Annotated in this window: 53 protein-coding genes (2 of these 53 only partly in view); 30 read left to right on the plus strand and 23 right to left on the minus strand. The window is 67.8% G+C overall.

The genetic code is table 11. The features are described from left to right. The 5 genes from KB879_RS16925 to KB879_RS16945 form a co-directional block, all read right to left on the minus strand. On the minus strand, positions 1–1041 hold the 5' portion of the coding sequence (locus KB879_RS16925; protein ID WP_211979453.1) for an IS256 family transposase. The gene continues 219 nt to the left of window position 1, outside the view; 1041 of the gene's 1260 nt are visible here — the first part of the coding sequence; the start codon lies at positions 1039–1041; its stop codon lies off the left edge, out of view. A 700-nt stretch (positions 1042–1741) separates the two neighbouring features. Next, positions 1742–2215, minus strand: coding sequence for a PRC-barrel domain-containing protein (locus KB879_RS16930; RefSeq protein ID WP_010810663.1), 474 nt, complete (start codon positions 2213–2215; stop codon positions 1742–1744). 85 nt (positions 2216–2300) lie between these two features. After that, on the minus strand, positions 2301–2675 hold the full coding sequence (locus tag KB879_RS16935; protein WP_013953932.1) for a hypothetical protein: 375 nt from the start codon (positions 2673–2675) through the stop codon (positions 2301–2303). Between the two features lie 200 nt (positions 2676–2875). Next, positions 2876–3682 carry a HAMP domain-containing sensor histidine kinase gene (locus KB879_RS16940; RefSeq protein ID WP_041228732.1) on the minus strand — a complete coding sequence of 269 codons (807 nt, stop codon included), beginning with the start codon at positions 3680–3682 and terminating at the stop codon, positions 2876–2878. A 141-nt stretch (positions 3683–3823) separates the two neighbouring features. Continuing rightward, positions 3824–5224 (minus strand): sigma-54 dependent transcriptional regulator, encoded by a 1401-nt coding sequence (locus KB879_RS16945; protein ID WP_013953934.1) that lies wholly within the window; start codon positions 5222–5224, stop codon positions 3824–3826. A 356-nt stretch (positions 5225–5580) separates the two neighbouring features. Here KB879_RS16945 and KB879_RS16950 point away from each other — a divergent pair, with 356 nt between their 5' ends. Beyond that, the gene (locus KB879_RS16950; RefSeq protein WP_013953935.1) at positions 5581–6642 is read left to right on the plus strand and encodes a sigma-54-dependent Fis family transcriptional regulator; all 1062 of its coding nucleotides are present in this window, start codon (positions 5581–5583) and stop codon (positions 6640–6642) included. On the opposite strand, the gene KB879_RS16955 is transcribed toward KB879_RS16950, so the two are convergent. Together KB879_RS16955 and KB879_RS16960 are read right to left on the minus strand one after the other, a co-directional pair. Next, on the minus strand, positions 6627–8633 hold the full coding sequence (locus KB879_RS16955) for an ATP-binding protein (RefSeq protein WP_153954117.1): 2007 nt from the start codon (positions 8631–8633) through the stop codon (positions 6627–6629). The two genes, KB879_RS16950 and KB879_RS16955, sit on opposite strands and share 16 nt — an antisense overlap. Before the next feature lie 189 nt (positions 8634–8822). Beyond that, complete coding sequence (locus KB879_RS16960; protein WP_211982222.1) at positions 8823–9830, minus strand: SDR family oxidoreductase; 1008 nt, start codon at positions 9828–9830, stop codon at positions 8823–8825. A 255-nt stretch (positions 9831–10085) separates the two neighbouring features. Between KB879_RS16960 and ligD the strand changes: the two genes are divergently transcribed. The 4 genes from ligD to KB879_RS16980 all read left to right on the plus strand — a co-directional run bounded on the left by ligD (position 10086) and on the right by KB879_RS16980 (position 16919). Further along, positions 10086–12824 carry a DNA ligase D gene (gene ligD, locus KB879_RS16965; protein ID WP_211979454.1) on the plus strand — a complete coding sequence of 913 codons (2739 nt, stop codon included), beginning with the start codon at positions 10086–10088 and terminating at the stop codon, positions 12822–12824. A gap of 144 nt (positions 12825–12968) precedes the next feature. Beyond that, on the plus strand, positions 12969–13364 hold the full coding sequence (locus KB879_RS16970; protein WP_153954115.1) for a hypothetical protein: 396 nt from the start codon (positions 12969–12971) through the stop codon (positions 13362–13364). A gap of 311 nt (positions 13365–13675) precedes the next feature. Continuing rightward, positions 13676–15685, plus strand: coding sequence for a response regulator (locus KB879_RS16975; protein WP_153954114.1), 2010 nt, complete (start codon positions 13676–13678; stop codon positions 15683–15685). 214 nt (positions 15686–15899) lie between these two features. Continuing rightward, entirely contained in the window at positions 15900–16919 is a 1020-nt protein-coding gene (locus KB879_RS16980) for a Ku protein (RefSeq protein WP_211979455.1), read from the plus strand. A 70-nt stretch (positions 16920–16989) separates the two neighbouring features. Here the strand turns inward: KB879_RS16980 and KB879_RS16985 are convergent, their stop codons facing one another. After that, entirely contained in the window at positions 16990–17430 is a 441-nt protein-coding gene (locus tag KB879_RS16985; protein ID WP_013953942.1) for a BON domain-containing protein, read from the minus strand. 287 nt (positions 17431–17717) lie between these two features. Beyond that, positions 17718–17966, minus strand: a complete 249-nt coding sequence (locus KB879_RS16990; protein ID WP_194946805.1) for a hypothetical protein — start codon at positions 17964–17966, stop codon at positions 17718–17720. A gap of 235 nt (positions 17967–18201) precedes the next feature. Here KB879_RS16990 and KB879_RS16995 point away from each other — a divergent pair, with 235 nt between their 5' ends. The 9 genes from KB879_RS16995 to KB879_RS17035 all read left to right on the plus strand — a co-directional run bounded on the left by KB879_RS16995 (position 18202) and on the right by KB879_RS17035 (position 26205). Further along, positions 18202–19158: an oxygenase MpaB family protein gene (locus KB879_RS16995; RefSeq protein ID WP_371827363.1), complete on the plus strand. Its 957-nt coding sequence runs from the start codon at positions 18202–18204 to the stop codon at positions 19156–19158. A 745-nt stretch (positions 19159–19903) separates the two neighbouring features. Next, the gene (locus KB879_RS17000; protein ID WP_211979456.1) at positions 19904–20230 is read left to right on the plus strand and encodes an RNA chaperone Hfq; all 327 of its coding nucleotides are present in this window, start codon (positions 19904–19906) and stop codon (positions 20228–20230) included. Positions 20231–20455: 225 nt separating this feature from the next. Next, on the plus strand, positions 20456–21763 hold the full coding sequence (locus tag KB879_RS17005; RefSeq protein WP_211979457.1) for a FliC/FljB family flagellin: 1308 nt from the start codon (positions 20456–20458) through the stop codon (positions 21761–21763). A 137-nt stretch (positions 21764–21900) separates the two neighbouring features. Further along, positions 21901–22278, plus strand: coding sequence for a flagellar protein FlaG (locus KB879_RS17010; protein ID WP_211979458.1), 378 nt, complete (start codon positions 21901–21903; stop codon positions 22276–22278). A gap of 33 nt (positions 22279–22311) precedes the next feature. Continuing rightward, entirely contained in the window at positions 22312–23718 is a 1407-nt protein-coding gene (gene fliD, locus KB879_RS17015; RefSeq protein WP_013953947.1) for a flagellar filament capping protein FliD, read from the plus strand. Positions 23719–23756: 38 nt separating this feature from the next. Continuing rightward, positions 23757–24182 (plus strand): flagellar export chaperone FliS, encoded by a 426-nt coding sequence (gene fliS, locus KB879_RS17020; RefSeq protein WP_013953948.1) that lies wholly within the window; start codon positions 23757–23759, stop codon positions 24180–24182. 1 nt (position 24183) lies between these two features. Continuing rightward, on the plus strand, positions 24184–24525 hold the full coding sequence (locus KB879_RS17025; RefSeq protein ID WP_013953949.1) for a flagellar protein FliT: 342 nt from the start codon (positions 24184–24186) through the stop codon (positions 24523–24525). A 70-nt stretch (positions 24526–24595) separates the two neighbouring features. Continuing rightward, the gene (locus KB879_RS17030) at positions 24596–25921 is read left to right on the plus strand and encodes a flagellar hook-length control protein FliK (RefSeq protein ID WP_211979459.1); all 1326 of its coding nucleotides are present in this window, start codon (positions 24596–24598) and stop codon (positions 25919–25921) included. Further along, complete coding sequence (locus KB879_RS17035) at positions 25918–26205, plus strand: EscU/YscU/HrcU family type III secretion system export apparatus switch protein (RefSeq protein WP_211979460.1); 288 nt, start codon at positions 25918–25920, stop codon at positions 26203–26205. Before KB879_RS17030 ends, KB879_RS17035 begins: the two co-directional genes overlap by 4 nt. Before the next feature lie 77 nt (positions 26206–26282). Here the strand turns inward: KB879_RS17035 and fliE are convergent, their stop codons facing one another. Then, complete coding sequence (fliE, locus tag KB879_RS17040; RefSeq protein ID WP_041688225.1) at positions 26283–26606, minus strand: flagellar hook-basal body complex protein FliE; 324 nt, start codon at positions 26604–26606, stop codon at positions 26283–26285. 406 nt (positions 26607–27012) lie between these two features. Between fliE and fliF the strand changes: the two genes are divergently transcribed. The 9 genes from fliF (at position 27013) to KB879_RS17085 (ending at position 35786) form a co-directional block, all read left to right on the plus strand. Beyond that, the gene (gene fliF / locus KB879_RS17045) at positions 27013–28743 is read left to right on the plus strand and encodes a flagellar basal-body MS-ring/collar protein FliF (protein WP_013953953.1); all 1731 of its coding nucleotides are present in this window, start codon (positions 27013–27015) and stop codon (positions 28741–28743) included. Beyond that, positions 28730–29740: a flagellar motor switch protein FliG gene (fliG, locus tag KB879_RS17050; RefSeq protein ID WP_013953954.1), complete on the plus strand. Its 1011-nt coding sequence runs from the start codon at positions 28730–28732 to the stop codon at positions 29738–29740. Before fliF ends, fliG begins: the two co-directional genes overlap by 14 nt. After that, positions 29727–30545: a flagellar assembly protein FliH gene (gene fliH, locus KB879_RS17055; RefSeq protein ID WP_211979461.1), complete on the plus strand. Its 819-nt coding sequence runs from the start codon at positions 29727–29729 to the stop codon at positions 30543–30545. Before fliG ends, fliH begins: the two co-directional genes overlap by 14 nt. Further along, on the plus strand, positions 30538–32013 hold the full coding sequence (gene fliI / locus KB879_RS17060) for a flagellar protein export ATPase FliI (RefSeq protein WP_211979462.1): 1476 nt from the start codon (positions 30538–30540) through the stop codon (positions 32011–32013). Before fliH ends, fliI begins: the two co-directional genes overlap by 8 nt. Beyond that, on the plus strand, positions 31991–32449 hold the full coding sequence (gene fliJ, locus KB879_RS17065; protein ID WP_013953957.1) for a flagellar export protein FliJ: 459 nt from the start codon (positions 31991–31993) through the stop codon (positions 32447–32449). Before fliI ends, fliJ begins: the two co-directional genes overlap by 23 nt. A gap of 26 nt (positions 32450–32475) precedes the next feature. Continuing rightward, entirely contained in the window at positions 32476–33900 is a 1425-nt protein-coding gene (locus tag KB879_RS17070) for a flagellar hook-length control protein FliK (RefSeq protein ID WP_211979463.1), read from the plus strand. A 202-nt stretch (positions 33901–34102) separates the two neighbouring features. Further along, positions 34103–34519, plus strand: a complete 417-nt coding sequence (locus tag KB879_RS17075; RefSeq protein ID WP_211979464.1) for a type II toxin-antitoxin system HicB family antitoxin — start codon at positions 34103–34105, stop codon at positions 34517–34519. Positions 34520–34550: 31 nt separating this feature from the next. Beyond that, positions 34551–35213: a DNA oxidative demethylase AlkB gene (alkB, locus tag KB879_RS17080; protein ID WP_211979465.1), complete on the plus strand. Its 663-nt coding sequence runs from the start codon at positions 34551–34553 to the stop codon at positions 35211–35213. A gap of 84 nt (positions 35214–35297) precedes the next feature. Then, on the plus strand, positions 35298–35786 hold the full coding sequence (locus tag KB879_RS17085) for a GFA family protein (RefSeq protein ID WP_211979466.1): 489 nt from the start codon (positions 35298–35300) through the stop codon (positions 35784–35786). Positions 35787–35845: 59 nt separating this feature from the next. Here KB879_RS17085 and cysK read toward each other — a convergent pair whose 3' ends face one another. Further along, positions 35846–36763, minus strand: coding sequence for a cysteine synthase A (gene cysK / locus KB879_RS17090; RefSeq protein ID WP_153954100.1), 918 nt, complete (start codon positions 36761–36763; stop codon positions 35846–35848). 427 nt (positions 36764–37190) lie between these two features. On the opposite strand from cysK, the gene KB879_RS17095 reads away from it, so the two are divergent. Together KB879_RS17095 and bcsS are read left to right on the plus strand one after the other, a co-directional pair. After that, positions 37191–39350, plus strand: coding sequence for a glycosyltransferase (locus KB879_RS17095; RefSeq protein WP_211979467.1), 2160 nt, complete (start codon positions 37191–37193; stop codon positions 39348–39350). A 13-nt stretch (positions 39351–39363) separates the two neighbouring features. Beyond that, positions 39364–40077: a cellulose biosynthesis protein BcsS gene (bcsS, locus tag KB879_RS17100; RefSeq protein WP_211979468.1), complete on the plus strand. Its 714-nt coding sequence runs from the start codon at positions 39364–39366 to the stop codon at positions 40075–40077. Between the two features lie 34 nt (positions 40078–40111). Here bcsS and KB879_RS17105 read toward each other — a convergent pair whose 3' ends face one another. From KB879_RS17105 to KB879_RS17115, 3 genes are all read right to left on the minus strand, one after another. Beyond that, the gene (locus tag KB879_RS17105; protein ID WP_013953965.1) at positions 40112–40741 is read right to left on the minus strand and encodes a DUF938 domain-containing protein; all 630 of its coding nucleotides are present in this window, start codon (positions 40739–40741) and stop codon (positions 40112–40114) included. 130 nt (positions 40742–40871) lie between these two features. Then, complete coding sequence (locus KB879_RS17110; RefSeq protein WP_041228739.1) at positions 40872–41384, minus strand: GNAT family N-acetyltransferase; 513 nt, start codon at positions 41382–41384, stop codon at positions 40872–40874. Positions 41385–41496: 112 nt separating this feature from the next. After that, entirely contained in the window at positions 41497–43482 is a 1986-nt protein-coding gene (locus tag KB879_RS17115) for a PhoX family phosphatase (RefSeq protein ID WP_211979469.1), read from the minus strand. A 298-nt stretch (positions 43483–43780) separates the two neighbouring features. Here KB879_RS17115 and KB879_RS17120 point away from each other — a divergent pair, with 298 nt between their 5' ends. Together KB879_RS17120 and KB879_RS17125 are read left to right on the plus strand one after the other, a co-directional pair. Then, a complete protein-coding gene (locus KB879_RS17120) occupies positions 43781–44398 on the plus strand; it encodes a YigZ family protein (RefSeq protein WP_211979470.1) in 618 nt (205 codons plus the stop codon). Then, on the plus strand, positions 44391–44705 hold the full coding sequence (locus tag KB879_RS17125) for a 2Fe-2S iron-sulfur cluster-binding protein (protein WP_153954096.1): 315 nt from the start codon (positions 44391–44393) through the stop codon (positions 44703–44705). Before KB879_RS17120 ends, KB879_RS17125 begins: the two co-directional genes overlap by 8 nt. A gap of 52 nt (positions 44706–44757) precedes the next feature. Here KB879_RS17125 and KB879_RS17130 read toward each other — a convergent pair whose 3' ends face one another. Further along, complete coding sequence (locus KB879_RS17130; RefSeq protein WP_211979471.1) at positions 44758–45855, minus strand: PHB depolymerase family esterase; 1098 nt, start codon at positions 45853–45855, stop codon at positions 44758–44760. A 132-nt stretch (positions 45856–45987) separates the two neighbouring features. Between KB879_RS17130 and KB879_RS17135 the strand changes: the two genes are divergently transcribed. Then, positions 45988–46188 carry a DUF3606 domain-containing protein gene (locus KB879_RS17135; protein ID WP_018314584.1) on the plus strand — a complete coding sequence of 67 codons (201 nt, stop codon included), beginning with the start codon at positions 45988–45990 and terminating at the stop codon, positions 46186–46188. Positions 46189–46499: 311 nt separating this feature from the next. Continuing rightward, entirely contained in the window at positions 46500–47249 is a 750-nt protein-coding gene (locus KB879_RS17140; RefSeq protein ID WP_211979472.1) for a carbonic anhydrase, read from the plus strand. A 30-nt stretch (positions 47250–47279) separates the two neighbouring features. Here KB879_RS17140 and KB879_RS17145 read toward each other — a convergent pair whose 3' ends face one another. The 7 genes from KB879_RS17145 to czcI form a co-directional block, all read right to left on the minus strand. Continuing rightward, complete coding sequence (locus tag KB879_RS17145) at positions 47280–48032, minus strand: sulfite exporter TauE/SafE family protein (RefSeq protein ID WP_013953972.1); 753 nt, start codon at positions 48030–48032, stop codon at positions 47280–47282. 13 nt (positions 48033–48045) lie between these two features. After that, a complete protein-coding gene (locus tag KB879_RS17150; RefSeq protein WP_211979473.1) occupies positions 48046–48402 on the minus strand; it encodes an antibiotic biosynthesis monooxygenase in 357 nt (118 codons plus the stop codon). Positions 48403–48428: 26 nt separating this feature from the next. Further along, on the minus strand, positions 48429–49559 hold the full coding sequence (locus KB879_RS17155) for a cytochrome P450 (RefSeq protein ID WP_211979474.1): 1131 nt from the start codon (positions 49557–49559) through the stop codon (positions 48429–48431). Between the two features lie 150 nt (positions 49560–49709). Next, entirely contained in the window at positions 49710–52886 is a 3177-nt protein-coding gene (locus KB879_RS17160) for a CusA/CzcA family heavy metal efflux RND transporter (protein ID WP_211979475.1), read from the minus strand. Positions 52887–52898: 12 nt separating this feature from the next. After that, entirely contained in the window at positions 52899–54167 is a 1269-nt protein-coding gene (locus tag KB879_RS17165; RefSeq protein ID WP_211979476.1) for an efflux RND transporter periplasmic adaptor subunit, read from the minus strand. 16 nt (positions 54168–54183) lie between these two features. Further along, positions 54184–55452, minus strand: coding sequence for a TolC family protein (locus KB879_RS17170; RefSeq protein WP_013953977.1), 1269 nt, complete (start codon positions 55450–55452; stop codon positions 54184–54186). A 94-nt stretch (positions 55453–55546) separates the two neighbouring features. Further along, positions 55547–55912 (minus strand): cation efflux protein, CzcI family, encoded by a 366-nt coding sequence (gene czcI, locus KB879_RS17175; RefSeq protein WP_211979477.1) that lies wholly within the window; start codon positions 55910–55912, stop codon positions 55547–55549. Positions 55913–56197: 285 nt separating this feature from the next. Here czcI and KB879_RS17180 point away from each other — a divergent pair, with 285 nt between their 5' ends. Further along, positions 56198–56542: a hypothetical protein gene (locus KB879_RS17180; RefSeq protein WP_013953979.1), complete on the plus strand. Its 345-nt coding sequence runs from the start codon at positions 56198–56200 to the stop codon at positions 56540–56542. 52 nt (positions 56543–56594) lie between these two features. Here KB879_RS17180 and KB879_RS17185 read toward each other — a convergent pair whose 3' ends face one another. Next, a protein-coding gene (locus KB879_RS17185; protein WP_013953980.1) for a zf-HC2 domain-containing protein crosses the window boundary here: on the minus strand, positions 56595–56640 show its end. It continues 161 nt past the right edge of the window; 46 of the gene's 207 nt are visible here — the last part of the coding sequence; its start codon lies beyond the right edge, outside the window; it ends in the stop codon at positions 56595–56597.

The following is a 56640-nucleotide window of genomic DNA, read 5'->3' on the forward strand; positions in this document are numbered from 1 at the left end:
GATCTTGCGGATCGCCGGCGGGAACGTAAAGAACGGGATCACCTGGTCCCACGCGCGACGCCAGGACGCGGCGATCGGGGTGTACCGCTTGCCCCATTCCCCTTGCTCGAAGGCCGCCAGCTCGGCCAGCGCAGCCTCCACGGTGGGCGCGGTGTACACGGGCTTGAGCGCCGCAGCCACGGCCCGGCGCTCCTTCCAACTGGCGTACTCCAAACTGTTCCGGATCAGATGCACGATGCAGGTCTGCAGCGTGGTGTTCGGGAACACCGCGGCCAGGGCCTGTTCCATGCCCTTAAGACCATCGGTCACCGCGATCAGTATGTCCCGGGTGCCACGGGTCTTCAGGTCGTTGAACACCTTCATCCAGAACTTGGCACCTTCGGTGGTCTCGATCCACAGGCCCAGGATGTCGCGCGTGCCGTCCGGCAGCACGCCCAAGGCCAGGTAGACGGCCTTGTTGCGCACCACGCCGTCCTCACGCATCTTGACCCGCAGCGCGTCGAAGAACACGACCGGATACATCACCTCAAGCGGGCGGGCCTGCCAGGCAGTGACTTCGTCCATCACTGCATCGGTCACCGAGCTGATGAACTCGGGCGAGACCTCGGTGCCGTACTGTTCGGCCAGAAACGCCTGGATCTCGCGCACGGTCATGCCACGGGCGTACATGGCGATGATCTTGTCGTCGAACCCGGTGAAGCGCCGTTCGTGCTTGGGAATCAGGATCGGATCGAAGCTGCCATCGCGGTCGCGCGGGATGTCCACCCTCAGCGGGCCATCCTCGGTCAGGACGGTCTTGGCGCTCTTGCCGTTGCGCTGGTTGGCCGTGCCGGCCGGGCGCTCCGCGCCCGGCTGGTAGCCCAGGTGATGGCCGAGCTCGGCGCCCAAGGCGCGCTCGATCAGGGCCTTCTTGAACGCCATCGAGGCGTCCTGAACCGCCTCGGCGGTCATGGGGCCCTTCACGAAATGGGCGATCAGGTCCTCGGGAATGGCCGGCAGCTCACGGTCTGCGGCTTGGCTGGTTTTCGTCTTGCGTGGCATACATGCTCCTTATCGACATGTTATGCCCTAAACACAAAATTTCTGACAGGTCCGTCGCTAGTCGCTCTTGGCGGGCGTGGCTCTTTAGCTTTACAAAAAGTAACCAAAAAACGCGTCGCCTATGCGGCTGGCAATCAATTACGCGGCGTTGGTCATATGGGCGGCGGTGCTTGCCGTTTTGGTCGCGGTTCGACCCTGCTAACGCCATGTGAGTGTGGGACAGTGCCTGCGATAACCGGCTTTTGAACGATCCCCAAGTCGGGCGGTGGCCCGCGCTCTCGAGCGATATCGCATCAACGCCTTCGGCTGCGCTTCGCGCAAGCGCCCAATGACCGTCAGCGCATTTTGGGCCAGCGCAGCAGCCGTAGGCGTCCCCGCGATGCCGCTTGCAGCATGCGGCCTACGCCCTGCATGGGGATCGTTCAATAGTGGGTTAACGGAGGCACTGTCCCACACTCACATGGCGTAGCAGGGTCGAACGGGCACCCAAGCCTAACGTCAAGCACCACCGTGTGAACCACCAACGCCGTGGAATTGATTGCCAGCCGCTCAGGCGACGCGTTTTTTTGGTTACTTTTTGTCGCTCGGACAAAAAGTGACTCGCCGGCTACGCCGGCGAAACAGCGACGCCCGCCAAGAACGACAAGCAGCCGCATGGCGCAAAGCTAAAGAGCCCAAGAGCCATACCCCACCTTCCCCCTCACCTCCTCCTCTCATCCCAAGGGTCATACCGATCCGCCTCCCAATAAGGCGAAATCCCGTAATACTGGTGAATGCTGGTAGCCCACTGCGAATCCGCCATGCTGGGCCAGTGGTCCTTGTCAAACCCCGGCGCGGCCTTGAGCCGGTCCCTTTCAACACCAAGCACAAAACACTTGCGCCGCGTGTCGAGCGTGAGCGCCGACCACGGCAAGGCGAAGAGCTTTTCGCCAATGCCAAGGAAGCCGCCCATGGCCAGCACTGCGTAGGCCACGCGCCCGCCCAGCACGTCGATCATGATGTGGTCGATGGTGCCGATATCATCGCCAGCGGGGTCAACCACCTTGTTGCCCTCAAGCGTGTCGGCTGCCATCACGAACGGGCCGGGACCCGGGGAATCGCGGTCGATGCCGCCGACGATGGATGCGCCGTGCGGCGGCCGTTCTTCAGGGGGTTCAGGTTGGACTCGGGTCATGGCTATCTCCGTTTGGCGGGCTGCGGCGCAGGGCACTGAGCCGCCGCGCCGCGGCACCTGGACTTCAGGGTTGCGGACATGCGCTTCAGCGCTTCGTGGCCGACCCCTTGCGCTGGCTGGCCGGCTTGGCGCCCACGGGCTGCTTTTCGCTGCCCCGCTTGAGCTTCCAGTCGACGTCGTCGCGCGCGGTCTGCGTCTTCTTCTCAGCGTGCATGGCTGCACTCGGCGAGATCGGGTCGCTGGCCGGGAACGTCATCTCCAGTGAGTCGTCCACGGCGGCCTGGTAGGTCTTGGCTTCCTTGCCCCGTTGCTTGTCGCCGGCGACGGCCTTGCTGCCTGCGCCGGCCTTGCCTGCGGATGGCCCGCTCATGCGGGCAGCCCGAGACTTGTCGGATTTCGCGCCGGACGGCTTGTGAGCAACCTGCGCGGCCTTGTCGGATTTGCGGCTGGCTTTGGGCATGGTTGTACCCTCCTTGGTTGGGTCATTCATCCATGCAAGGCGCGGGCCAGAAACGGGAGAGGCCAGCAGAGCGGCCGGGAGCGGTGCGGGCGCTGCCGTAACGCCGCGGCGGCGGCGAGTGCGGCAAAGGCCGGCCGGCAAGCGCTACGCGTAGCGCATGCGACATGCCGGTAAAAACTACATCAATGCGCCGCGCCGCGTCAGGCCTGCATGTGGCGCGGGAACCTGACAACAATGCAGACGCTGATCCTGTCACTATCGCAGCCATCGCTTTCCGCGCTCAGCGCCGCCCCGTGCATTTCCACCATGCGGCGCGTCAGCAGCAGCGCGCTGCTCTGCCGGGCCGGGGTCGCACCGTCCGGTGCCGCCCGGCGCCCGAAGAAATCGGTCAGCGCGGCCAGCCGGCTGGCGCTGCGCTGCTGGTCCAGCGGCGGGCTCTCGGTGATGCGCAGCTTCACGTGATCCGGCTCGCTGAAAACATGCACGGCGACCGAGCCGCCGGCCGGCGCGCGCCAGATGCAGTGCACCAGCAGGTGCCGCAGCAGCGGGGCCAGCCGCACGGCGTCGCCATCGATCAGGTAGGCCGATTCGGACGATTCGACCGTACCGTCGGTGGCGACCGGTGACAGCAGCACGCCCCGGGCTTCGGCCGCGGGGCGACGGTCGGCGACGGCCTGGGCCGTGAGCGCCAGCAGGTCCAGGCGCTGCCAGCGCGGTGCGCCCTCGTCGGCCAGCAGCCGCACGGCTTCTTCCATCTCCTCGATCAGCGCCAGCTGCTGCTGCGTGCCGGAACGAATGCCGTCCAGCGCGCGCTGCGCGGGCGCCGGCGTGGTATCGAAGGCGCGGTCCAGCACGTAGGCCCAGCTCTGGATGGCGTTCAGCGCGGAACGCAGGTCATGCGCCGATTGCTCGATCAGCGCGCTCACCTCTTGCACGCTGCGCACGGCAGCGGCTGGCGAAGAAAGCGGAGCGTCCGGCATCGCGGACTGCGCGGGTTGCTGCGTCATGTGCGGCTCGGCATTGGCACGTCCCCGGCCGCATTGGCCGGGCTGGATGCATTGGACGGAAGCAAGAAACGTGCTGCACAGGGCGCTGCGGTCCGCAGGCACCGGCGCAATCCCCGCAAACGCAGGCACTGGCTCGCGCCGTCAGCCGGTAGCCGACGATCCGGTGTCGTTGCGCGAGGCGCGCAGCCACTCTGGCAATTCGCCGCGCGCGGCATAATCTTCCAGCCGGTTGTACAAAGTCTTCAGGCTGATGCCGAGGATCTCGGCCGCGTGCTTCTTCACGCCGGCGCATTGCTCCAGCGTGGCGAAGATCAGCTGCCGGTCGGCATCGGCCAGGGACATGCCCACCGGCACCGACACCACCGCCGCGCCCGGCGCCTGCGTGGCCGCGACCTGCAACGGCACCTGCACCTCGGTGATGAGATCGTCGTCGGACATGATGAAGGCGCGCTGCACGAAGTTGCGCAGCTCGCGCACATTGCCGGGCCAGGCGTGCAGGCGCAGGCTGTCCAGCACATTGGGCGCGAAGCGGCGCCGGGTGCCCTGCTCGGCATTGAGTTGCTCCAGCATCAGGTTGGCGATCTGGATCACGTCGTCGCCGCGCGCGCGCAGCGGCGGCAGTTCTACCGGGAACACGTTCAGCCGGTGGAACAGGTCCGCGCGCAGCTTGCCGTCGGCCACCGCATCTTCGGGGTTGCGGTTGGTGGCGGCCAGCACGCGCACATCGGCATGGCATTCGCGGTTGGTGCCCACGCGCATGAAGGTGCCGGTCTCCAGCACCCGCAGCAGCTTGACCTGCAGCTCGGCGGGCATCTCGGTGATCTCGTCCAGGAACAGGGTGCCGCCGTCGGCGCGCTCGAAATAGCCCTTGTGCTGGCGGTCCGCGCCGGTAAAGCTGCCGCGCTCGTGGCCGAACATCTCGCTTTCGATCAGCGTGGGCGAGATCGCGCCGCAGTTGACCGCCAGGAACGGCTGGCGCCGCCGCGACGAGAGCTCATGCACGGTCTGCGCGGCCAGTTCCTTGCCGGTGCCGCTTTCGCCGATCAGCAATACCGTGGCTTCAGTCGGCGCCACGCGCGCGAGCTGGTCGTAGACCACCTGCATCACTTCGGAACTGCCCATCAGCCGGCCAAAACGGCCGTAGCGGCGCAACTCGCCGCGCAGCGAATGGATCTCGGCGCGCAACTCGCCGGTGGTGGCCAGGCGCCTGAGCACGGTCTGCAGCCGCGCCACGTTGATGGGCTTGACCAGGTAATCGGTGGCACCAGCGCGCAGCGCTTCGACCGCGCTTTCGACGCTGGCATAGCCGGTCGTGAGGATCACTTCGACGCCCGAGGCGCCAACCTCGTCGAACAGCTCCATGCCGTTGCCGTCCGGCAGGCGCAGGTCGGCCACGATCGCCTCCGGCATGCGCCAGCCGATCTGCAGCCGTGCCTCGCGCAGGGTGCCGGCGGTGGCGGAACTGAAGCCTTCCATGGCCACGATCTCGGCTAGCGCGGCACATGCGTTTTCGTCGTCATCGACAATCAGGATGTGGGGCATACGATCCGTCAGTGAGACCTATTGGAAACTTGGGCGAAATCCACTGGCACCTGCGTTCGCGCGCCACGGCGGCCATTGCTGCCGGGCTCAGGACGCCCGCCGGCGCGCTCCATGCGAGGCGTGGCGCGACGGGCACAGGGGCGGCAAGGATTTCGACTGCGACATGGTCAGCCGGTTGCACAAGTCCACTGCGTAATCCCAGTCTAAGCGCGGGCGGGCACGGTCGTTGCCGGTGTCCGTCTGACACAGCTGTCGGATGTTTCCGCGCGGGGTTGTGCATCTATGGCAAGCCACTGCGCCAAAGGCTAGCATAGGAACTTCCCACGACAAGCCCGATCTCGACCGAGGCCTTCATTGTGCCCGTGACCGCCAGCACACCGCGGCGCAGCAACGCCGCTCCCTCTGGCCAGCCCGCCAGCCACGCCGCCAGCCTATCCGAGCAGGCGCGCGAGGCCGCGCCGCGCCGCGCCATCCCTTCGCAGGTCTCGCTGCTGTGGGAAAGCGCGTCGCCCGTCATGCAGCGCTTGCTGGCCCAGATCGAGCGCGTAGCGCCCACCGATGTCACCATGCTTGCGGTAGGCGAAAGCGGCTCCGGCAAGGAAGTGGTGGCACGCGCGGTGCATGAGCGCAGCGCGCGCCGCAAGGGCCCCTTCATCGCGGTCAACTGCGGCGCGATCCAGCCCACGCTGATCGAATCAGAGCTGTTCGGCCACGAGAAAGGTGGATTTACCGGCGCGATCGAGCAGAAGGCGGGCTACTTCGAGCAGGCCCATGGCGGCACGCTATTTCTCGATGAAGTCACCGAAATGCCGCTCGACATGCAGATCAAGTTGTTGCGGGTGCTGGAAGGCCGCACCTTCCACCGCGTCGGCGGCGACACGCCCATCACCACGGACGTGCGCATCCTGGCAGCCACCAACCGCGACCCGGTCGAGGCAGCGCGTGCCGGCCAGTTGCGGGAAGACCTGCTGTACCGGCTGGCCGTGTTCCCGCTGCATATCCCGCCGCTGCGCGACCGGCCCGATGATATCGTGCCGCTGGCACGTCACTTCCTGGCCGAATACAACGCCATGGAGCGCACCGACAAGGCCTTCTCCGCCGCCTCGCTGGAGCGGCTGGTGCGCTATGACTGGCCGGGCAATGTGCGCGAGCTGAAGAACGCGGTCTACCGCGCCTTTATCCTGGCGGACAAGGTCGTGGAAATCGGCAACCCCAACCTGGCCACGCAGCCGCCGCGACCCACCACGGTGGACGGTGTGGTCAGCGTGCGCGTGGGTACCACGCTGGCCGACACCCAGCGCGAGATCATCATGGCCACTTTGGCGCGCTTTGACGGCGACAAGCGCCAGGCCGCGCGCGCGCTCGGCATCAGCCTGAAGACGCTGTACAACCGGCTGGACGCCTACCGTTCCTTGTAAGGCGCCGGCGCGGCCAGCACGCGCGACAGGGCCTCGATCGCCAGCGGCTTGGTCAGGTACGCATGGAAGCCGGCCAGTTCGCTGCGCCGCTGGTGTTCAGCAGTGCAGCGCCCGGTCAGCGCCAGGAACTGCACCGAGCGCGGGCCGCACGCCTGGCGCAATGCCGGCAGGACGTCAAAGCCCGACATTTCGGGCATCTCCAGGTCGAGCAGCACGCAATCCGGGCGGAATTCGGCGACCATGTCCAGTGCCTGCTGGCCGCCATGGGCCGCGCGCGCCTCATGGCCGAGCAGGCCCAGCAGCTCGGCCATGCTGTCGGCTGAATCGGCATTGTCGTCCACCACCAGCACGCGCCGTCGCGGCACCGGCCCCCGCGGCGGCGTGGCGGCCTCGCGCCGGCGGGCGGTGGCGCGCGGCAGGATCACGGTGAAGGTGCTGCCCTTGCCCGCGCCACCGCTGTCGGCCTGGATCGCGCCGCCGTGCGCCTCCACCACGGCCTTGGCCAGTGCCAGCCCGATGCCCAGGCCGCTGCGGCTGTCGGCGTCGCCCTCCTGCGCGAACAGGTTGAAGATGCGGTCCAGCGCCGCCGGCGCGAGACCCCGGCCGGTATCCGACACGGCGGTGATCACGCGCGCTGGCTCCACGCTCACGTGCACGCTGACGGTGCCGCCGCGCGGGGTGTACTTGACCGCGTTGCTGAGCAGGTTCAGCAGCACCTGCCCCAGCCGCGCGGCATCGGCGCGCACGTAAGGCGAGCTTGCCGGCAGCGCCACCACGAGCTGCTGGCCGGCCGCCTCCAGCGCCGGGCGGATTGCTTCGATGCTGGTGGTCACCACGTCGTTGTACGAGGTTGGCGTCAGTTCCATCTTCAGCTTGCCGGCGGTCACGCGGCCCACGTCGAGCAGGTCATTCACCAGCCGCTCCAGTTGATGCAGCTGGCGGTCGATGATCCCCGCGCAGCGGCCCACGCGCGTGTCGGCATCCGGGGTCAGCGCGATCACTTCCACCGCGTTGCGCACCGCCGCCAGCGGATTGCGCAGTTCATGCGCCAGGATGGCCAGGAACGATTGCAGCCGGCGGTTGCCGGCCTCAAGCGTTTCCAGCCGCAGCGCATCGCTCAGGTCGCGGGCAGTCCACAGCAGGCTGGTCGGGCAGCCGGCGGCGTCGCGCACCAGCACCATGCGCGTATGGCAACGCACCACCGAGCCGTCCTTGCGTGCCACGCGCTCGTCGCCGGCCCACTGGCCGCAGGCGTGCGCGGCTTCCAGCGCCGCGCGGTCGCGCCCCGCGGCGGCATCCTGGCGGGAATAGAGCAGTGCCAGCGGCTGGCCGACTGCTTCGGCCTCGGCGTAGCCGGCCAGGGCCTGCGCGCCGACGTTCCAGGTGCGGATGGTGCCGTCCAGGTCAAGGTCGCACACCGCGGTGCCGGGCAGGTTTTCGGCCAGCAGGCGCAGCCGGGTATCGGCCAGCCCGGCGTGCTCGGATGCGGCCTGCTGCACGGTAATGTCGCGGCACGACACGATAAAGCCGGTGGCCTGGCCCGCTGCGGACTCTCCGGACAAGGCATCGGCATGCTTGAGCGCCGCGCCCGGCTCGTCGGTCGCGCCAATGGCCCGCATGCGGCAGGACGCCTGCAGCAGGCTGCCGTCGCGCCGCACGCGCCAGCCCTGGTCGCGCGCGCTGCCGCCAAGTGCGGCCGCCTGCAGCCATTGCTGCGGCAGGCCGGCAGCGACATCTTCAGGGCGATGCAGGCAGGAAAAGTGACGGCCGGTGATTTCCCCGGCGCTGTAGCCGAACACGCGCCGCGCGGCATTCGGCCACATTGCAATGCACCCGCGCGCATCGGTCTCGAACACGGCGCAGTCTTCCACCGCGTCGAGCAGGCGCCCGTACCGTGCCGCCAGCGGGACGCCGGCATCGTCCACCCTGGTGCCGTCCGGCTCGCCGACGGGTGACGCACGGACACCTTTTGCCGCTCGCGGCTCGGACATGAGCACACCTTCTGTGTGATGGGGTGAAGCCAGCAGGCCCCGTGCGCGGGCGGCCTGGCGGCGCCGCGAGGCGGAGGGCCGAATGCCCGCAAATGCGGGCATTCGAGTCAATGATAGGTGTTCGCGGCCCATGCGCCACCAATGTGCGCGGCACCGGACAGCAGGGTCTGTTCCATATGGGAACAGACCTTAGCGCTTGTGCCGCAACTGGTACACCGCGGCAACCGCGGCTGAGGCGCCCACCACCAGTGCAGTGGCCAGCATCGGGTGGCGCGCCGTAGTGGTGTAGGGGCAGGATTGCAGCGCGTTGTGGCTGCCGCTCCGTTCCTGCAGGCCGCTTCCGCTGCCATACAGCGCGTTGTCCTCGAGCGGACCCGCGGGGTGGTGCGTCTGTTGCGCGCGGCCCATGAAGCGGCGCATGAAGCGGTCGAAGGTGTGCGGCGCATGGTACGCCGCGGCCGAGAACGCCTTGGCGGCCGCACCGACGAAGAGCTCGCGGCGCGGGTTCGCGGCGGCAAACAGGATTGCGTCAGCGGCCAGCGCCGGGTCATACAGCGGCGGCGGCAGGCGCGGCTCGACATCGAGGAAATTCTTGGCGTGCATCGCCAGCGGCGTTTCCAGTCCGGCAGGCTTGATCAGCGTCACGCTGACCGGCGCCTGCTCCTGCTCCAGTTCCAGCCGCAGCGAATCCGTAAAGCCCTTGATCGCGTGCTGCGAGGCCGCGTAGGCGCTCTGCAGCGGCAGCGGGCCGTCCGCCGCCTCGCTGCCCATGTTGATGATGGCGCCGCCGTGCTCGCGCAGATGCGCGGCCGCCGCCAGCGAGCCATGCACGGTGCCCCAGTAGTTGGTATCGAACAGCCGCCGCTGGTCTTCCAGCGGCACATCGCAATGGCGCCCGAAGATGGTCACGCCGGCGTTGTTGATCCAGGTATCGAAGCCACCGAAGCGCTCGATGGCAGCCTGCGCCACCTTGCCAATCTCTTCATGCTTGCCGACATCGGCCACCACGGTGATGACTTCATTGCCATGCTCTCGCAACTCTTCGGCCAGCTGGTGCAGCGAACCCTCGCTGCGCGCCACCAGCACCAGCCGTGCGCCCTGCTGCGCCGCCTTGCGCGCCGTCACGAGGCCCACGCCGCTGCTGGCACCGGTCAGGACGATGACCTGCGAGCCAATGTTCTTCAGGGTTGGTTTCATCGCCGCTTCCTCCTCGGGGAGGCCCGGCACGGTGCCGGGCATGCCGCTGGGGAGTCGCAAGGAGCGTTCCTGTCCGGCGCGGCCCTGGGTGGCGGCGCCACGACAGGCTAGCCGCCGCAGATTTACAACGCCCGGTAAGAAGCACATGCGCGGCGCGCGCATGGGGCTGCCACAGGGCACTGTAGGACGGGCGCCGATTTCAGCGGCGGCATGTGCTGCCTAAGCTGGATACATCCCACGTAACCGGCGACAGCCATGGCCAAGACCACGCGACCGACAGCGCCACAGGATCCAGGCAAACGCCGCGCCTTAGCAAAAGGCGCCGGCAAGCATACGGGCAAGCGCGCCAGCACGGCGCGCCCGGCGGCACGCGGCGCGCCAGCCGCCAAGGCCCCCGCCGCACTCGATAAATACCGCCGCATGCGCGACTTCGGCGCCACGCCGGAGCCCGCCGGCGGCGCCGCGCGCACCCGCGGCCAGCCGCGCACGCGCGCCAGCGAACTGTCCTTCGTGATCCAGAAGCACGCGGCGCGTCGGCTGCACTATGACTTTCGCCTTGAGCTTGGCGGCACGCTGAAAAGCTGGGCCGTGCCCAAGGGCCCGAGCCTGGACCCTGCCGACAAGCGCATGGCCATCCATGTCGAGGACCACCCGCTGGACTACGCCGGCTTCGAGGGCGTGATCCCGGCCGGCCACTACGGTGCCGGCACGGTCATCGTCTGGGACCGCGGCACCTGGTTGCCGGTGGGCGATGCCGAGGCCGGCTACCGCGCCGGCAAGCTGAAGTTCGAGCTGCGCGGTGAAAAGCTGCACGGCCACTGGACCCTGGTGCGCATGCACGGCAGCCGGCAGAAGGAGCAGGACGCCTGGCTGCTGATCAAGGAGCGCGACGAGACCGCCGTGCCGGCATCGGAGTTCGACGTGGTCGAGGCCTTGCCGGACAGCGTGCTGGGCGGCACGCAGCGCAAGCCTGCGGCAAAGCGCGCAAAGACCGCCCAGCCGCCTGACGAAGCCGCACCAGATGCGCGCAGCACGGCGAGGTCCCTGAAGCCGCCGCGCGGCGCGCCGCGCGCGGCCTTGCCGCTGGCGCTGGCGCCGCAGCTGGCCACGCTGGTGGAACAGCCTCCGTCGGACGCGCAGGCCTGGCATTACGAGATCAAGTTCGACGGCTACCGGCTACTGGCCCGCATCGACGGCAAGGATGTGCGCCTGTTCACGCGCCAGGGCCACGACTGGACCAGCAAGCTGCGTGCGCTGGCGCGCGACGTCGGCACCCTGGGCCTGCCCGACGGCTGGCTCGATGGCGAGATCGTGGTGCTCGACAAGCATGGCGCGACCGACTTCCAGGCGCTGCAGAACGCCTTCGATACCGCGCGCGTCGAGGCCATCCAGTACTTCGTGTTCGACCTGCCCTACTTTGCCGGCCATGACCTGCGCAAGGTGCCGCTGGTGGAGCGCCGCGCCCTGCTGCGCCGGATCTTCGCGCACAACACCTCGCCGCGCCTGCAGTTCAGCGAGGACTTCGAGGCCAGCCCTGCCGACATGCTAGAGGCAGCCTGCCGCATGAAGCTTGAAGGCGTGATCGGCAAGCGCGCCGACGCCAGCTATGTCAGCGCGCGCACCAATACGTGGATCAAGCTGAAATGCACCTTGCGCCAGGAGTTCGTGGTGGCGGGTTTCACCGACCCGAAGGGCAGTCGCGCCGGCATCGGCTCATTGCTGCTTGGCGTGCACGACAGCGGCGGGCGGCTGCGCTACGCGGGCAATGTCGGCACCGGCTTCGACACGCGCACCCTGGCTGCGCTGCGCACGCAACTGGACGCGTTGCGCACCGATTCCGCGCCTTTTGAGAGCGTGCCGGCAGGCGTGAAAGGGCACTGGGTGCGGCCAAAGCTGGTGGCCGAAGTCTCGTTCGGCAGCTGGACCCGCGAAGGCCGCGTGCGCCATGCCGTCTTCCACGGCCTGCGCACCGACAAGCCCGCGCGCGCGGTGTCGGTGGAGCGGCCGGCAACGCCGGCAGCCAAGGGCAAGCCGGCGCCAAAAGCGGCAAAGCACACCGGGACACAGCCGAAGGCCGGCACCGCCGCAAAGCGTGCAACCGCCGCCGGCGGCAAAGTCGCGATCAGCCATGCCGGGCGCGTCATCGACACAGCATCCGGCCTGACCAAGGGCGACCTGGTGCGCTACTACGAACGCGCCGCACCACTGATGTTGCCGCACCTGCGCGGGCGTCCGATCGCGATGGTGCGCGCGCCGTCGGGCGTGGGCGGCGAGCAGTTCTTCCAGCGCCATGGCGACACGCTGCGGGTGGACGGCCTCAACGTGCTTGATCCGGGCCTGTGGCCCGGGCATCCCGCGCTGCTGGAAATCGCGTCAGCCGAAGCGCTGGTGTCCGCGGCACAGCTCAACGTGGTGGAGTTCCACACCTGGAACGCCAGCAAACGCAGCATCGACCGCCCCAACCGGATCGTCTTCGACCTGGACCCGGGCGAAGGCGTGCCCTGGGCACAAATGCAGGAAGCCGCCACGCTGATGAAGGCGCTGCTCGATGAACTCGGCCTCGCCAGCTTCCTGAAGACCAGCGGCGGCAAGGGGCTGCACGTGGTGGTGCCGATCACGCCGCGCGCGGGCTGGGACGAGGTGAAGGCGTTCGCGCATGACGTGGTGCGCCATGTCGCCAAGACCATTCCGCAGCGCTTCGTGGCCAAGAGCGGGCCACGCAACCGCGTTGGCAAGATTTTCATCGATTACCTGCGCAATGGCGTCGGTGCCACCACAGCGGCGGCATTCTCGGCGCGGGCACGCCCGGGGCTGGGCGTGTCGATGCCGGTGTGGTGGGAAGAACTCGATACCCTGCAAGGCGCGGCGCAGTGGACCGTCGCCAATGCGGGCCCAAGGCTCGACACCCTGGCCGCCGACGACCCATGGGCGGACTACGCCGACACCCGGCAGGCGATCACGCGCGCCGCTGCGCGACTGGCTCGCACCGGCTAGCCATCCCGCCCGTTCTGCCGGATTCCGCAGCTAACGCCAAGCGGCACATTTCTTGCCGCATCCCGGTATTGGCACACGGCCCGGCGCACCCGCCGCGTGCGCCGCGTTGCACTGCTGCCAGTGCAGCGACGACATGGAGACGTGATGATGAGCCAACTCAGGATCGCCGCGAAGATTCGAGCCGCCACCGCCGCGCCACGCAACCAGCGCGCCTTGCGTCACCTGCTGGTTTCCTGCGCAATGCTGTCCTTCGCCGCCAGCCCGGTGCAGGCACGCCTGCCGGCGCCAACGCCCGAGCAGCAGCAGGCCGCCGAAACCAAGAAGACCAAGGAAGCCGAAGCGGCCAAACAGCAGGCCGAGGCATTGGGCCAGGTCCAGGACCGGATCGCCGCGCGCTTTGGCAAGGGCGCCGCCAGTAGCAGCGCCACCGAGCCCGGCAAGATCCCGCAGAAGGCTGCCGAGGCGACCGGCTCAACCGGACCGCATGGCGGCACCTCCCCCAGCGCGGAAGCGCATGGCGGCGAGGCGGCCCGCCACTGAAGCGCGCAGCGCATGCCACGCAGTTCATTTGCCGCGCTGCGTGCCGGGCGACGCCTGCCCGGCACGTCTCTTGCCACTACCAGCGCAACAGCCTGGCACAGACCGCAGGCGTACCGATGCAAAAGGGGGAACGGCGATGGACGACTTCTGCACGCATGTAATAACTACAACCGGCAGCCGCGCCGGCGCGGCAAAGCTTGCAAGCGGTGCGGCGCGGCCGGCGCGGTTTTACACGGAGCCGCGGACCATCCTAGGCCTTGCTCCCGAGCAACCCTCCGCGCCGGCGCGCAAGCGCCTGTCAGCGTGATGCCATGAAGCCGCACGTCGCCAACCCGGCCCCGCTGATCCTGAATGTCGATGACCGCGAGGGGCCGCGCTATGTCAAGAGCCGCATCCTCCACCGCGGCGGGTATTCCGTGATCGAGGCCGCCACCGGCCATTCGGCGCTGTCGCTGGTGCGACAGCATGCGCCCGTGCTGGTGCTGCTGGCAGCACGCCTGCCCGATATCAGCGGGCTGGAAGTCTGCCGGCTGCTCAAGGCCGATCCACAGACCGCGCACACGCTGGTGCTGCTGACCTCGCCGGGGCTGGCGCAATCGCGCCAGCGCGCAGAGCTGCTGAACTGCGGCGCCGACGGCCACCTGGTCGAGCCTGCGGAGCCGGACGAGGTGTTGTCGAGGATCCAGGCGCTGCTGCGGCTGCGCGGTGCTGAGGACGCCTATCACCGCACTTCGCGGGCACTGCATGCGCATGAAGACATGTTCCGCCAGCTTGCCGAATCGCTGGCCGACGTGGTGTGGATCCTCGACCCGGCAGAGCCCCGCCTGCTGTTCGCCAGCCCCTCGCTCACCGCCTTGTGCGGCCATACACCCGAGCAGCTGGTGCAAGCGCCGCGCCGCTGCCTGGAGCGCGTGGCCCCGGCCGACCGTGCGCGCGTGGAAGCGGCCTTTGCCAGCATGCTGGGCGACGGCAGGCTGGACATCGAGTTCCGCCTGACGCGCCCGGACGGCGAGCGGCGCGATATCCGCGCGCAGGCGTTTCCGGTGCGCAGCGCGGAAGGCCCGCCGGCCGAGGCCGGCGCGCCGCCGTCGCGCATTGCCGGCACCTGCCAGGACGTGACGCTGCAAAACCGCGCCGAACGCGCGCTGCACGACGAGGAACGGCGCAAGGACCAGTTCCTGGCCATGCTGGCGCATGAACTGCGCAATCCGCTGGCGCCGCTGCGCAGCGCCGCGGACCTGTTGCAGCAGCTTTCGCCGTCGCGCGAGGACATGTTCCGTGCGCGCGACATCATCGGCCGGCAGCTGCACCACCTAACGCGGCTGGTGGATGAGCTGCTCGACATCTCGCGCTTCAACCAGGGCCGCATCACGCTGCGCGAGGAGCTGGTGGAACTGCGCACCGCGCTCAGTACCGCGGTGGAAGCCGTGCGCCCCACGATGGAGGCCTGCGGCCATACGCTGCGCCTGTCGCTGCCCGAGCAGCCCCTGCCGGTACGGGGCGACCTGGTGCGCCTGACGCAGATCTTCAGCAACCTGTTGCAGAACGCCGCAGCCTATACGCCCGCCGGCGGCCAGATCGCCGTCGATGCCAGTCTTGAAGACAGCGCGGCGGACACTGTGCCCGATGCCGCGTCCGGTGGCCGCGTCAGCGTGCGCGTGCGCGACAACGGCGCCGGCCTGTCAGAGGCGCTTCAGCGGCAGCTGTTCGATCCGCTGGCCCCGCATGACGACGGCACCGAGCCAGAGTCGCCGCGCAGCGCGTTCCAGCAGGACGGACCCGGTATCGGCCTGACGCTGGTGCAAAAGCTGGTGCGCCTGCATGGCGGCACCATCCGCGCCGACAGCCCCGGCCCCGGACAGGGCAGCACCTTCACGGTGACGCTGCCACTGGAGCCGTGGCAGAAGTGGCACCCAGGCTCCGGCCGCGCTGCGCCGCACCGCGGCGTGCCGCGCCGGATCATGGTGGTGGACGACAACCCTGACGCGCTCGAAGCCATGATGATGACACTGCAGACGCTCGGCCATACGGTGGTGACCGCCGCCGACGGCCCCAGCGCGCTGGCGTGCGCCACCGACGCCCGTCCGGAGGTAGTGCTGCTTGACCTGGGCATGCCCGCCATGGACGGCTTCGAGACCGCGCGCCGGCTGCGCGCGCTGCCCGAGATGCGCGGCGCCACGCTGGTGGCGCTGACAGGCTTCGGCCAGCCAGAGGACCGCCGCCGCGCGCTGGAAGCGGGCTTCGACCAGCATCTGGTCAAGCCGGCCGACCTGGACGCGCTGACACGGCTGCTGGACGACCTCAGCGCGGGCCACCCCTAGCGCGATGCCAATGCCAGCCGCCGATCCCGTCCACCCTTGAACAAGGAAGCTCCGTGCATACCACGCCCGACCCCGACATCCCGCAGCGCAAGCCTGAAACCCCGCCGCCGGAGCCTCCGCCGGGCCCGCCCGAGCCGGTGGCAGACCCGCCTCCGGGCGATCTGCCGCCACCGCCGCCGCAACGTGCCCGTGCGGTTGGCAAAGGAGCCGTCACGTGTCACGCATCATCTGGAAAGGCGCCATAACCTTTGGCCTGGTCAACATCCCGGTGGTATTGCGGCCCGCGTCGCGCAGCCAGACGCTGGACCTGGACCTGCTGGACGTGCGCGACATGGCGCCGGTGGGCTACCAGCGCATCAACAAGAGCACCGGCAAGCCGGTCGACAAGGAACATATCGTCAAGGGCTACCAGTACGCCAAGGACGAATACGTGCTGCTGAACGAGGAAGACTTCCGCCAGGCCAATGTCGAGGCCACGCAGACGGTGGATATCGTCAGCTTTGTCGACGCGCAGAGCATCCCGCCGTACTACTTCGATACGCCCTACTACCTCGAGCCCGACAAGCGCGGCGAGCGCGGCTACGCGCTGCTGCATGAAACCATGCGCCGCACCGGGCGTGCCGCGCTGGCGCTGGTGGTGCTGCGCGCCCGCCAGCACCTGGCCGCGATGCTGGTGCACGGCGACGCGCTGGTGCTCAACACTATGCGCTTTGCCGACGAGGTGCTGCCCATCTCTGAACTGCGCCTGCCCAAGGCAGCCACCGGCAAACCCACCGGCGCGCACGCGCGCGAGATCGAGATGGCCACCAAGCTGGTCGACGACATGAGCGAAGACTGGGAGCCGGAACAGTACCGCGACAGCTATCGTGACGACCTGATGGCGCGCATCGAAGAAAAGATCGATTCCGGCAAGACCCACCAGCTGACCCCGCCTGCGGCAGAGGAAGAAGCGCCGCGCCAGGGCGCCAAGGTCATCGACATGGTGGCGCTGCTGCGCCAGAGCCTGGGCCAGCGCGGCAAGGAAGACAAGGAAGGCGCCGCGCCCGCGCGCCGCAAGACCCCTGCGCGGCATGCCGCCGCCAGTAAGCAGCCCGCTGCAAAGCGGGCTGCGACCCCGCCTGCCAAGGGCGCCAGCACTGCCGCCAAGACCAAGCGCGCACCGGCCAAGCGCGAGTCGCACGCGCCGGCCGCGCGCAAGAGTGCAGGCACTACGCGCAGGAAGCACGCGGCTTAGGCCGGCGCTGCGGTTCGCCAAATCCCGATGGGGTTCTCCCTCTCCCGCTTGCAGGAGAGGGAGCAATGTCTCAGCGCGACGACACCTTCAGGTTGTCATTGACCGACGTCACGCCCTCGACGCTGCGGATCGCGTCCAGCGCCATGTCGTGCTGCTGCTGGCTCGGCACCGTGCCGCTCACGTCGACCGTGCCCTGCTGGGTCTTCACATGGATGGCGGTGGACTTGAGGTCCTTGGTCGTGAGCAGCTTGGTCTTGATCTTGGTGGTGATGGCGCTGTCCTCGACGGCGCGCTTGGTCTTGTCGACGCTCATGTCCGAGGCGGCGCCCCGGTCAGGGTCGGCACGGCCTGGCATGCCCGGCGCGGAATTGACGGGCGCCGCAGGGGTATTGTCCGCCGCAACCAAGATCAGGCCGCTCTTGTCGAGCGCCAGCGCGCTGCCGGCCGCCGCCAGCGCCGCAGCAACACAGACCATCCGCACCGTGCGCGCGGGGATTCGGGAAAAACGCATGGCTGCCTCCTGTTCGGGTCACCAGCGCATCCGCTGCCGTGCCTTGCCTGGCACGCGGAACCACTGGTAAGCCATTTTTCAGCAAGCTCCATACCTGCCGGCCAGGCCGCGCCAGGCGTCCCTGACGGGACCCAGGGTGTGTAAATCGGGCCGCCCGTTGTAAAAGCGCCCGCCGCACGGTGTGCTGCATCGCGCGCTACAGGCCGATGCCGGCGGCACCCGGGTCCTTCCATGCTTGGCACGGCGATTGCGAATCAGGGAACGCGGCAGTTCGCCGCGTCAAGGAGCTAGCAATGGGACAGCAGCAACAGCCGGGTCAATCGCAGTCGGGCCAGAAGCCGCAGGATCAGAAGCAGCAGGAACAATCTGGCCAACGCGGCAGCCAGCAACAGCCGGGACAACAACAAGGCGGCGGTCAGATGGGTAACCAGGACCGCAAGCAGGACCAACAACAGCAGCAGGATCGCGGCAGCTCGCAACCGGGCCAGCAAAGTGGCCAACGCAGCGGCCAGCAAAGCGGCCAGGGTGGCCAGCAAGGCGGACAACGCCAGCCGTAACCAGCGACAGCCACGACAACAGGCAGCTTTCCGGGTATGTGCGGCAGCAACATGCGGTGCGGCCGCAGGGGCATACGCCGGAGATTGGCAGGCCGGGACTCCCGCAAGGGGGCTCCGGCCCTTTTTGCGGCAAGCGCACCGGCATGACCGCGCGCACATCGTCCCGCATCCCGTGTATGCTGGCCCTGACTTCCCCATCCAGGCACCACCGGCCTTGTCCAGCTTTACCGACCCCGCCGCCGGCCGCCCTGCGCAGCCAGGACGCGGGCCGCTGAACCATCTCTCCACCAGGCTGCGTGAGCGCGCTGGCGCGCACGTGCGCGCGCTGACCCGCAGCAATTCCGGCCTGACCCTCGACTACGACAACCCACCGGGCGATCCCGGCCTGTTCGGGCCCGACGCGGTCTGCTGGCGCGTGCACGCCGACTTTCCGGCAATGCTCGCGGGCGGCGTCAGCGCGCTGCTGCTGCAGACGCTGCATCCGCTGGCGCTGGCCGGGGTCTGGGACCACTCCAGCTTTCGCACCGACATGCAGGGGCGCCTGGGGCGCACCGCGCAGTTCATCGCCGGCACCACCTACGGCAGCCGTGCCGATGCCATGGCGCTGATCGGGCGCGTACGGCGCATCCATGCCGGCGTGATTGGCGTGGCTCCGGACGGGCGGCACTATGCAGCCTCCGATCCGGCGTTGCTGACGTGGGTGCACGTGGCCGAGGTCTCGAGCTTCCTGGCTGGCTACCTGCGCTATGTCGGGCCACTGAGCAGCGCCGAGCAGGATCGCTACTACGACGAGGTCGCGCGCATCGCCGAGATGCTGGGCGCGGCCGACGTGCCGCGCTCGCGCGCCGAAGTCACGGCCTACCTTGAGGCCATGCGGCCTGCGCTGCTGGCCAGCGAACGCACCAGCGAAGTGGTGCGGTTGGTGCGGAAGATGCCGGTGGCCAACCCGCTGCTGCAGCCGGCGGTGCGCATCATGGCCCACGGCGGCATCGCCCTCCTGCCGCCGTGGGCACGGCACCAGCTCGATCTGGACGGCCCTTCGATACGGCGCCCGGCCGCACTCGCGGGCATGCATGTGCTGGCACCGGCGCTTCGCTGGGTGCTGGGCGCCGGCCTGGCAGCGCGTGCACGGCGGCGCGTGGCCCGCGGCACCGCCACCACGGCCGGCTGAGGGCCGCGCCGGCTATCGGCGTTCAGCGGACACTTCTTGAAGGGAAATGAGAATTGGCGGCAAAAACCCTCGCATTTCGGAGGATTGCGCGCCGCGAAAGTGGCGTTAAATCTGCCTCGGCATTCCGAACGGCCGGTCGGATTTACCAGCCGCACCAGCCACAGCGCCACAGAGCGCGATTCAAACGACGCAGGCAAAAAAGAAGCCTACGCGCGGGGTGCTCGTAGGCTTTCCAGGACTGCTCGAGCCGAAAGGCTCTTGCCAAGAATATAAACGCGCTTACATGAGGTGTAAATCCCGTTTCTATCAGGGGATTCCCTCATGACGATATGAGATCGTTTGCGCACTTTTGATAATTTGGGCCCTGACGCTACATCAGGGCATTTTTCGCATGGGCTGGCAATTTCCTCACGGGCCCCGTCCACACCGGGCCTGCCGGCCTGCATCCCTCGCCGCAGCATGCGGCAGCGCACAATCTGTTACAATATCCAAGCTTCGAGAGCAACACATTTTATAGAGCAAAGACTCTAGATCCGAATTGGCGCGCGGTTCGTCAACGCTTGTAGAACTTTGTTACTCTCAGCCCCGAAGTATTCCCCTTCTCTTCTGGCAGCACCAACCGGCGACGCCGCAGCTACCGAGAGCGGATGTTTCCCCTGCCGCCCTGGCCGCGCCGCACCCCAAGCCGCCGGCCAACGGACCATTATCAGCCGCCAGAACCCTAGTGGGCTCTTCCGGAGTCGTTGTGAAGAAGAAGGAAACCCGGCCCAGGTCACCGAGCCGAAAGCAACTGCAGCACCAGCAATTTGCAGCGTACAGCACCAGCCAGGCGCCTGTGATCGTCCACCTGTCCAACGGCGCGCGACTGCAGGGCCTCGTGCTGGCGTCCGACGACTACGTGGTGCTGCTTGGCCGGCAGCCGGACGACATCCGGCCCACGGTGGTCTACAAGCGGGCCATCTGCCTGGTCACGCTGGCCAATGCGCCGGACGCGCCGGTGGTGGCACCGGATCCGGCCCCGGCGCCGGACTTCCTGCCGATCTACATCCCCCGCACCCGCAAGCGCCGCTAGGCCAACGCCCGCCCCACACGCCTTCCCGCTCCGGCGCCCCCTGCCGCGCCGGGCCTCCGCCCGCCCTGCCGGCACCCCGCGAAACTATCGCGGAGATCACTCTAAACCTTTCCCTTGCCCGGTCGATAACCCAAGCAACGGAGGCACTCTACGCCCTGCAAAGCAGGCCGCCAACGTTACGGCACTAGCCGGAATGCCCAAAACTTTGCATATAGGAGTCGTACCATGGCGCAAGTCATTAACACCAATTCGTTGTCTCTGATGACTCAGAACAACATGAACACGTCGCAATCGTCGCTGAACACGGCGATCCAGCGCCTGTCGTCGGGCCTGCGCATCAACAGCGCCAAGGACGACGCCGCCGGCCAGGCCATCGCCAACCGCTTTACCTCGAACATCCGCGGCCTGACGCAAGCCCAGCGCAACGCCAACGACGGCATCTCGCTGGCACAAACGACGGAAGGCGCGCTGACCGAAGTCAACAACAACCTGCAACGTATTCGTGAACTGTCGGTCCAGGCGGCCACGGGTTCGAACTCGTCGTCTGACCTGAAGTCGATTCAGGATGAAATCAACCAGCGCCTGTCTGAAATCGACCGTACGTCGCAACAGACCGACTTCAACGGCGTCAAGGTTCTGGCCGGCAGCAACAAGCTGTCCGTCCAGGTTGGCGCCAACGACGGCGAAACCATCTCCATCGATCTGAAGCAGATCGACAGGACCACGCTGGGCCTGAGCGGCTTCTCGGTGGCCAAGAACTCGCTGGACGTTGGCCCGAAGATCACCACGATCAACGCTGCCGCTGGTACCGGTTCGTTCAACGTGAGCTTCGCTGCAGGCGACGTCACCAAGATCAACGCCGCAACCGGCAAGACCTTCGCCGCAGCGGACCTCGAACTGCACGAAGTCAAGACGGCTGCCGGTGCGAACTCGGGCCAGTTCGTCGTGAAGGCTGGTGACGACTACTTTGCCGCTTCGGTCGACCGTACCACCGGGGCCGTGAAGCTCAACGAAGCCGATGTTGCGTTCGACGACACCGCCAATGGCATCAGCGCCGCCGTCACGCTGCAAGACCAACTGGTGCGCGTTGCCAACGATGCTACAGGCGCTGCCACGGGCTACGTCACCGTGCAGGGCAAGAACTACGTCGCTGCCAATACGCTGGTCGACGGCGGTGCAGCCCCCACGCTCAACGTGGCCGTTGGCACGATCTCCCTGAGCGGCGCCACCCCCACGGCCGAATTCACGGGCGTTCCCACCGGCAACGCGCTGAAGAAGATCGACGCCGCGCTGAAGCAAGTCGACGACCTGCGCAGCTCGCTGGGTGCAGTCCAGAACCGTTTTGACTCCGTCATCTCGAACCTGGGCACCACCGTGACCAACCTGTCCTCGTCGCGCTCGCGCATCCAGGACGCTGACTACGCAACGGAAGTGTCGAACATGACCCGCGCGAACATCCTGCAACAGGCTGGTACGTCGGTCCTGGCGCAAGCCAACCAGACCACCCAAGGCGTGCTGTCGCTGCTGCGTTAATCGCGTCGGCGAAACGCGCAAGAAGGCTGGGCCGCAAGGCCCGGCCTTTTTGCCCGAGGAGCATTTCGCAGGCAGCCCGACTGCCTGCAAAGCGTTTCTCCTGGAACTGAACCCTCCCAACCCGGACGGAGTATTCGATGGCGCCTCCCCCGACAGTGAACCCCTTTACCGTGCGGATGCCAGCCGAAGGCTTAGCCGTTGCCATGCCGTCTGGCGGCGCCACCACCATGGCCAGCCAGGCTACGCAGCGACAGGATCGTGCCGTAACCAGCGACCACACAGAAGCCGCCCAGGGATTGGAAACCAGCGCCGCCATCGGCGAGCTGGTCGACGCGCTCAAGACCACCACCATCGGCCTGCGCTTCGAGATCGACGACGCCACGCACCGCGTCATCACCAAGGTGATCGACAAGGAAACCGGCGACCTGATCCGGCAGATGCCCACCGAAGAGGTGCTGCGCATTGCCCGCGCCATCGACAAGCTGCAGGGGTTGTTCATCAACCACGCGGCCTGAGCCCTGAATATCAGTTGAAGACGAGACAATAATATGGCAACGATCTCCTCCATCGGCATCGGTTCCAACCTGCAACTGAGCGATCTGCTGGACCAGCTGCAGAAGGCCGAGCAGGCACCGCTTGACGCTATCAATGCGCAGGCCAAGAGCTACCAGACCAAGTTGTCGGCCTACAGTCAGGTGCAAAGCGTGCTGGATGCCTACCAGGGCGCGGCGAAGAAGCTGTCCGATGCTGCCACCTTCGGCGCCGTAAAGGCCAGCGTCGGCAACACGGACGTGATGACCGTCACCACCGCTGCCAACGCCGTGCCTGGCAGCTACAGCATTACTGTCAACACGCTGGCCACCGCGCAGTCGCTGGTGAGCAGCAACGTTGCCGACCAGAAGGCCGCGATCGGCGGCGGCGAGCTCGTGTTCGACTTCGGCGAAGCGCTGGCCACCGGTGGCGCCGCCACTACCACCAAGAAGGTCACCATCCCCGCGGATTCTTCCCTCGAAGGGATGCGCGATGCCATCAACAAGGCCGGCATCGGGGTGACCGCCAGCATCGTCAATGACGGCAGCGCCAGCCCATACCGCCTGGTATTGACGTCGGACAAGACCGGAACGCAAGCCACCATGCGCGTGTCGTCGACCGATGCTGCACTGAACAGCGTGGTTGCGTTCGACCCGGCCGCGGCGCCCGCCGCCAACAAGATGGAACAGAAGGTGCCGCCTGCCAATGCGACGCTGAAGATCAACGGCATCGACGTGGTCAGCCAGAGCAATTCAGTGGTGGACGCAGCGCAGGGCGTGACCATGAACCTTGTCAAGCCAGGCACGACATCGCTGGTGGTGACCCGTGACAACGTCGCAATCAAGGCCGCCGTCCAGGCTTTTGTCACCGCCTACAACAACATTCAGAGTTCCGCCAAGTCGCTGACGGCATTCGATACCAAGGCCGGTACGTCCGCGGCATTGACTGGCGACGGCACGCTGCGCACGATCCAGTCCGGCCTGCGGTCGATGCTGGGCGGCGCCATGGATGACGGCAACGGCGGCACGATCACGCTGATCGACGTCGGCATCAGTTTCGACAAAGACGGCACGATGAAGCTGGACGACACCAAGCTGACCAAGGCGATAAACGACAACCTGGGCCGCGTCACGTCCCTGTTTTCCAGCACCACCGGCGACGGCGGAATCGGCAAGCGCGCCAGCACCTATATCGAGGGCCTGAGCAAGACCGATGGCGCGCTGAAGGTGGCTCAGGATGGCATCACCAAGACGCTGAAGGACCTGGAAGACGACTATGACCGCGTCCAGGACCGCGTTACTGCCACGGTTGCTCGATACAAGGCCCAGTTCACGCAACTGGACCTGGTGGTCGCGCAGATGAACCGCACAAGCAGCTACCTGACGCAGCAGTTCAATGCGCTGAACAACAGCGCCAAAAAGTAACCGTCCCGCCGCATCCCACAGCCTGAAGGAACCCAACCATGTTCGCCCGCGCATCCGCCAATGCCTACGCCCAGGTCGGCGTCCAGACCGGTGCCATGAGCGCCAGTCCGCACAAGCTGATCACCCTGCTGTACGACGGCGCGCGCGCGGCGATTGCGCGGGCGAAGTTCCACCTGGAAGGCGGCAGTATTGCCGAACGCGGCAACGCCATCTCCAAGGCCATCGACATCATCGACAACGGCCTGCGCGCCGTGCTCGACCATGAGGCTGGCGGCGAGATCTCCGCCAACCTCGAATCCCTGTACGAGTACATGGTGCGCCGGCTGATGCTGGCCAACCTGCGCAGCGACGCAGCCCTGCTGGCCGAGGTCGACACGCTGCTCGAAAGCCTGGCTTCGGCCTGGGCGCAGATCGACGACACGGCCGCGGCCGCGGATCAGCAACCCGCCTTGCAGGACAACTGACATGGCTTCCCTTCCCAAGTTTTCCCCGATCGTGGACTGCTACGAGGAAATCCTCGCGCTGTCCGCACGCATGCACGAGGCCGCCCAGGCAGCTGACTGGGACACCGTAGCCAAGCTGCAGCAGGGCTACCTGGCCCAGGTGGATCGCCTGCGCCAGATGGACCACGAGGCACCGTTTTCCGATGCGGAACGCATGCGCCGCTACCAGTTGCTGGACCGCATCCTCACGTACGACGCCCGCATCCGTGACCTGGCCATGCCGCAGCTGAAGAAGCTCGGCGACATGCTGACCAGCTCGCGCCGCCAGTTCGAACTATCCGCCGCCTATGGCGCCACGGCCTGACGCAGCCTGACCGCTGCACTGCTCCCTGCGGCGGGCCGGAAAGCCCGCCGTCTGCATTCAAGCGACCCGTATGACCGGCATCCATCTGCCTCCAGGCCTGGCACCCGGTCAGGCCCCGGACCCACAACCGCTGCGCACCGCGCTTGCCATCGACAAGCTGGCGGCGCTGCAGCCCGTGCCCGAGGCCACCGAGTCGAATGTCCAGAACTCCACTGGCCAGGCGATCCGCCACAGCCAGCAGGCCACCGGCCCCAACGCCTTGGCGGGCCAGGCTGCGTTGCTGCCGGGCACTTCGACGCAGGAATCGCTGAGCGCGGCGGCGCGCGCCATCCTTGCGGTGATGGACGGCACTGAGGCCCAGCCGGTTCGCAGCGCCGGCCCGCTGCTGGCCGCCGCGCCCACGCCAGCGTCCGCGCAGGCCGCCGCGGCGGCCTTTGCCAACACGGTCGGGCAGAGCGGCCTGTTCTACGAATCACACCTGGCGCAGTGGGTTGCCGGGGCGCGCGCGTTGTCCGGCATCCGCCAGGAGCCGCAGGCGCAAGTACCGGTGCCGGCCCGAGCGGCTGCCCCAGGTGGCACTGCGCAGGCCGCAGCAACAACGCTGCCGTCTGCGCTGCTGACCTATGCCGGCGGTGCCGCAGCGGCGGAGCCGGCGCGGCCCTCGGCGCCGCCGCTGATTCCGGCCTCGCAGGTGCTGGCTGAAGCGCTGGCTTCGGCCGGCAATCCGCGCGTGGCCCACAGCCATGCGGCCGCGGAACAGGCGCTGCGGCAAGGCACCGCCACCACGGCGGCTTACAGCCGCGAAGCCGCTGCCGAACCCGGGACCCAGCGCCAGTCCGCCGCGGCGCTGGCCAGGCAGGCCTACCAGACTACCGCGGAGGCTGGCGCGCGCACTGTTGCGCCGGACAGCCTCGCCCCGCACGCGGCGCGCGCCGCCGCGGGCCTGCCGGACATCGCCTCGGCGGACGCCGGCCGGCAGGCCGCGGCAGCCGGCCCGGCCATCCATCCGGCTACCGAAGGCGTGGTCCGCCAGCAGCTGGAACTGCTCGCCACGCAGCAGTTCCGCTTTGCCGGCGAAGCCTGGCCCGGCGTGCCGATGGAGTGGGAGTTGCTGCGCCCCGATGCGGATGGCGCGGCGCAGGCCCATGACGACAACGCCCGGCCATGGTCCAGCCGCCTGCGGCTGCAATTGCCGAGCCTCGGCATCGTCGAAGCGGTGCTGACACTGGGACCGGCAGGGCTCGACGCCCGCGTGGCAACGCCCGAGACCGATGTCGCGGCGCGTTTCATCGCGGCACGGCCGCTGCTGCGCAACCAGCTGGAGGCGCAGGGCATCGTGCTGCAGCGCCTGAGCGTGCAGACCCAGGACAACATGACAGAAGGAGAGGCGCGATGAGCGAAGCGGCGCAAGACCGCGGCACGGCGATCGCGCTGTCCTACCAGCACAGCGACAAGGCCCCGCGCGTAGTCGCCAAGGGCTATGGCGTGGTGGCCGAAGCCATCATCGCCCGCGCGCGCGAAGCGGGCGTCTATATCCACGATTCGCCCACCCTGGTGAACTTGCTGATGCAGGTCGACCTGGACAGCCACGTGCCGCCGCAGCTCTATGTGGCCGTGGCAGAACTGCTGGCGTGGATCTACCACCTTGAAGCGGGCATGGACGCAGGCGCTGAAGCGTAGACCTGACCCGGACGACAAGAGCCCCTGACCGCTTGCGCGCGCCAGGGGCTCTTTGCTTTCTGGGCAGGCCGGTAGGCTTACACCGCCATATTCATCATTTCCTGGTATGCCGCCACCAGCCGGTTCCGCACCTGCACCCCGGTCTGGAACGACACATTGGCCTTCTGCAGATCGATCATCACGTCATTGAGGGCCACGCCGGGCTTGCCCAGCTCGAATGCCTCGGCCTGGCCGTAGGCACGCTCCTGCGCGGCGTTGATGCGCCCCAGCGAACGCTGCAGCTCGCCGGCAAAGCCGCCGCCGACCGGCGCGGCGGACTGGCTGGCACTGTTGCCCGAGGCAACCTGGGACATCCCGCGCAGTTGCTGCAGCATGCCCTCGATGGAAGAGATAGTGGTCATTTGGCTCGTCGTATGCCGGTCCACCGGCAGAGTTCGTCTTGTGGCGCGCCCTTGCATCACATAACGGCCTACCGGCAGGTGGGCCTCAGGCGGTTCGCAGCCAGTTTCAGCCCCCGCAGAGTACCCGCCGCCTCCGCTCTCCCATGGGCCGAAATCGGACAAAAAACCGCGTCTGTTCGCCGGATTGTCGCGCTCAAGTCTGGCCGATCATTGCCACCGTGCCGGAAGAGCGCGGGCTGTCGTCCCGTGCTGGCTCCGGAAATCACCAGACAACCATCGATTCGGGAGTACGCGTGTTTTCTCTGCAGCGTAATGTGAGCCGTGCCGTGAGCCGCGCCGACGACCAAGGCGGTCAGCATCGCCCGTGCCGTCGCGAGCATCGCGGCGCCGGATCCGGAGCACGCGCATGACCGCGGCCGTGGCACTGCCCGGGCGCCCGGCAGAAGTGCTCGAGCGCCTGAAGGCCAACCCGAAGCTGCCGCTGATGCTGGGCGGCGCAGCCTTGGCCGCGGCCATCGCGGTGGGCGTGCTGTGGTCGCGCAGCCCGGACTACAAGGTGCTGTACAGCAACCTCTCCGAGCGCGACGGCGGCGCGGTGCTGCAGTCGCTGCAGCAGATGAACGTGCCTTACAAGTTCGCCGAAGGCGGCGGTGCGGTGATGGTGCCGGCCGAGAAGGTGCATGAGACCCGCCTGCGCCTGGCATCGCAGGGCCTGCCCAAGAGCGGCACCGCCGGCATGGAGCTGATGGACAACCAGAAGTTCGGCATCAGCCAGTTTGCCGAGCAGGTCAACTACCAGCGCGGACTAGAAGGCGAGTTGGCGCGTTCGATCGAATCCATCGCCGCGGTGCAGTCCGCCCGCGTGCATCTGGCCATCCCCAAGCCGACGCTGTTCGTGCGCGAGCGCCAGAAGCCGACCGCGTCGATCGTGCTGCAGCTGTACCCGGGCCGCGCCGTCGATGAAGGCCAGGTCGCGGCCATCGGCCACCTGGTGTCGTCCAGCGTGCCGGAGCTGACGCCCAAGTCGATCTCGATCGTCGACCAGCACGGCAACCTGCTGTCGAACACCGGCAACGAGCGCATGCTCGACGCGACCCAGCTCAAGTACGTCCAGGCGCTGGAGCAAAATTACCTGAAGCGCATCGAAGCGATCCTGACGCCGATCGTCGGCAAGGACAACGTGCGCGCGCAGGTGACCGCCGACGTGGACTTTTCCATCGTCGAGCACACCGACGAGAGCTACAAGCCGAATCAGGACCCGACCCGCTCGGCCATCCGCAGCCAGCAGACCAGCGAATCGACCCAGCAGGGTGCCACGCCGCCGGGCGGCGTGCCCGGCGCGCTGTCGAACCAGCCGCCGGCCGCCGCCGCCGCGCCCGTGACCACGCCGCAGACGCCGCGTGCGGGCCAGGCGCCGGGACAGGCCGGTGCTCCGGCTGCCGGGCAGCCCGGACAGCCGGCGCAAGCTGCCCAGCCAGGCCAGGGGGCCCCGGGCGCCAATTCCACGGCTTCCAGCGGCCCCAGCAGCAATCGGCGCGACTCCACCGTCAACTACGAGCTGGACCGCTCCGTGCGCCACGTGCAGCAGGCACCGGGCGGCGTGCGCCGCCTGTCGGTGGCGGTGGTGGTCAACTACCGCCAGCAGGCCGATGCCAAGGGCAAGCTCGTGGCCGAAGCGCTGCCGCCGGCACTGCTGGCGCAGATCGAGAACCTGACCAAGGAAGCGATGGGCTTCTCGGCCGACCGCGGCGACTCCATCAACGTGGTCAACAGCCCGTTCACCGCCGAGCGCGAGAAAGCCGCGCCCGAGGTGCCGCTGTGGAAGCAGCCCGACATGATCGAGCTGGGCAAGACCCTTGCGGGCTACCTGCTGCTGGCAGTGCTGGCGCTGTTCGTGTGGTTCAAGGTGGCGCGCCCGATCCTGCGCCGCTACACCTCGCCGCCGCTGCCGGCGCCGGAAGCCAGGGACGAGACCGAGGCGGTGCTGCTGCCGCCGGACGAGCCCGCCAACCCGGAAATCCTGCGGCTTGCCGCCAAGTATGAAAGCGACCTCGCGCTGGTGCGCGACGCCGCACAGCGCGACCCGCGCCTGGTCGCCAGCGTGATCAAGAACTGGATTGCCAATGACAACCGCTAAGGGCATGTCCGAATCTGGCCTGCAAAAGAGCGCCGTCCTGATGATGGCGATCGGCGAGGATGCCGCGGCCGAGGTGTTCAAGCACCTGTCGCAGCGTGAAGTGCAGGAGCTGGGCTCGGCCATGGCCACGCTCAGCTCGGTCACCCGCGAGGAAATGGCCGAGGTGCTGGGCGAGTTCCGCTCCGAGACCGAGCAGTACCTGGCCCTGAACGTCGATTCCAACGCCTTTATCCGCAGCGTGTTGAACAAGGCGCTGGGCGAGGAACGCGCCCAGTCGGTGATCGAAGACATCCTGGAATCACGCGATCCGGGCGGCGGCATCGATTCGCTGAACTGGATGGACGCCACGGCCATTGCCGAGCTGATCCGTGACGAGCACCCGCAGATCATCGCCACCATCCTGATCCACCTGGACCGCCAGAAGTCTTCCGAAGTGCTGGCGCTGTTCACCGACCGCCTGCGCAATGACGTGATCCTGCGTATCGCCACCTTCGGCGGCGTGCAGCCGGGCGCGCTGCAGGAACTGACCGACGTGCTGACCAAGCTGCTGGCGGGCCAGAGCCTGAAGCGCAGCCGCATGGGCGGCGTGCGCACCGCGGCCGAGATCATCAACCTGATGAGCACCGCGCACGAAGAGGCCGTCATCGACGGCGTGCGCCTGCACGACGGCGACCTGGCGCAGAAGATCATCGACGAGATGTTCCTGTTCGAGAACCTGCTGGAGGTCGACGACCGCGGCATCCAGCGCGTGCTCAAGGAAATCGCCACCGAGTCGCTCATCGTCGCGCTCAAGGGCGCGCCGCAGGAGCTGCGCGACAAGTTCATCCGCAATATGTCCACCCGCGCCGGCGAGATGCTGCGCGAGGACCTGGACGCGCTGGGCCCGGTGCGCGTGTCGCAGGTCGAGGCCGAGCAGAAGGCAATCCTGCAGGTGGTAAGACGCCTGGCGGATGCGGGCGAAGTGCAGATCGGCGGAGGCGACGATGCCTATGTCTGAGGCAAACCCTGAGCGCGGCCAGGCCGCACGCCGCGCGCCGCGCGGCGACCCGCTCTCTTCCCTTGCCGGCAACGGCGCGGCCGCCGATCCTGGCGGCTTTGCGCCGTTCGAGCCCCCGCGCCGCGCGCGTGGCGGCGCAGCCGGCTGGCAGCGCTGGCAGATGGGCTCGCTCGATCCCCGGGATATGGAGCCGCCCGAAGCCCTGGCCGCCATGCCATCCGAGCCCGCACCGCCGCCGATCGACTTCGAGGCGCTCGACGCGATGCGCGAAGGCGCGCGCAAGGAAGGCTATGCCCAGGGCTACACCCAGGGGCAGACCCAGGGCTACGGCGACGGCCACCGCGAAGGCTACGCCCGCGGCCTGGAAGCCGCACGCAACGAGGCCACGCAGCTGCAGGCGCTGGCCACCAACTTTCGCAGCGCGCTCGGCGGCGTGGACGACCAGGTCGCGCTCGCGCTGGTGTCGCTGGCGCTGGACGTGGCGCGCCAGCTGGTGCGCACCGCCCTGGCAAACGACCCCGCAGTGCTGCTGCCGGCCGTACGCGAGCTGCTGACAAGCGAACCAGCGCTGTGCGGATCGCCCAGCCTGCTGCTGCATCCCGACGACGTGGCGCTGGTGGAAACCCACCTGCATGGCGAACTGGCGGCCGCCGGCTGGACCGTGCGCGCCGATCCGTCGGTGGCGCGCGGCGGCTGCATCGCCAGTGCCGCCAGCGGCGAGCGCGATGCCACGCTGCCTACGCGCTGGACCCGCGTGGTCAAGGCGCTGGGCCGCGACGATCCGTGGGAGCCGCCACATGCCTGATGCCGCCGAGCAAGCCACGCCCGCGCCGGATTCCGCGCTGGCTCATGCGCAACGCTGGATCGGCGCGCTGGACAGCGCCACGGCCGGCATCGCCGGGCTCGACAGCAAGCGCAGCTGCGGCCGTCTGACGCGCGCCGCGGGCCTGGTGCTGGAAGCCGTGGGCCTGCGCCTGCCGGTGGGCAGCGACTGCCTGATCGAGCTGCCCGCCGGGCAGTTCACCACCGACAGCAATGCCCCGCGCACCGCGGAAGCGGAAGTGGTGGGCTTTGGCGCCGACCGGCTCTACCTGATGCCGCAATCGGATGTGGTGGGCTTGCTGCCGGGCGCGCGCGTCTATCCGCTGGAACCATCGCCGCAGCCGGCCGGCATCACCGCGCCGCGCGAGCCGGGCTCCAAGCGCCTGCCGGTTGGCGCCGGCCTGCTGGGCCGCGTGCTGGATGCCGCGGGCCGTCCGCTCGACGGGCTGGGCCCGATCACCGCCGCCATGGAGGTGCCGCTGGCCGGCGAGCAGATCAACCCGCTGATGCGCGCGCCGATCGAGACTGTGCTCGATACCGGCGTGCGCGCCATCAACGGCATGCTGACCGTCGGACGCGGCCAGCGCATGGGGCTGTTCGCGGGCTCGGGCGTGGGCAAGAGCGTGCTGCTCGGCATGATGGCGCGCTATACCAGCGCCGACGTGATCGTGGTCGGCCTGATCGGCGAACGCGGCCGCGAAGTGAAGGAGTTCATCGAGAACATACTTGGCCCCGACGGCCGCGCACGTTCGGTGGTGGTGGCCGCGCCGGCCGATACCTCGCCGCTGCTGCGCATGCAGGGCGCCGCCTATGCGACGCGGCTGGCCGAGTATTTCCGCGACCAGGGCCAGCACGTGCTGCTGATCATGGACTCGCTGACGCGCTACGCCATGGCGCAGCGCGAGATCGCGCTGGCCATCGGCGAGCCGCCGGCCACCAAGGGCTACCCGCCCTCGGTCTTTGCCAAGCTGCCGACGCTGGTCGAGCGCACCGGCAATGGCCCCGAGGGCGGCGGCTCGATCACCGCGTTCTACACGGTGCTGACCGAAGGCGACGACCAGCAGGACCCGATCGCCGATTCCGCGCGCGCCATCTTGGACGGCCATATCGTGCTGTCGCGCAGCCTGGCCGAATCCGGCCACTACCCGGCCATCGACGTGGAAGCATCGATCAGCCGCGCCATGACCGCGCTGATCCCGGCCGCCCAGTTCGGCTCGGTGCGCCGCTTCAAGCAGCTGATGTCGCGCTACCAGCGCAACCGCGACCTGATCAGCGTGGGTGCCTACGTGCCGGGCAACGACCCGGAGCTGGACCTGGCGATGCGCCTGCACCCGCGCATGGAAGCTTTCCTGCAGCAAGACATCCACGAGCGCGCCGGCTACGACGACGCCATCGCCCAGCTTCACAGCCTCTTCGACAGGAGTGAACATGCCCAGGCATTCACCGCTTAATACGCTGGCTGACCTCGCCCAGAACGATACCGACGCCGCCGCGCGCGAGCTGGGCAGGCTGCAGGGACTGCGCACGCAGGCTGAGCAGCAGCTCAACCAGCTCACCGAGTACCGCCATGAGTACCGCGCGCGCATGCAGGTGGTGGCCGCCGAAGGCATGACCTCGAGCCGCTGGCAGGATTTCTCGCGCTTTCTCGATTCGCTCGACCATGCCATCCGCCAGCAGGGCGCGGCGCTGGCCAAGGCCGAGGCCGACCTGCTGGCAGGGCGCAACCACTGGCAGCACCAGAAGCGCCGCCTGAACTCGTTCGACACGCTGATCGCGCGCGCCGAAGCGAAGGAAGACCAGGTTGCCGCGCGCCGCGAGCAGCGCGCCAACGACGAATACGCAGCCCGCCTGGTCCGCACCACGGCCAGCCGCCTCAGCGAAGCCTGACCCGGGCCACACCCGTAGCCAACCCCATGATCGATATCAGCCAGATTGTCAGCAGCGCCGCCAATGCGGTCGAGAGCGCCAGGCGCGCCACCGCCGACGCAACCGCAAGCGGATTCGGCGACGCGCTGTCGCGCGCTCGCGAAAGCAGCAAGGCCCCCGCGCCGCCGGCCAGGGAAACCACCGCGCGCGACCAGCCCGCATCGCGCCAGCCCGCGGCGCAGGCCGATGCCGGCAAGCCCCAGCCAGTCGCCGCGGCCGGCAAGAAGCCCACGGCCGGCCACAAGGATGAAGACCAGGACCAGGACGACACCACGGCAGCCACGCCGACGGACGCCGCAGCCGCTGCCGCAGCGGCCCTGGCACTGATGCTGCCTGCCGCCGCCCCGACCAGCCCTGCTGCCGCACCGTGCGCGCCAGGTTCCGCCCTCGCGGGCGTTGCCGACACCGGCGGCGGCGCCGCACTGCAGGCGGCGCTGGCAAATGCCACGCAGCCGGCCACGGCAGATGTCCAGGCCGATGCCATGCCGGCGGCCGCCACGCCGCAGCCGGACACGCTGCAGGTCGTCACCACCGAAGCCCGGCCCGCACAGCCTTCGATAGCCGACACGCTGGCCACCATCGCATCCCAGCGCGCCGCGATGCAGGCCGGCACCAGCGCAGGCACCGACGGCAAGGCCGGCACGGCCCAGGCCATCCCGGGCGACGTACTGGCCGTCCAGCAGCAGGACACCACCGGCCAGTCTGCCGGCGGATCGGGCAATCGCCCCGACAGCGGCATCGCCCAGCACCGCGCCGATCCGCTCGCCGCCAACCCCGGCACGGCGGATACCAGACCCGTGGCAACACCGTTCGCCGTCGCACAGGCTGCCGCCCGCACCGGCGAGGCTACCGCCGCCAGCCCCGACAACACGCAAGCCGCGGCCGCCGCCTTGGCCGGCCAGGCCACCCCGTCGGCTACTGCAGCCGCTGCAGCCGCCTCCGCCCGTCCCGTGGTCACCCCGCCGCTGTATGACAGCCAGTGGCCGCAGGCCCTTGGCCAGCAGATGATCCGCATGAGCACGCAAGGCCAGCAAAGCGCCGAACTGCAGCTGAACCCGCCCGACCTCGGGCCGCTCAAGGTCGTGCTCAACGTGGTCAACGAGCAGGCCCAGGCCCAGTTCGTCTCGCCCCACCAGGCCGTGCGCGCCGCGGTGGAAGCGGCGCTGCCGCACCTGCGCACCGCGCTGTCGGAAAGCGGCATCCAGCTTGGACAGACTTCGGTGGGCGCAGACGGCTTTGCCAGCCAGGCGGGCAATGGCAACGGGCAGCAACAGCAGGCACCGGAGAATGGGCGCGGGCAAACCAGCTTTGGTGCCGGCACGCTGGCGGCTGTTGAGCCGGCGGCGGTGGCCAGTACGACGGCCCGTCCCGCACGCGTGCTTGGGCGTGGCGAGATCGATACGTTTGCCTGAGTTCGCGCTACGCAGCGCGTGGTGATTGCGCCAAGGAAGAATGCAAGGCCGCCCGACGGGCGGCCTTTGTCATGTCAGCGGCGGCCGGTTCATGTATTTCGCTCACAATCCTGCAACCAGATTTAACGGATTGCTGCTAGAATCAGTAAACATTTTTGCTTACCATACACCCGGCATCCGTTGTCGCAGGAGGAGTCCCAATATGCTGCGTTTCCCTGCCAACATCGTCCCGGACGACGGTGGCTTTGCTGTGTCGTTTCCCGATATCCCCGAAGCCCTGACCAGCGGCGACACCATCGAGCAGGCCCGCGAGATGGCCGCCGATGCGCTCGCTACGGCCATGGAGTTCTATTTCGAAGATGGCCGCCCGGTGCCGCTGCCGTCGAAGGCAAGACGCGGCCAGCATCTGGTAGAACTGCCGGCCAGCGTGTCGGCGAAGGTGCTCCTGCTTAACGAGATGATCGCGCAGGGCGTGACGCAGGCGGAACTGGCGCGCCGGCTGCATACGCGCAAGCAGGAGGTGCAGCGTATCGTCGACCTGGACCATGCGACCAAGATCGATACGATCGAGGCTGCATTCCTGGCCTTGGGGAAGCGGCTGGAACTGACGGTCGCCTGACCGCGCCAAGGCGTCCGCAATCCTCCATCTCATGACTTTCGACCTGTTCGACGACCTGCCACCGAGCGGCTCCGGCAGCCCCGCCATCGAACCCCTCGCCGACGGCGCCGTAGTCCTGCGCGGCCTGGCCCGTGCGGATGCCGAAGTGCTGCTGGCCGACGTCCAGGCCGTCATCGCGCTTGCCCCCTGGCGGCACATGATCACCCCCGGCGGGCTGAGAATGTCGGTGGCGATGGTCAACTGCGGCACGGTCGGCTGGGTCTCCGATGCGCGCGGCTATCGCTATGACCCCGTCGATCCGCTGAACGGAAAGCCGTGGCCGGAGATGCCGGCGAGTTTCCGGCAACTGGCCACCACCGCGGCGGCGCAAGCGGGCATTGCCGGTTTCGAGCCGGATGCCTGTCTTATCAATCGCTATGAGCCGGGCACCCGGCTCTCGCTGCACCAGGACCGCGACGAGCGCGATTTCAGCGCGCCCATCGTCTCGGTCTCGCTGGGGCTGCCCGCGGTGTTCCTGTTCGGCGGCATGCGCCGCGCGGACCGTCCGCAGCGGGTGCGGCTGGCGCATGGCGACGTGGTGGTGTGGGGCGGGCCGTCGCGGCTGGCCTTCCACGGCGTGGCGCCACTGGCCGATGGCGACCATCCGCTGCTGGGGCGGCTGCGCATCAATCTGACATTCCGCAAGGCGCTCTAGCCATCACCGCCGCCTTGGCACTTTGCCGGGGGTTTTCTACAGTCAATGGACTGTCCTGAACGCCACCGTGCAAAGGCCCACACCATGCATCTAGACGGCTCCTGCCATTGCGGCGCCATCCGTTTCTCGCTCGAATCCGACTCGCCCTACCCGTATATGCACTGCCATTGCTCAATCTGCCGCAAGACGGCGGGGAGTGGCGGCTACGCGATCAACCTGGGCGGCGATGCGGCCACGCTGCGCGTGCGCGGGCGCAAGCACCTTGGCATCTATCACGCCGTGCTGCGCGAGCCCGGCAAGCGCGCGCGGCGCTCGCCGGCGCAGCGGCATTTCTGCGTGAAGTGCGGCAGCGCGCTGTGGCTTTGGGACCCGCGCTGGCCAGAGCTGGTGCATCCGCATGCATCGGCCATCGACACAGCGCTGCCGCGCCCGCCGGAGGTGGTGGAGGCTGCGCTGGATTCTGTCGCGCCCTGGGTCGACGTGCCCAAGGGCAAAGGCCATGTGCACTGCGACACCTGGCCGAAGGAATCGCTGGCGGACTGGCACAAGCGGCACGGCCTGTCGTCGCGCTGAGCGGCTGCCCAAAGCGTTCTGAGCGCCCGGGCCGCACGGGCCAGGGCGCTCATGCCTGCTTATGCGGGCAGGAACCCTTCGACGGTCAGGTAGCGCTCGCCGGTATCGTAGTTGAAGCCCAGCACGCGCGCGTTGGCCGGCAGTTCGCGCAGCTTCTGTGCGATCGCGGCCAGCGTGGCGCCGGACGAGATGCCGACCAGGATGCCTTCCTCGCGCGCGCAGCGGCGTGCCATCTCGCGCGCGGGCTCGGCATCGACCTGGATCACACCGTCCAGCAACGACGTATCGAGATTCTTCGGGATAAAGCCCGCGCCGATGCCCTGGATCGGGTGCGGCGCCGGCGCGCCGCCGGAGATCACCGGCGAGGCCACCGGCTCGACGCCGAACACCTTGAGCTGCGGCCACTTGTCCTTGAGCACGCGGGCACAGCCCGTCAGGTGACCGCCGGTGCCAACGCCGGTGATCAGTACATCCAGCCCCTCGGGGAAATCGTTCAGGATTTCCTGCGCGGTGGTGCGCACGTGCACGTCGACATTGGCCGGATTCTCGAACTGCTGCGGCATCCACGCGCCCGGCGTGGCGGCGACCAGTTCCTCGGCGCGCGCGATCGAGCCCTTCATGCCCTTCTCGCGCGGGGTCAGGTCAAAGGTGGCGCCATAAGCCAGCATCAGGCGGCGGCGCTCCACCGACATGCTGTCCGGCATCACCAGCACCAGCTTGTAGCCCTTGACCGCGGCCACCATGGCCAGGCCGATACCGGTATTGCCCGAGGTCGGCTCGATGATGGTGCCGCCCGGCTTGAGCACGCCACGGCGTTCGGCGTCTTCCACCATCGACAGCGCGATGCGGTCCTTGATCGAGGCGCCGGGGTTGCTGCGCTCCGACTTGATCCAGACCTCGTGGCCGTTGCCGAACAGCCGGTTGATGCGGATATGCGGGGTATTGCCGATCGTCTGCAGGATGTTCTGGACCTTCATCTTGTTCTCCGTGGCGGGCGCGATGCCGCAGGCCTGTAAGGCACTGGCATCGCAGGATCGAATGACGGGACGATTCTAGAGCAAAGCGCCACGCAGGCGGAACGCTTCATGCCAGGATCGTATCGTCTGCAATGCCCTCCTTAACCATTGACCGTATGCCCTGCGCAGGCCACCGCTCTATCGCGCAGGCGCTCGGCGATCAACTCACGCAACCGTGGAATCTGCGCGTAGATTTTGGTCACTAGCCAGCTCGTCCCCGCCCCTGCCTTAAATGATCTTCATATCAGAAATAAACAACAACCGTCTGATGCGACATGAAGTCGTCAAAGAGCTCCCGCCTATGGCACCATGCGGACTAGTCGTATGACTATGCCGATATAGGTCTCCGCTTGTAGCTCGACGGGCAAGGCGCCCATTGGAAGCCAACATGAAGACTGAGCAGCCCAAACGCTATATCGCCTTGCTAGTGGCCGTCTACGTGTCTTGCGGATTCGCGTATCTCGCCTGGCGCGTAGGAACCGTCAACATGGACGCGCCGTGGCTGTCTCTGCCGTTGTATGCCGCTGAAGTCTACGGTTATCTGAGCGGACTTCTGTTCGTGCTGATGACCTTTCGGCTCAGCGTGCGGGAGGTAGTACCGCCGCCAGCGGGACTGAAGGTCGATGTATTCGTGCCCACTTACAACGAGTCCGTGGACCTGCTGCGCCGTACGCTGCTGGCGGCCACGCGGATGGAGTACCCGCATGTTACCTGGCTACTCGATGACGGCCGGCGGCCAGACATGCGCAAGCTGGCCGAGGATCTGGGCTGCCGCTACCTCACCCGCGATAACAACTCCCACGCCAAGGCCGGCAACCTGAACCACGCGCTGCAGTTCTGCGAAGGCGAATTCATTGCGATCTTCGACGCCGACCATGCTCCTCGCAAGGATTTCCTGGTGAATACACTGGGATTCTTCCACGATGCAGACGTTGCGTTCGTGCAGACACCGCAGGACTTCTTCAATATCGACTCGTTCAACCACCGCATCGGCAAGAAGCGGGTCTGGGATGAGCAGGCGCTCTTCTTCAAAGTCATACAGCGCGGCAAGGACGCACTGAATGCGGCCTTCTTCTGCGGCAGTTGTGCGGTGATCCGACGTTCCGCGGTGGAGAGAATCGGCGGCTTCGCCACCGAGACCGTTACGGAGGATGTCCATACGGCCGTCAAGCTGCACAAGCTGGGATTCAAGTCTGTGTACTACGCCGAATCACTCGCCTTTGGCCTGGCGCCGCACAGCATTGACACCTACCTGAAGCAGCGCATGCGTTGGGGAATGGGAGCGATGCAGGTGTTCCGGCGCGAAAGAATTCTTTTCAGCCGAGGCCTGACGCTGGGCCAGCGACTCAATTATTTCGCGTCGGCACTTTACTTCTTCGAAGGTTGGCAGAAGCTTGTTTTCTTTCTGACACCGCCGGCAGTATTTCTCTCGGGCGACCTACCCATCGTCGCATCGCTCAACACCTTCCTGCTGCTGTTCTGCCTGTACTACCTGCTGTCGATGTTGGTTCACCTTGAGCTGGGACGCGGCTACAACTCGCTGCTTCTCAGCGAGCAGTACGCCATGACTCGATTCTTTGCCTTCATGTCAACGAGCGTTGGACTGTTTCGTCGCAACATCCCGTTTGCCGTGACCGACAAGCAGCTTTCCGATACTGGCAGGATGTGGCTCTGGATGTCGCCGGTGCTAGTGCTGGCGGGGATTACGGCAATCAGCGTGCCGACAGGCCTGTACCGGATGCATACAGGGAGCATTCCGGTCGGTGCAGGCGTCGTCACGCTCATATGGACCTGCGCGACCCTTCTCACGGCAGCAATGGTGATCGTGTACGCTCACCGCCATGCAAGCAACCGCCGCACCGAGTACCGCTTCCCGCTGCGGCTGCCGATCACGCTGACCCTTGATGGCACGTCATACCTTGGCTTGACATCGGACCTTTCCCCCAACGGCGCGCTTTACATCGGGGAGCCAATTCCAACGTTATCCCGCGGCGACACGGTAAACATAGCCATCCACCTGCCCAATCTGATCGTATGCGATGCGGCCGCCGCAACGTTCGTCAACCGATCTGCGGCGTGGGCGGAAAAGGCCGCGGCGGGCGTCGCCGGGGAGGCCACAGTGGGACTGCGCTTCAACTGGGATGCGCAGGGCAACACCGGCGCACTCGAGACGTTCCTGTACGGCAGTCGGCTGCAGCTTGAAATGGGCAACCTTTCCGAAACCGAGACCCCGCCTCTTACTCGCCTGGCTGAATTGCTGAGCCGCGACGGGGGCGCGCCACTGCTGACGCAGAACTGGGCGCCGGGACTGCTGATGCAGCCGCTGCGCGCCGGTGTGTTGCCGGTGGTCATTGCCACGATCGAGGGCGCGGCGCCGCTGCTGTTCAGCAGTATCGAACTCGATCTGGACACTGGTGCCACGTTGCGTCGCACAGCGAAAGGCATGGCCACGGAACATGCGGTCAGGCTGACGCCCACGGGCAGGCTAGCGACGCCAACCGGCGATTTCCACCTTTACAACATTACGCCGCACGCGACGACGGTATGAAAGAAAAGGCCGCATGACGCAGGACACGCGCAAGAATATTCGGGCCGACCGTGCGCTCGCCATCGTAACCCTCTGTGGCGCGGCCATCGTCCCGTTGCCGGCTATGGCGGGCACGTTGTTCGGCGGGGCAAGCTTCGCCGGTGGAGGTGAGCGTAGCGAATACGCTGGTGTCACCGGCAATTGGCTGCCGGTGCCCTTCCTCACCCAGAAGCTCGTCGTCAGCGACTACCACTACAAGTACGGCTCGAACGGCACGACGGTGTCAGTGAACGGACAGTCGGCCGAGGCGGCGCTTGGCGTACAGAAGGGCTGGAAGACCGGCTGGGTTGAAGCCACGGCCGGCGCGCGCTATCGCTACAATCGCGTGTCGCCAGAAGGCGCCGATAACCGTGCCGACGGCGGCGAATGGGGCCTGGCATTGACAGTCCTCGGCCAGCAGGAGTTCGCGCAACACTGGGCCGTCAACGGGATCGCGAGCTACAACATCGGGCCCAAGGCGTATTGGGCGCGCGGCCGGATTCTCTACAAGATTTTCGGCGATGCGTGGGCCGGCGCGGAGGTCATCAAGCATGGCGATCCGTTTTACCACTCCACGCAGGGCGGTCTGGTGCTGACCGGCATCTCGCTCGGCCAGACCGTGAAGCTTGGCTTCTATGGTGGTGTCAAGAAGACCGGTGGGCAGCCGCGCGCATTCTATGGCGGGCTGGAAATCAGCAAGGCGTTCTGATGGCGCTTGTGCCGCACCCAAGAAAATACGCTAACTATTTGATTCCATTGACATGGAACGTTAGGCTGAAGTTGTTGGCCGGCATTGGCACCGGCTCGTCGCAGCGCATGCCCTGCGCCTCGCCCAGCGCGATCACGGCTTCCATGTCGCGCACGCCCCAGTCGGGGTCGGTGGCGCGCAATTGCGCGTCGAAGGCCGCGTTGCTCGGCGCCGTATGCGCGCCGCCGCGGCGATAGGGGCCGTACAGGAACAGCACGCCGCCAGGGCCCAGCAGCTTGCCGGCGCCCTCGAACAGCGCCTCGGCCGCGGCCCATGGGGCAATATGGATCATGTTGATGCACACCACCGCATCCGCGGCATCGATGCCCCATGGCTGGCGGCAGACATCCAGCGCCAGCGGCGCGCGCACATTGGCCAGGCCCGCATGCGCGGTCCAGGCTGCGATCGACGCGCGCGCGGCGGCTTCCGGATCGCTTGGCTGCCAGGTCAGTCCCGGCAGCGCTGCGGCAAAGTGCACGGCATGCTGGCCGGTGCCGCTGGCAATTTCCAGTACCGTGCCGCTGGCGGGCAGCACGTTGCGCAACACCGCAAGGATAGGCTCGCGGTTGCGCTCGGTGGCGGGCGCCATGCGGCGTGCGTCGGGGTCTTGGGTCGAGCCGGTCATGATGGCATGCTCAGCGGGGGAAAGCGCCTAGCGTAGCAGAATCGGCCCGCCGGGGGGCGCTCCGCCCTGAGGGGCTGCGTGTCAGCTGATGAGGGGCGGCAGCCTGGGCAGGATGCGATGCCGCTGTACCTCAACGGCGCCCCGGGATCTGGTAGATCAAGCGCTCAAACTTGAGGGTCGTGGCCTGGCCCACGACCGTGCCGCCAAGCGACTCTGCGATCCGGCGGCTGGGCCAGTTCTGTTCGGCCACCGGATAGACCAGGTGCGCCGGCGACAGGTTGTCCTGCGCCCATTGCGCCAGCGCGGTGACCGCTTCCAGGCCGAAGGCATGGCCGTGGCAGTCCTCGCGGATCCAGATGCCGAGTTCCGGCGCGGGCGTGTCGGCGTGGTGCAATCCCGCCAGCCCCAGGAACAGCCCGTCGTCGGCACGCCGGATGGTGAGCACACATTCCGAACCTCGCGCCATGCCTATCAGCCAGCCTTGCCACACGGCTTCGAAAGCCGCCGGCGTGGGCGATGGCTCCCAGTCCATGAATCGCGCAAGCGTCGGGGTGATGCAGGCAAAGGCCTCGGCTGCGTCGTCGCCGCGAAAGGGCAGCAGGCTGAGGCGCGCGGAGTGGATGTGCGGAAGCTGGTCAGGCATGACGGGCGGGAGGCTGGGCATGATGCCGGAGTTGCCATGTTAGACGATCGCGCCCCAACAAAAAACGGCGGGCCGAAGCCCGCCGCCTTCATCCTGGCACTGCGCTACCGCGTCAGGCCTTGGCCAGCCTGACGCCAGTCGGGTCGCCCGTCAGGTAGCCCACGGCGGCACCGAAGCGGTCCTTGTAGTTGGCCATCACCTTCGCCTCAAGCGCGGGCCGGACCTTGTCGTGCAGCGGCGATTCCCAGTCGCCAACGTGCTGGAAGTTGCTCATCACATAGGTCCAGCCGTTGATCTCGTCCACCGCGTGCAGGCCCGTGGATTCGGCGCCGACCGGGCACGACAGCACGCGGCTGAGCACCTTGGTATCGACGTTGTACGCCCACAGGAAATTGTTGACGTGGGTATTGCTGTCCTCGCCGACAAACAGCGTGCGCAGCTTTTCCGAGAACTTCAGGTTGTCGGGCGTGGCGACCTTGTCAGGGTTGGCAAAGTTGCCCAGCGCATCCTGCTGCTTCATCTTGCCGCCGCCCAGGTCTTCGCTGACCAGCGCCGGCACCGCCGCCATGTCGACCGGCACCCATTCGCTGTTGATGGCCGTGCCGGTCTTGTCGGCCTGGCCGCCCTTCAGGTTCAGCTCATAGACGGCGCCGGAGTACGGGCCTTCCACCTGGATGTCGCCGGCGTTGGCGGCATTGGCCGTGAGCATGCTCGACTCGATGCGCGACATTGCCGAGTAGGCCTTCTTGTCCTTGATGTTGACCGTGGTGCCTTCCATCTTGGTGAAGCCCAGGCTGCCGCCGACCAGTGCGGCGTAGCGGTGCGTTTCCAGGAACGCCGCGGCCTTTTCCATGCCCGGCATCAGCTTCACCCAGTTCGGCTTGCCGTTGTAGAGGATGCGGGTGTAGCTGACATCAGCCGGATCGGCGGTCTTGACGTCCATGATGTCGGCCAGCTTGATGCCGCCGTCGACCAGCGCGCGGATTTCGGCACTGGTGGCGCTGCCCAGCCTGATCCACGACAGCGTGGCGCTGCCCGGGCCCACGCCCGAGGTCTGGTGCCACTTGGCCACGTACAGCGTGCCGGACGACAGGTCGCGGGCGCGGTCGGCGATAAACAGGAACAGGCCGCCGTTGGTGGCATCGTCGCCCATCAGCACGGTGCGCTCGTCGGGCATGACCTGCACCAGTTCATGCGAGATGCGGCCCAGGCAGTAGTGCTTCTTGATGGTGCCGGTGCCGTCCGGGTTGACCGTGACTTCCGGCAGGTGGCCGTAGTGGTAGGCGTTGGCGCGCGCCGGGTCGCCGTACAGGTTCTGGCTGTAGCCCTGCAGCTGCGTGACCGCGCTGGCGTTCAGCAGGTCGGTCTCGTACTCTTCGCTCGACAGGTGGGTGTTCCACGGCGACAGGCTGGCGCCGCAGGTGATCCACAGGCCGTTGACGCCCGAGGTATCGACGTTGTGGTACTTGACCGGGGTCAGCTTGCCGGTGGCCGGGTCCTGGTCCAGCGTCACCACCGCGATGGGCGACGGCAGCAGGCCGTACATGCTGGCATTGCCCTGGTTGCGCGTGGTGTACTCGAACTGCACCACCGCAAACACCGTCTTGCCCTTGACGCCGGGCACGGTCGGGTTGGCCAGGGTCAGCAGCGAGCTGCCGTCCGGCGCGTCGGAGAAGAACTGGCGTTCCTTGCCGGCCACGGAGGTGTCCATGATCGGCCTGTTGTTGATGTCGTAGTAGCCGCCGGCCAGGATGGTGCCGCCCTTGCCGTCGGGCAGGGTGTCGCCGGTGATGAAGAACGGCTGGTAGGCCAGCTTGTAGGTCTGGCTGCTGCCGTCGCTGAACGACACGTTGAGGCTGGAGCCCACCGTGGTTGTCGCCATCGCGTCCGGCGTAGCCAGCGTCGGCGCGCTCATGCCGACGAACTCGGCCGTGGTGAACGTGGCGGCCTGGGCCGGCGGAAGCGGCGCGGCGACAGCGTCGTCGCCACCGCCGCAACCTGCCAGCAGGCCGGTGGAGGCAAGGCCAAGCGGCAGCATCGGCGCGCCGGCCAGGAGCTTCAGGGCCTTGCGGCGGCCAGCATTGGGTTGTTCAAGCATGTTCTCGATCCGGGGAAGAGGAAGGGATATGTTGTTCACTGCGTATTTGCGCCGGCCCCCGCGGGTGGGACCGGGCACCTGTTGGCACAGGCGGGCGGCGGGCGGCATTGCGCATGGCCGGAGCGGATCGTAGGCGCAGTTTGTGACAACAAGTTGACGATACGACACAAAAGCGGCGCTTTCGGCCAAGCCCCGGATGCCGCTGCGGTACACTCGCCCTTTGCATCCGCGGCTCCACAGGCGCGGATCCGTTGAATGCCGGCAGCCTCCGTTTCTGCCCCCCCTTCCGCCCTGCCGCTTGCCCACATACACGCTAGCCACCCCCGTCCAGGCCGAGATCGAAATCCGCAAGAGCCGCTTCCTGGCGCTGGCGCTGCCCGTTGCCGACCGTGACGCCGCCATGGCGGCACTGCAGGCGCTGCGCGCCGAGCACCCCACCGCCACCCACGTGTGCTGGGCATTGCTGGCTGGCGGCGCCTCGGGCATGTCCGACGATGGCGAGCCCTCCGGCACCGCCGGCCGGCCCATCCTGGAAGTGCTGCGCCACCATGACCTGGACGGCGTGCTGGCGGCGGTGGTGCGCTATTACGGTGGCGTCAAACTGGGGGCGGGCGGGTTGGTGCGCGCTTACACCGATGCCATCGCGGCCGCGCTGAAAAAGGCCGAGCGCGTGGAACGCATCGCCTACGGCACCCTGACGGTGTCAGTCGACTATGCCGACGAGCCGCGCGTGCGCCGCTGGCTCGACTATGAAGCGCAGCCAGGCTGCACGCTGGCCGGCACCGCCTATGGCGCGCAGGCCACGCTGGTCCTGCGCATGCCCGCAACCCAGCTCGACGCCGCGCGCGATGCCCTGCGCGACACGACCCACGGACGCGCCCAATTCCCGGAAGCGGAGGATGAGGCCCATGGCTGAACGCGAGCCGGTGGCGCCGGACGACCGCGCGGAATTCACCGCAAGCGTGCTGCCAGGCAATACCCGCTTCGCCGCGCCGGCGGCGTTGAGCCTGCTGGAAGCTGCACTGCTCGAAGGCGTGGCGCTGCCCAACTCTTGCCGCAATGGCACCTGCCGCGCCTGCGCCAGCCGGCTGCATGCGGGGACGATCCGCTATCGGATCGAATGGCCGGGGTTGAGTCTGGATGAGAGGGAAGAGGGGCTGATCCTGCCGTGTGTGGCTTGTCCGGCCAGTGATGTGGTGATTGAGCCTGTCAGGCTGGGGTAGGTCTCAGGCCTGAAGAGAACCTCACCCGTTGTGCGGCGTCAAGACTACTCTCTCACCCCCAAACCGCCAGAAAAAACCGCAACGCCAGCTTCAACCCATCCGGTCCCGCCGGATCGGAGAACGCCTGGCCGCCTGCCCCGCCGCTCCAGGCGTGACCCAGACCCTCGATCCGCACTAGGCGAACGTAAGGGGACTTTCCCTCCATCCAGTCGAAGACATCCATGGCACGGCGCATGCCGCGCTGGATGCGCCGTGCCGGCACCGCGGACAGCGGGTGCGCATCCTCCGGCTGCAGGTGCATCCACATGCCCGCCGCGGCGGTGGCATTGCTGAAGTCGACCACGTGGTCGGCATCGCCATGCAGCAATAGCAACGGCGGCGGGCGGCGCCCCGCCAGCCCGAACCGCAGCGCCTGCATGGCCTTGGCATCGGGCCCGTGCCCCCCGCGCATGGCACGCGCTGCCTGGGCGGCATTGGTGGCGCTCCAGGGCACCGCGCCGGAGTGCGAGCCGACCGCGGCGAAGCGCTCCGGGTAGCGTAGCCCCAGCATCAGCGCCATCGCGCCGCCCGCGGACAGTCCCAGCACGCTGACGCGGTCGACGGCAACCGGATGGCCGCGGCAAGCCTGGTCGATCAGCGCCATCAGCAGCCCGGCTTCGACGCCACCCTGCGCGGCGGGCCGGAACCAGTTCCAGCAGCGCTGTGCATTGGCCTGCGAGGTCTGTTCAGGCAGCAGCACCACCCAGCCGGCTTCGCGCGCCACGGCGGCGGCGCGCGTGACCGCGGCAAAGCTGGCGGCGTCCTGGCCGCAGCCATGCAGCAGCACCAGCATCGGCGCGCGACGCGACGCCGTGACGCCGGCCGGCACGAAGATGCGGTAGCGGCGCGGTGCCAGTGGCGCGCCCCATGCGCCTTCCTCCCAGCGCCCGCTGCCGCGGTTCTGCGGCGCCTGCACCGGCGATACCACGCCCGACAGTGCGCGCTGGGTGGCGGCCGTGACTGCAGCCGATTGCTTCACCGCGTTGCGCACGATGGCCTCGGTCATCGGCTTGGTCAGGTTCTGGTTGACGGCGCGCTGCATGCGGCGCGCATTGCGGGCCGCGGCCTTGTTCAGCGTGGACCAGAGTTTTGCACCGGATGAGCGGGGCATGCGGCGTCCTGTCGGCTGGGGTAACCCGTACATCATATGCGCAAGCTCAGGCCGTCTTGCATGCAACGCGCGCCGGATGACTGCCTACAATGCAAGGGCCGTGTCGCCCCGAGACATGGACAGGAGGCAAGCATGAGCGATGTGACAAGCGAGTTCAGGCCGCTGGATCCTGGCCGCATCAACCTGATGGATCCGCTTGAAGTGCAGTACTGGTGCCGGGAGCTGGGCTGCAGCACCAGCGACCTGGAGAACGCCGTCGATGCCGCGGGCGACCATATCTCCGCGGTACGCGCGCAACTGGAGTCGAACCAGGCCGGCGCGCGGCCTGGCTGAAATCCCGAGACAAACGGTGGCAGGCAGGCATCCCCGGCTGAGCGGGGATGCCTGTGGAGCGTGCCACGTGAGATGTCGGCGCCGTGTCCGTTCCATGACGGCATGCGCGGCATGCATCAATCGCATGCGTGCATGCAGTCCATACCCCTGTTAAATGCAGTGCAGACCGGAATTCAGCAATGCCTTATTCGCTGGACGGCAGTTTTGCTGCATGATTCCCGGCCGGGCAAAGACCCGGCACTCAAGACTGGGACAGCTTGATAACACCACGTCGGAAACCAAGGGGTTACCAACACTAGGACGCATCGACAATGAACATCAGGCTGCCGATTATCACCGTTTGCACCGCCTTGCTTGCACCTGCCGCGTGGGCCGGCAATGACCCGCACTGGAGCTATATCGGACCAACCGGTACCAGCCACTGGGCCAAGCTCGACCAGGACTACAAGACCTGTGCGCTGGGCAAGCACCAGTCGCCCATCGATATCCGCACCGGCAAGACCCAACCCGCGGACCTGAAGCCGATCGGCTTTGGCTACGCCGCGGCGCCCGCCACCGTGGTCAACAACGGCCACACCGTGCAGGTCAACCTGCCCGCCGCGGGGCAGATCGAACTCGACGGTGTGGCCTACAAGCTGCTGCAGTTCCACTTCCATACGCCCAGCGAAGAGAAGATCAACGGCAAGACCTATCCGCTGGTCGCGCACCTGGTGCACCAGAATGCAGAAGGCAAGCTGGCGGTGGTGGCGGTGCTGTTCAAGTCCGGGCGGGAGAATGCGGCGCTGAAACCCGTCTTCGCGAGCCTGCCGGCCAAGGCCGGGGAGTCGCGTGAACTGATGGCGCCGCTGGATGTGGCGGCGTTGCTGCCGGCCCGGCAGTCGTACTGGGCCTTCACCGGCTCGCTGACCACGCCACCGTGCAGCGAGGACGTGCGCTGGCAGGTGCTCAAGACGCCGGTGGAAGTGTCGCCTGCGCAGTTGGCCGCATTCCGCCAGCTTTATCCGATGAACGCCCGTCCGGTGCAGCCGCTGAACGGCCGCACGGTGCAGGCCAGCCACTGAGCGTGCAGGGCGGGGAGCATGGGGGCTTGATCACAGCCCTCGCAGCGCCAGTTCGCCGCCCAACACCAGCAGCCCGCAGAAGAACAGCTTGCGGAAGCGCTCGGCGCTGATCCGGTGGCGCAGCCACTGGCCCAGGAACATGCCGCCGAGCGCCGGCACCAGCGCCAGCGCCGAGGCGCCCAGCACCGGCAAATGCAGCAGCGACCCGCCCATGGCCAGGCTCACCGCCAGCGCAATGGTCGATACCGTGAACGACAGCCCGAGCGCCTGCACCAGGCTTTCCTTGTCCAGCCCGAGCCCCTGCAGGTAAGGCACGGCGGGAATCACGAACACACCGGTCACCGCCGTAATGCCACCCGTGACCAGCCCGATCAACGGCCCGAGCCACCGCTCCGCCCCCGCCGGCACCACCAGCTTCACCGCGGCCAGCCCGACCACCGCGTACAGCACCAGCGCCACACCCAAGGCCGAGGTCGCGTGCGTCATCATGCCGGCCGGCACCCATGCCGCACACAGCCAGGTGCCGGCACAGATCGCCACCAGCATCGGCCACAGCCGTTGCATCAGTTGCCCGAAGCGCGCGCCGCTGAACAACTGCACCACGTTGGTCACCATCGACGGCGCCACCAGCAGCGCCGCCGCCTGCGCGGGCGGCATCACCAGCCCTAGCATGCCCACCGCAACCGTGGGCAAGCCCAGGCCCACCACCCCTTTGACAAAGCCTGCCAGCAAGAACGTCAGCCCGATAAAGGCGGCTTGGGTGCCGATCGCTTCCATCGTCATCGCTGCGCCTCCTTCAGCCCGCCTTGTGGTCATGCACCGCGCGGCTGTCCGCCGGCGCCTGGTCGCGCTCATTCAGCCCGTAGTCGCGCAGCACCTGCGCCACGCGCAGCCGGTAGCCGGCAAACACGCCGCCGCGACCGGCCGCCTGCGCCTGGCGATGCGCCAGCGTATTGCGCCAGGCGATCACCGCGGCCTCGTCGCGGAAGAACGACAGCGACAGCAGCTTGTTGGGGTTGGTCAGGCTCTGGAAGCGCTCCACCGAGATAAAGCCGTCGATGGCTTCCAGCTGCGGGCGCAGGTGCGCGGCGATGTCGAGGTAGTTGTCCTGCCGGCCCGTTGCGGGCTCGACTTCGAAGATGACTGCGATCATGTTGTCTCCTGGGGCAATGGCGGGGATCAAAGGAAATGCGGAATGCGCGCGTTTAGCGACGGACGATAGCGGAACGCCTGCGCCAGCGCGGCCGGATCGGCACCACGCGCACGCAGCGCTGCCACCGTGGCAGCAGCCAGCGCCTGCGCCACGCGGTCACCGGGACAGGCATGGCGGCCGTGGCCGAAGGTCCATGGCCGCTCGCCGGCTGCGGCACCACTGCACGACGCCGCGGCCAGCAGCACCAGCACCGCATCGCCGGCCTTGACGGCGTGGCCGCACAGTTGCGCATCGGCGGCCAGGAAGCGGCGCGTATTCTGCACCGGCGGATCCTCCCGGGCGACCCGCGCCACCACGGCATCGAGCGGCAACTCTGACTGCGGCGTGTCGCGACCCAGCCGCAGCAGCGTATTCCCGGCCAGCGCCGCGGTGGCTTCGCAGGCCTGCACCAGCAGGCCGATGATGTTGGCGGCGACAGCCTGCGCGTCGATGCCGGCGGCATGCGCGGCTTGATGCAGCGCCGGAAGCGGGCCGTCGCCCGGCGTGGCACCGGCAAGCCACGCGCCCAGCCATTGCGCGGCGTCAGCACCGGCACGGACGGTGTGCACATCGGCCAGCTGCGACTGCGCGGCGGCGAAGGCCGCGACGCGTTGTGCGACCTCGGCCGCCTTGCCACCTTCGGCAATGGGCAAACCGAGCAGGTCGGCCACTGTCACCACAGGCAATGTGAAGAGCCAGCGGTTGACGCGCTCGCCAGACGTACCGGCGGCAGCGCCAGCATCGATCATCGTTGCCATCGCCGCCGCGCGCCGCGCTGTGGCGGCCGCGTCAAGGCCCGCCAGCATCGGCATCAGGATCTGCTTCAGTGGTGCGTGGGCAGCGCCGTCGTTCATCCGGATCAGGCGGCCGAACAGGTCACCGGCTGCGGTTCCGGCCAGCGCGGGCGGTACTGGCTGCGCCGGCGGGCGTACGCGGCAGTCAGGATGGGCCAGCACTGCCGCCACTTCACGCGGGCCGGCGGCGACCCACAGGCCGAGACGGTCATCGCGGTAGAACGGCTGGCGGGTGGCCAGCTCCCGGTAGTACGGGTAGGGGTCGGGATCGGTGACGGCGCGAAGCGGGTCGATCCCGGTATCGGGCAGGGTGGCTGTCTGCATGGCGGCACGTTGGGGACTGGATGTGCTGCCAGTTTGCCGCGTGCGCGGGGGTGAACGCTTCATGGCGTCATGAAAGGTCGATTGCCTTTGCAAAAGCCACTGGGTTCCCGCCTTCGCGGAAACCCAGTGGCTTCAACGTGGCTTCGCAGCTTACGTTTCCACCCGCGCAAACTCCCCCTCCCCCTGCGCCGCGTCCGCCACCGCCTCGTCGTTCCGGTGCGCCAGCTGGTACAGCACCGGCAACACCAGCAAGGTCAGCGCCGTCGACGACAGGATGCCGCCGATGACGACTGTCGCCAGCGGGCGCTGCACTTCGGCACCCGTGCCCGTTGCCAAGGCCATCGGCACGAAGCCAAGCGAGGCAACCAGCGCCGTCATCAGCACCGGCCTCAGCCGCGTCAATGCCCCATCGCGGATCGCCGCATCCAGCCCATGGCCATCCTCGCGCAGCGAGCGGATAAACGACAGCATCACCAGCCCGTTGAGCACCGCCACGCCGCACAAGGCGATAAAGCCCACCGCCGCCGAGATCGACAGCGGAATGCCGCGCAGCCATAGCGCCAGGATGCCGCCGGTCAGCGCGAACGGGATGCCGGTGAAGACCAGCAGCCCGTCCTTGACGTTGCCGAACATGGCGAACAGCAGCACGAACACCATGCCCAGCGCCAGCGGCACTACTATGCGCAGCCGCGCGGTGGCCGACTGCAGCTGCTCGAAGGTGCCGCCCCAGCTGGTCCAGTAGCCCGCCGGGATCTGCACGCGCGCGCGGATGGCAGCCTCGGCCTCGGGCACGAAGCTGCCGATATCGCGCCCGCGCACATTGGCGCTGACCACGATGCGGCGCTTGCCGTTCTCGCGCGAGACCTGGTTGGGGCCCGGCGCGATCTCCACGCTGGCGACTTCGCTCAGGGGGATATAGCTGGTGCGCGCCGCTGCCTCCTTCGGCAACGGCACCGGCAGGCGCCGCAGCGCTTCCACGTCCTCGCGCACGGCATCGGGCAGGCGCACCACGATGTCGAAGCGCCGGTCGCCGCTGAAGAAGGTGCCCGACACCTTGCCACCGATGCCGATCGCCACCGCATCCTGGATATCGCTCAGGTTCAGGCCGTAGCGCGCCGCCTTGTTGCGGTCGATCTGCACCGTCAGCATCGGCAGGCCGGTGGTCTGTTCGACCTTCACCTCGGCCGCGCCGGGGATGCCCTGCAGCACTGCCGCGATGCGATTGGCGGTCTGCTCCAGCACGGCGTTGTCGTCGCCGAACACCTTGACCGCCACGTCGGAGCGCACGCCCGAGATCAGCTCATTGAAGCGCAGCTGGATCGGTTGCGAGAACTCATAATTGTTGCCCGGCAGCTTGCCCACCTCATCGCGGATCGCGGCGATCAGCTCGTCGCGCGTGCGGCGGGGCTCGGGCCATTGCGACACAGGCTTGAGCATGATGTAGCCGTCGGAGATATTCGGCGGCATCGGGTCGGAGGCGATCTCCGCGGTGCCGGTGCGCGCAAAGATGCGCTCGATCTCCGGGAATTTGGCCTTCAGCGCGGTTTCCACCTGCTGCTGCATCGCCACCGATTGCGTCAGGCTGGTGCCGGGGATGCGCAAGGCCTGGATCGCCAGGTCGCCCTCGTTCAGGCTGGGCACGAACTCACTGCCCAGGCGCGTGCCGATGGCCAGACACAATGCCACCGCCACGCCGGCAAACGTCAGCACCACCGGCGTCGCGGCCAGCGAGCGCTCCAGCAGCACCGCGTAGCGGCGGCGCGCCCAGGCCATCAACCGGTTCTCGCGCTCGGCCACGCGGTTCCCGATGAACAGCGCCACCGCCGCCGGCACGAAGGTCACCGACAGCACCATCGCGCCCAGCAGCGCCAGCACCACGGTGAAGGCCATCGGGTGGAACATCTTGCCCTCCACCCCGGTCAGCGCAAAGATCGGCAGGTACACCACCATGATGATCAGCTGCCCGTACAACAGCGGCCGGCGCGCCTCGCGCGCCGCGGCAAAGACTTCATGCAGGCGTTCGCCGCGCGTGAGGGGCCGGCCGTGGCGCTCCTGCGCATGCGCCAGCCGGCGCACGCAGTTCTCGACGATCACCACGGCACCGTCGACAATGATGCCGAAGTCCAGCGCCCCCAGGCTCATCAGGTTGGCACTGATGCGGTATTGCACCATGCCCGTGAAGGTGAACAGCATCGACAGCGGGATCACCAGCGCGGTGATCAGCGCCGCGCGCAGGTTGCCCAGGAACAGGAACAGGATGGCGATCACCAGCACCGCACCTTCCAGCAGGTTTTTCTTGACCGTGGCAATGGCCTTGTCGACCAGCGTGGTACGGTCGTACACCGTGACGGCCTGCACGCCCTTGGGCAGGGTACGGTTGATCTCGGCCATCTTGCGGTCCGCCGCCTGCGACACCGTGCGGCTGTTCTCGCCGATCAGCATGAACACGGTGCCCAGCACCACCTCGCGGCCGTTCTCGGTGGCCGCGCCGGTGCGCAGCTCGCCGCCGGTCTGCACGGTGGCCACGTCGCGCACGCGGATCGGCTGGCCCTGCGCGGTGCCGACGATCACGTCGCGGATATCGTCGAGCGAGCGCACCTGCCCCGGCACGCGCACCAGGTACTGCTCGCCGCGGCGCTCGATATAGCCGGCGCCGACGTTGTCGTTGTTCTTCTCCAGCGCGCTCACCACGTCGGCCAGCGACAACCCGTACGACGCCATGCGCTCCAGGCTGGGCGCAACCACATAGGCGCGCGCATGGCCGCCGATGGCATTGACCTCGGTCACGCCGGGCACGTTGCGCAGCTGCGGGCGGATCACCCAGTCCTGGATCTCGCGCAGGTCCGACAGCGTATACGGCGTGCCGTCCGGCTTGCGCGCGCCGGGGTCGGCCTCGACCGTCCACAGGTAGATTTCGCCCAGCCCGGTCGAGATCGGGCCCATCGCGGGCGTGATGCCGGCGGGCAGCTTGTCGCGCGCTTCCTGGATGCGCTGGTTGACCAGCTGGCGCGCAAAGTGGATATCGGTGCCGTCGCGGAAGATCACCGTCACCTGCGACAGCCCGTAGCGCGACAGCGAGCGGGTCTGCTCCAGCCCGGGCAGGCCCGCCATCACGGTCTCGACCGGATAGGTGATGCGCTGCTCGGTCTCCAGCGGCGAATAGCCGTGCGCTGCGGTGTTGATCTGCACCTGCACGTTGGTGATATCGGGCACCGCGTCGATCGGCAGCCGGGTGTAGCTGTACAGGCCCAGCGCGGCCATGCCCAGCACCGCCAGCAGGACCAGCCAGCGTTGCTCGATGGCAAAGCGGATCAGGCGTTCAAACATGCGTGCCTCCGCTCAGTGCTCATGCCCGGCGCTGGCTTTGCCCAGCTCGGACTTGAGGATGAAGCTGTTGGCCGCGGCGTAGCGCGCGCCGGCCTGCAGGCCCTCGGTCACCTCCACCAGCTTGCCACCAGCGCGCCCGGTCTTGACCGGCTGCACCGCAAACCCGCCCGGCACGGCGATGAACACCACGCTCTTGCCGTCGACCTGCTGCACCGCGTCGGCCGCCACCGTCACCGGCACCTGCGCCGGCGCGCCCAGCACGCTGACCGTGACGAACAGCCCCGGGCGCCACGCCATGCCGGGATTGGCCAGCGTCACGCGCGCCTTGGCCGTGCGCGTCTGCTCGCCCAGCAGCGCGCCGACGTAGGACACCTTGCCCTCGGCCTGCGTGTCCGAGGCGCTCGAGCGCACCGTGACCGCTTCGCCCACACGCACCTGGTCTAGGTCGCGCGCGGACACCACGAACTCCGCCCACACCGAACTCAGGTCGGAGACGGTGAAGACGCTGGTGGCTTCCTGGACCGCTTCGCCCAGCGCCAGGTGCTTCTCGACCACGATGCCATCGAACGGGGCACGCAGCGCAAACTGGTTCAGGCTGCCGCCCTTGCCCGCGCTCTTCTCCGTGGCGCCAATCGCGGTCAGCTTCTGGCGCGCGTTCTGGACCGCGATCTGCGCTTCCTCAAGCGCCGTGCGGGCCTGCTGGTAATCCTGCTCGGCAGAGATCTTCTCCTGCCACAGCGTCTTCTCGCGCGCGTAGGTGGCACGCGCCAGCGCCTCGCGCTTCTGCGCCGCCAGCAGCTCGCTGCGCTGCTCGGCCAGCGTCGTGCTGGCGAGCAGCGCCAGCACTTCGCCCTTGCGTACCTGCTGGCCAAGGTTGACCGGCACCGCCTGCGCAACGCCCGCCACGCGCGGCACCACGTGCGCGGTGCGGTCTTCATTGAAGCGGATCTCGCCGGGGAAATCGACGCTGCTGCGCAGCGGCGCCGCGGCGGCGGTGGCGATGCCGATGCCGGCCTGCTGGATCTGCGCGGGCGTCAGCGCGATCAGGTGCGGCTTGCCTTCGGCTTCCGGCTTCGCCGCGGGAGCGCTGGCGTCAGCGTGCGCGGCCGCATTGTCTCCTTCCTTGCCATGTTCGTGCTCGTCGCCATGCTCGGCTTGCCCGTGCCCGGCCTCGCCGGTGGCGCTGCCGCCCTTGCCGGTGAACAGGATCGCCGCGCCGCCCAGCAGCCCCGCGACCAGGATGGCCACCACGGCGGCCCGTTGTTGCTTGCTCATTGCCATGTCTTCGGCGTCCGTATCAGTGTCCGAGGATGCGGTCGATGCTGGCCGCCGCGTCATAGGTGCGGGCCAGCACGTCCAGGTAGCGGATGCGCGCCTGGAACAGCGTGCGCTGGGCATCCAGCACATCGAGGAAATTGAATTTGCCGGCCTCGAACCCGCGCGAGGCGGCGGCATAGGCCTGCTCCGCCGCGGGCAGCACCGAGGCCTGCAGCGTCTGCGCCGCGGCGCGCGATACCGACAGCTGCGTCGACGCCTGCTGCAGCTCACCCACCAGGCGGATGCGCGTGGCCGCGTGCGTGTCCTGCGCCTTGTCGGCCCGGCGCAATGCGGCGTAGAGGTTGCCCTGGTTGCGGTCAAACAGCGGCAGCGGGATCGCCACGCCCAGCACGGCCATATTGCGGTTGGCCTCGTTGTCGCGCTTGGCGCCCAGGCTCACGGTCACGTCGGGATACTGGCGGCTGCGCGCCACGGCGACTTCGGCGCGGCTGCGCTCGGCCACGAGGCGGCTTGCCGCCAGTTGAGGCGAGTCTTCCAGCGCCGCTTGCAGCGCTGCCGGCGCGGGGCGCGAGGGCAGTGCGTCAAGGTCGCCCTGCGCCTGCGCAAAGTGCGGCAAGGCGTTGCCCCACAGCGTGGCCAGCGACTGACGTGCGGATTGCAGCGCGCCGGTAGCCTCGGCCAGTTCCAGCTCGGCATTGGCCTGTTCGACCCTGGCGCGCGTTTCTTCCAGGGGCGCGACCTTGCCGGCGGCCACGCGCCGCCCGGCCGCCGCGGCCGCCTTGCTGGCGATGCCGACCGAGCCTTCGGCCAGCTTGACGCGTTCCTGCGCCACCAGCACGCCAAAGAAGCGTGCGATCACCGCGGCGCGCAGCTCGGCGCGTGCGCCGCCCAGCTCGGCCTGCGCCAGTTCGCGCCCGCGCTCGGCCACACCGATGCGCGCGGCGCGCTTGCCGCCGAGTTCGATCGGCAGGTTGATCTGGCCGGTGGTGGAGCGCGTGGCCTTGCGCGTGTCTTCCATCGACACGGCCAGTTCGGGATTGGGCAGCACGCGCGCCTGCGTGACATCGCCCTCGGTGGCGTCAAGCTCCTTGCCCGCCGCGGACAACGCGAAGCTGCCGGCTTCGGCCAGCGCCAGCGCGGCGTCGAGGCTCAGCGTGCCGGCAGGCTCTTGGCCCGAGGCCGGCAAGGATGCCGATGGCTGCGCCATGGCAGGGGGCGGCGTCTGCGCGACGCCATGTGGGCTGAATAGAACGGCCGCCAGCCCAAGCGGCAGCAAAAGTCTTCGCATCGAATTGCACCAGGAAAGAAACCGGGAGAATTCGGCGAGACGCCTGACGTCAGGAAATCAGGAAGACCATGAAATGGAAGCGTCGTCTCGCCGGTTAAGCGAGACGCGGCCACTGCGGACGGTCGGGCGCCCGCGCACTGTGCGAAGAGAAGCTGGGCTGCGGCGCCGGTGGCGCCAGTTCCACCCGGCGCATGGCGTGCACGTCGGGCGCGTCGGCCCGTGCAAACGGCAGCGAAGCGATATGGCAGACGCCGCAGTCGGGATCGGGCAGGCCGAGCTTGGCCTTGTCCTGCGCGGGCTGGTCCTGCTTGCCGCTGTCGGCCTTGTGCTGGTGCTCATGGTGCCCGAAATGGGCCTTGGCCGGAGCCGCCACCTCATGTCGGCAATACGCGGCGGCTCCCGCCCAGGCGAACTGGAGCGGCAGGACGAGCGCAAGAAGGATGAGGATGAGCCGTTGCATAAGGGAAGTGGCAGCTGCCCTGGCCGCCTGGCATCAGGCGACGGGGGATTGCAGCGAGCCGCAAGTTTAACCGAGCCGCGCCGGGCATTCCGGCGACGGGGACATTACATTTGCGTCATGCCACGGGCCGCTTCCGCCCTCGGCCGTAAATTCATTTTTTTTGAATAACTTGTCCGGCAACTGGCCTGTTTCCGTATCGATGGCGCTTCTATAGTTCTGTACATGAACGGCACGCACACAACGCAAAGCCTTCTGACAAATTCAACGAGCTTAAGGAGAACCATCATGACCAAGACCACCCGCCTCGCTACCGCCCTGCTCCTGTCGCTGGCTGCCCTGGGCGCCGCGCAAGCCGCCACCGTCGCCGAGCAGCTGCCCGGCGACAAGTACGGCTACAGCTTCCGCAGCACCGTGCCCGGCGACAAGTATGGTTATGAGTTCCGCAGCCACGATGTGTTCACGGAAGGCGCCCGCGTGGGCAAGGCCGATCCGTTTGTCGACGGCGCCCGCACGGTGGCCGGGCTGGAGCGCAGCGGCGTGTCGGCATCGCCGTCGCGCAGCTTCGACACCTTTACCGAAGGCAGCCGCGCTGGCCGCTTCGACCCCTACGGCGAAGGCGCTCGCGCCTGAGCGATATCGGCACCCAGCCAGCAAGAAGGCCAGCGGATCCGCTGGCCTTCTGTCATTCGTCGCGCCCCAGCCTGTGCATGGCCTCGCGCAGGGTCCGC

The sequence above is a fragment of the Cupriavidus sp. KK10 genome (genome assembly GCF_018223725.1).
Lineage (GTDB): Bacteria > Pseudomonadota > Gammaproteobacteria > Burkholderiales > Burkholderiaceae > Cupriavidus > Cupriavidus necator.

Bases quoted from the DNA above. Each gene is read 5' to 3' on its own strand.
- KB879_RS17005 (WP_211979457.1), top strand. From the start codon at position 20,456: ATGGCGCAAGTCATTAACACCAATTCGTTGTCTCTGATGACTCAGAAC.
- KB879_RS16985 (WP_013953942.1), bottom strand. From the start codon at position 17,430: ATGCGTTTTTCCCGAATCCCCGCGCGCACGGTGCGGATGGTCTGTGTT.
- KB879_RS16940 (WP_041228732.1), bottom strand. From the start codon at position 3,682: ATGACGCAGCAACCCGCGCAGTCCGCGATGCCGGACGCTCCGCTTTCT.
- KB879_RS17075 (WP_211979464.1), top strand. From the start codon at position 34,103: ATGCTGCGTTTCCCTGCCAACATCGTCCCGGACGACGGTGGCTTTGCT.
- KB879_RS17115 (WP_211979469.1), bottom strand. From the start codon at position 43,482: ATGCTTGAACAACCCAATGCTGGCCGCCGCAAGGCCCTGAAGCTCCTG.
- fliF (WP_013953953.1), top strand. From the start codon at position 27,013: ATGACCGCGGCCGTGGCACTGCCCGGGCGCCCGGCAGAAGTGCTCGAG.
- KB879_RS17125 (WP_153954096.1), top strand. From the start codon at position 44,391: ATGGCTGAACGCGAGCCGGTGGCGCCGGACGACCGCGCGGAATTCACC.
- KB879_RS16975 (WP_153954114.1), top strand. From the start codon at position 13,676: ATGAAGCCGCACGTCGCCAACCCGGCCCCGCTGATCCTGAATGTCGAT.
- fliE (WP_041688225.1), bottom strand. From the start codon at position 26,606: ATGACCACTATCTCTTCCATCGAGGGCATGCTGCAGCAACTGCGCGGG.
- KB879_RS17150 (WP_211979473.1), bottom strand. From the start codon at position 48,402: ATGATCGCAGTCATCTTCGAAGTCGAGCCCGCAACGGGCCGGCAGGAC.
- KB879_RS16935 (WP_013953932.1), bottom strand. From the start codon at position 2,675: ATGCCCAAAGCCAGCCGCAAATCCGACAAGGCCGCGCAGGTTGCTCAC.
- KB879_RS17010 (WP_211979458.1), top strand. From the start codon at position 21,901: ATGGCGCCTCCCCCGACAGTGAACCCCTTTACCGTGCGGATGCCAGCC.
- KB879_RS16960 (WP_211982222.1), bottom strand. From the start codon at position 9,830: ATGAAACCAACCCTGAAGAACATTGGCTCGCAGGTCATCGTCCTGACC.
- fliI (WP_211979462.1), top strand. From the start codon at position 30,538: ATGCCTGATGCCGCCGAGCAAGCCACGCCCGCGCCGGATTCCGCGCTG.
- fliS (WP_013953948.1), top strand. From the start codon at position 23,757: ATGTTCGCCCGCGCATCCGCCAATGCCTACGCCCAGGTCGGCGTCCAG.
- KB879_RS16970 (WP_153954115.1), top strand. From the start codon at position 12,969: ATGATGAGCCAACTCAGGATCGCCGCGAAGATTCGAGCCGCCACCGCC.
- KB879_RS17135 (WP_018314584.1), top strand. From the start codon at position 45,988: ATGAGCGATGTGACAAGCGAGTTCAGGCCGCTGGATCCTGGCCGCATC.
- KB879_RS17155 (WP_211979474.1), bottom strand. From the start codon at position 49,559: ATGCAGACAGCCACCCTGCCCGATACCGGGATCGACCCGCTTCGCGCC.
- ligD (WP_211979454.1), top strand. From the start codon at position 10,086: ATGGCCAAGACCACGCGACCGACAGCGCCACAGGATCCAGGCAAACGC.
- KB879_RS16945 (WP_013953934.1), bottom strand. From the start codon at position 5,224: ATGCCCCACATCCTGATTGTCGATGACGACGAAAACGCATGTGCCGCG.
- fliG (WP_013953954.1), top strand. From the start codon at position 28,730: ATGACAACCGCTAAGGGCATGTCCGAATCTGGCCTGCAAAAGAGCGCC.
- KB879_RS17180 (WP_013953979.1), top strand. From the start codon at position 56,198: ATGACCAAGACCACCCGCCTCGCTACCGCCCTGCTCCTGTCGCTGGCT.
- KB879_RS17035 (WP_211979460.1), top strand. From the start codon at position 25,918: ATGAGCGAAGCGGCGCAAGACCGCGGCACGGCGATCGCGCTGTCCTAC.
- KB879_RS17145 (WP_013953972.1), bottom strand. From the start codon at position 48,032: ATGACGATGGAAGCGATCGGCACCCAAGCCGCCTTTATCGGGCTGACG.
- KB879_RS17140 (WP_211979472.1), top strand. From the start codon at position 46,500: ATGAACATCAGGCTGCCGATTATCACCGTTTGCACCGCCTTGCTTGCA.
- KB879_RS17105 (WP_013953965.1), bottom strand. From the start codon at position 40,741: ATGACCGGCTCGACCCAAGACCCCGACGCACGCCGCATGGCGCCCGCC.
- cysK (WP_153954100.1), bottom strand. From the start codon at position 36,763: ATGAAGGTCCAGAACATCCTGCAGACGATCGGCAATACCCCGCATATC.
- fliJ (WP_013953957.1), top strand. From the start codon at position 31,991: ATGCCCAGGCATTCACCGCTTAATACGCTGGCTGACCTCGCCCAGAAC.
- KB879_RS16930 (WP_010810663.1), bottom strand. From the start codon at position 2,215: ATGACCCGAGTCCAACCTGAACCCCCTGAAGAACGGCCGCCGCACGGC.
- KB879_RS17025 (WP_013953949.1), top strand. From the start codon at position 24,184: ATGGCTTCCCTTCCCAAGTTTTCCCCGATCGTGGACTGCTACGAGGAA.
- KB879_RS16955 (WP_153954117.1), bottom strand. From the start codon at position 8,633: ATGTCCGAGCCGCGAGCGGCAAAAGGTGTCCGTGCGTCACCCGTCGGC.
- KB879_RS17030 (WP_211979459.1), top strand. From the start codon at position 24,596: ATGACCGGCATCCATCTGCCTCCAGGCCTGGCACCCGGTCAGGCCCCG.
- czcI (WP_211979477.1), bottom strand. From the start codon at position 55,912: ATGCAACGGCTCATCCTCATCCTTCTTGCGCTCGTCCTGCCGCTCCAG.
- KB879_RS17070 (WP_211979463.1), top strand. From the start codon at position 32,476: ATGATCGATATCAGCCAGATTGTCAGCAGCGCCGCCAATGCGGTCGAG.
- alkB (WP_211979465.1), top strand. From the start codon at position 34,551: ATGACTTTCGACCTGTTCGACGACCTGCCACCGAGCGGCTCCGGCAGC.
- fliH (WP_211979461.1), top strand. From the start codon at position 29,727: ATGCCTATGTCTGAGGCAAACCCTGAGCGCGGCCAGGCCGCACGCCGC.
- KB879_RS17110 (WP_041228739.1), bottom strand. From the start codon at position 41,384: ATGCCTGACCAGCTTCCGCACATCCACTCCGCGCGCCTCAGCCTGCTG.
- KB879_RS17160 (WP_211979475.1), bottom strand. From the start codon at position 52,886: ATGTTTGAACGCCTGATCCGCTTTGCCATCGAGCAACGCTGGCTGGTC.
- KB879_RS17085 (WP_211979466.1), top strand. From the start codon at position 35,298: ATGCATCTAGACGGCTCCTGCCATTGCGGCGCCATCCGTTTCTCGCTC.
- KB879_RS17130 (WP_211979471.1), bottom strand. From the start codon at position 45,855: ATGCCCCGCTCATCCGGTGCAAAACTCTGGTCCACGCTGAACAAGGCC.
- fliD (WP_013953947.1), top strand. From the start codon at position 22,312: ATGGCAACGATCTCCTCCATCGGCATCGGTTCCAACCTGCAACTGAGC.
- bcsS (WP_211979468.1), top strand. From the start codon at position 39,364: ATGACGCAGGACACGCGCAAGAATATTCGGGCCGACCGTGCGCTCGCC.
- KB879_RS17165 (WP_211979476.1), bottom strand. From the start codon at position 54,167: ATGGCAATGAGCAAGCAACAACGGGCCGCCGTGGTGGCCATCCTGGTC.
- KB879_RS17170 (WP_013953977.1), bottom strand. From the start codon at position 55,452: ATGCGAAGACTTTTGCTGCCGCTTGGGCTGGCGGCCGTTCTATTCAGC.
- KB879_RS17095 (WP_211979467.1), top strand. From the start codon at position 37,191: ATGAAGACTGAGCAGCCCAAACGCTATATCGCCTTGCTAGTGGCCGTC.